59 protein-coding genes and 1 riboswitch (2 of these 60 only partly in view) are annotated in these 54,392 nt (G+C 69.8%); of the genes, 31 read left to right on the top strand and 28 right to left on the bottom strand.

The features are described 5' to 3' along the window. Positions 1-463: the 3' portion of an MFS transporter gene (locus ACV7NO_RS00570; RefSeq protein ID WP_463404097.1), read on the top strand. It extends 1,025 nt beyond the left edge of the window; 463 of the gene's 1,488 nt are visible here — the last part of the coding sequence; the start codon falls outside the window, past its left edge; it ends in the stop codon at positions 461-463. Between the two features lie 210 nt (positions 464-673). After that, positions 674-1,249, top strand: coding sequence for a CHAP domain-containing protein (locus ACV7NO_RS00565; protein WP_463404096.1), 576 nt, complete (start codon positions 674-676; stop codon positions 1,247-1,249). A gap of 145 nt (positions 1,250-1,394) precedes the next feature. Here ACV7NO_RS00565 and msrB read toward each other — a convergent pair whose 3' ends face one another. Beyond that, positions 1,395-1,901, bottom strand: a complete 507-nt coding sequence (gene msrB / locus ACV7NO_RS00560) for a peptide-methionine (R)-S-oxide reductase MsrB (protein WP_463404095.1) — start codon at positions 1,899-1,901, stop codon at positions 1,395-1,397. Between the two features lie 94 nt (positions 1,902-1,995). Between msrB and ACV7NO_RS00555 the strand changes: the two genes are divergently transcribed. The 12 genes from ACV7NO_RS00555 (at position 1,996) to ACV7NO_RS00500 (ending at position 10,768) form a co-directional block, all read left to right on the top strand. After that, on the top strand, positions 1,996-2,250 hold the full coding sequence (locus tag ACV7NO_RS00555) for a hypothetical protein (protein ID WP_463404094.1): 255 nt from the start codon (positions 1,996-1,998) through the stop codon (positions 2,248-2,250). 39 nt (positions 2,251-2,289) lie between these two features. Then, positions 2,290-3,546: a glutamate-5-semialdehyde dehydrogenase gene (locus ACV7NO_RS00550; protein ID WP_463404093.1), complete on the top strand. Its 1,257-nt coding sequence runs from the start codon at positions 2,290-2,292 to the stop codon at positions 3,544-3,546. After that, a complete protein-coding gene (locus tag ACV7NO_RS00545; protein WP_463404092.1) occupies positions 3,510-4,187 on the top strand; it encodes a nicotinate-nucleotide adenylyltransferase in 678 nt (225 codons plus the stop codon). The genes ACV7NO_RS00550 and ACV7NO_RS00545 overlap by 37 nt, the downstream gene beginning before the upstream one ends. A gap of 2 nt (positions 4,188-4,189) precedes the next feature. Then, positions 4,190-4,594, top strand: a complete 405-nt coding sequence (gene rsfS, locus ACV7NO_RS00540) for a ribosome silencing factor (protein WP_463404091.1) — start codon at positions 4,190-4,192, stop codon at positions 4,592-4,594. Between the two features lie 16 nt (positions 4,595-4,610). After that, positions 4,611-5,033 (top strand): 23S rRNA (pseudouridine(1915)-N(3))-methyltransferase RlmH, encoded by a 423-nt coding sequence (locus tag ACV7NO_RS00535; protein ID WP_463404090.1) that lies wholly within the window; start codon positions 4,611-4,613, stop codon positions 5,031-5,033. A 69-nt stretch (positions 5,034-5,102) separates the two neighbouring features. Then, positions 5,103-6,251, top strand: coding sequence for a murein hydrolase activator EnvC family protein (locus ACV7NO_RS00530; RefSeq protein WP_463404089.1), 1,149 nt, complete (start codon positions 5,103-5,105; stop codon positions 6,249-6,251). A gap of 102 nt (positions 6,252-6,353) precedes the next feature. Next, positions 6,354-7,715, top strand: coding sequence for a S41 family peptidase (locus ACV7NO_RS00525; protein WP_463404088.1), 1,362 nt, complete (start codon positions 6,354-6,356; stop codon positions 7,713-7,715). Further along, on the top strand, positions 7,715-8,215 hold the full coding sequence (locus ACV7NO_RS00520) for a disulfide bond formation protein B (protein WP_463404087.1): 501 nt from the start codon (positions 7,715-7,717) through the stop codon (positions 8,213-8,215). The genes ACV7NO_RS00525 and ACV7NO_RS00520 overlap by 1 nt, the downstream gene beginning before the upstream one ends. Further along, positions 8,212-8,745: a demethoxyubiquinone hydroxylase family protein gene (locus ACV7NO_RS00515; protein ID WP_463404086.1), complete on the top strand. Its 534-nt coding sequence runs from the start codon at positions 8,212-8,214 to the stop codon at positions 8,743-8,745. Before ACV7NO_RS00520 ends, ACV7NO_RS00515 begins: the two co-directional genes overlap by 4 nt. Before the next feature lie 52 nt (positions 8,746-8,797). Further along, positions 8,798-9,307: a hypothetical protein gene (locus ACV7NO_RS00510; protein ID WP_463404085.1), complete on the top strand. Its 510-nt coding sequence runs from the start codon at positions 8,798-8,800 to the stop codon at positions 9,305-9,307. A 150-nt stretch (positions 9,308-9,457) separates the two neighbouring features. Then, the gene (locus ACV7NO_RS00505; RefSeq protein WP_463404084.1) at positions 9,458-9,967 is read left to right on the top strand and encodes a DUF2306 domain-containing protein; all 510 of its coding nucleotides are present in this window, start codon (positions 9,458-9,460) and stop codon (positions 9,965-9,967) included. A gap of 6 nt (positions 9,968-9,973) precedes the next feature. Continuing rightward, a riboswitch (ZMP/ZTP riboswitch) is annotated at positions 9,974-10,054 on the top strand. A 21-nt stretch (positions 10,055-10,075) separates the two neighbouring features. Beyond that, positions 10,076-10,768, top strand: a complete 693-nt coding sequence (locus ACV7NO_RS00500; RefSeq protein WP_463404083.1) for a DJ-1/PfpI family protein — start codon at positions 10,076-10,078, stop codon at positions 10,766-10,768. Here ACV7NO_RS00500 and ACV7NO_RS00495 read toward each other — a convergent pair. Further along, positions 10,759-11,397: a DedA family protein gene (locus ACV7NO_RS00495; protein WP_463404082.1), complete on the bottom strand. Its 639-nt coding sequence runs from the start codon at positions 11,395-11,397 to the stop codon at positions 10,759-10,761. The two genes, ACV7NO_RS00500 and ACV7NO_RS00495, sit on opposite strands and share 10 nt — an antisense overlap. An 80-nt stretch (positions 11,398-11,477) precedes the next feature. On the opposite strand from ACV7NO_RS00495, the gene ACV7NO_RS00490 reads away from it, so the two are divergent. After that, positions 11,478-12,272, top strand: a complete 795-nt coding sequence (locus tag ACV7NO_RS00490) for an aldo/keto reductase (RefSeq protein ID WP_463404081.1) — start codon at positions 11,478-11,480, stop codon at positions 12,270-12,272. A gap of 132 nt (positions 12,273-12,404) precedes the next feature. On the opposite strand, the gene ACV7NO_RS00485 is transcribed toward ACV7NO_RS00490, so the two are convergent. From ACV7NO_RS00485 to ACV7NO_RS00450, 8 genes are all read right to left on the bottom strand, one after another. After that, positions 12,405-13,805, bottom strand: coding sequence for a UdgX family uracil-DNA binding protein (locus ACV7NO_RS00485; RefSeq protein WP_463404080.1), 1,401 nt, complete (start codon positions 13,803-13,805; stop codon positions 12,405-12,407). 121 nt (positions 13,806-13,926) lie between these two features. Continuing rightward, complete coding sequence (locus tag ACV7NO_RS00480; RefSeq protein ID WP_463404079.1) at positions 13,927-14,412, bottom strand: hemerythrin domain-containing protein; 486 nt, start codon at positions 14,410-14,412, stop codon at positions 13,927-13,929. Between the two features lie 120 nt (positions 14,413-14,532). Beyond that, complete coding sequence (locus tag ACV7NO_RS00475) at positions 14,533-15,780, bottom strand: putative DNA modification/repair radical SAM protein (protein WP_463404078.1); 1,248 nt, start codon at positions 15,778-15,780, stop codon at positions 14,533-14,535. Positions 15,781-15,864: 84 nt separating this feature from the next. After that, positions 15,865-16,041, bottom strand: coding sequence for a hypothetical protein (locus ACV7NO_RS00470; protein WP_463404077.1), 177 nt, complete (start codon positions 16,039-16,041; stop codon positions 15,865-15,867). Between the two features lie 2 nt (positions 16,042-16,043). Continuing rightward, a complete protein-coding gene (smc, locus tag ACV7NO_RS00465; protein ID WP_463404076.1) occupies positions 16,044-19,436 on the bottom strand; it encodes a chromosome segregation protein SMC in 3,393 nt (1,130 codons plus the stop codon). Between the two features lie 113 nt (positions 19,437-19,549). Next, on the bottom strand, positions 19,550-20,293 hold the full coding sequence (locus ACV7NO_RS00460; RefSeq protein ID WP_463404075.1) for a thioredoxin domain-containing protein: 744 nt from the start codon (positions 20,291-20,293) through the stop codon (positions 19,550-19,552). Between the two features lie 23 nt (positions 20,294-20,316). Continuing rightward, entirely contained in the window at positions 20,317-20,994 is a 678-nt protein-coding gene (locus ACV7NO_RS00455) for a thioredoxin domain-containing protein (RefSeq protein ID WP_463404074.1), read from the bottom strand. 12 nt (positions 20,995-21,006) lie between these two features. After that, positions 21,007-21,531, bottom strand: coding sequence for a DUF721 domain-containing protein (locus ACV7NO_RS00450; protein WP_463404073.1), 525 nt, complete (start codon positions 21,529-21,531; stop codon positions 21,007-21,009). A gap of 50 nt (positions 21,532-21,581) precedes the next feature. On the opposite strand from ACV7NO_RS00450, the gene ACV7NO_RS00445 reads away from it, so the two are divergent. From ACV7NO_RS00445 to nudC, 3 genes are read left to right on the top strand one after another with little or no spacing between them, the layout of a single operon-like run. Next, positions 21,582-22,721 carry an A/G-specific adenine glycosylase gene (locus ACV7NO_RS00445; RefSeq protein WP_463407241.1) on the top strand — a complete coding sequence of 380 codons (1,140 nt, stop codon included), beginning with the start codon at positions 21,582-21,584 and terminating at the stop codon, positions 22,719-22,721. Further along, positions 22,703-24,079, top strand: a complete 1,377-nt coding sequence (locus ACV7NO_RS00440; RefSeq protein WP_463404072.1) for a serine hydrolase domain-containing protein — start codon at positions 22,703-22,705, stop codon at positions 24,077-24,079. Before ACV7NO_RS00445 ends, ACV7NO_RS00440 begins: the two co-directional genes overlap by 19 nt. Next, positions 24,076-24,960 (top strand): NAD(+) diphosphatase, encoded by an 885-nt coding sequence (nudC, locus tag ACV7NO_RS00435; RefSeq protein ID WP_463404071.1) that lies wholly within the window; start codon positions 24,076-24,078, stop codon positions 24,958-24,960. The genes ACV7NO_RS00440 and nudC overlap by 4 nt, the downstream gene beginning before the upstream one ends. A gap of 142 nt (positions 24,961-25,102) precedes the next feature. On the opposite strand, the gene ACV7NO_RS00430 is transcribed toward nudC, so the two are convergent. The 3 genes from ACV7NO_RS00430 to ACV7NO_RS00420 form a co-directional block, all read right to left on the bottom strand. Continuing rightward, the gene (locus ACV7NO_RS00430; protein WP_463404070.1) at positions 25,103-25,570 is read right to left on the bottom strand and encodes an N-acetyltransferase family protein; all 468 of its coding nucleotides are present in this window, start codon (positions 25,568-25,570) and stop codon (positions 25,103-25,105) included. Between the two features lie 111 nt (positions 25,571-25,681). After that, positions 25,682-27,817, bottom strand: coding sequence for a S9 family peptidase (locus ACV7NO_RS00425; protein WP_463404069.1), 2,136 nt, complete (start codon positions 27,815-27,817; stop codon positions 25,682-25,684). A gap of 85 nt (positions 27,818-27,902) precedes the next feature. Then, on the bottom strand, positions 27,903-28,793 hold the full coding sequence (locus tag ACV7NO_RS00420) for a prephenate dehydratase (RefSeq protein ID WP_463404068.1): 891 nt from the start codon (positions 28,791-28,793) through the stop codon (positions 27,903-27,905). 110 nt (positions 28,794-28,903) lie between these two features. Here ACV7NO_RS00420 and ACV7NO_RS00415 point away from each other — a divergent pair, with 110 nt between their 5' ends. After that, complete coding sequence (locus tag ACV7NO_RS00415) at positions 28,904-29,599, top strand: c-type cytochrome (protein ID WP_463404067.1); 696 nt, start codon at positions 28,904-28,906, stop codon at positions 29,597-29,599. Positions 29,600-29,607: 8 nt separating this feature from the next. Here the strand turns inward: ACV7NO_RS00415 and ACV7NO_RS00410 are convergent, their stop codons facing one another. The 3 genes from ACV7NO_RS00410 to ACV7NO_RS00400 all read right to left on the bottom strand — a co-directional run bounded on the left by ACV7NO_RS00410 (position 29,608) and on the right by ACV7NO_RS00400 (position 31,903). Beyond that, complete coding sequence (locus tag ACV7NO_RS00410; RefSeq protein ID WP_463404066.1) at positions 29,608-30,201, bottom strand: hypothetical protein; 594 nt, start codon at positions 30,199-30,201, stop codon at positions 29,608-29,610. Positions 30,202-30,355: 154 nt separating this feature from the next. Further along, positions 30,356-31,240: an LOG family protein gene (locus ACV7NO_RS00405; protein ID WP_463404065.1), complete on the bottom strand. Its 885-nt coding sequence runs from the start codon at positions 31,238-31,240 to the stop codon at positions 30,356-30,358. Between the two features lie 33 nt (positions 31,241-31,273). Next, complete coding sequence (locus ACV7NO_RS00400; protein WP_463407240.1) at positions 31,274-31,903, bottom strand: extensin family protein; 630 nt, start codon at positions 31,901-31,903, stop codon at positions 31,274-31,276. A gap of 368 nt (positions 31,904-32,271) precedes the next feature. Between ACV7NO_RS00400 and ACV7NO_RS00395 the strand changes: the two genes are divergently transcribed. From ACV7NO_RS00395 to ACV7NO_RS00380, 4 genes are all read left to right on the top strand, one after another. Then, positions 32,272-33,426, top strand: coding sequence for a phosphoserine transaminase (locus ACV7NO_RS00395; protein WP_463404064.1), 1,155 nt, complete (start codon positions 32,272-32,274; stop codon positions 33,424-33,426). A gap of 121 nt (positions 33,427-33,547) precedes the next feature. Next, positions 33,548-35,125: a phosphoglycerate dehydrogenase gene (gene serA / locus ACV7NO_RS00390; RefSeq protein ID WP_463404063.1), complete on the top strand. Its 1,578-nt coding sequence runs from the start codon at positions 33,548-33,550 to the stop codon at positions 35,123-35,125. Positions 35,126-35,241: 116 nt separating this feature from the next. Next, entirely contained in the window at positions 35,242-36,348 is a 1,107-nt protein-coding gene (locus ACV7NO_RS00385) for an ATP phosphoribosyltransferase regulatory subunit (RefSeq protein ID WP_463404062.1), read from the top strand. A gap of 110 nt (positions 36,349-36,458) precedes the next feature. After that, positions 36,459-37,748 (top strand): adenylosuccinate synthase, encoded by a 1,290-nt coding sequence (locus ACV7NO_RS00380; RefSeq protein WP_463404061.1) that lies wholly within the window; start codon positions 36,459-36,461, stop codon positions 37,746-37,748. 69 nt (positions 37,749-37,817) lie between these two features. Here the strand turns inward: ACV7NO_RS00380 and ACV7NO_RS00375 are convergent, their stop codons facing one another. The 9 genes from ACV7NO_RS00375 to ACV7NO_RS00335 all read right to left on the bottom strand — a co-directional run bounded on the left by ACV7NO_RS00375 (position 37,818) and on the right by ACV7NO_RS00335 (position 46,559). Continuing rightward, entirely contained in the window at positions 37,818-38,153 is a 336-nt protein-coding gene (locus ACV7NO_RS00375) for a hypothetical protein (RefSeq protein ID WP_463404060.1), read from the bottom strand. Positions 38,154-38,212: 59 nt separating this feature from the next. Beyond that, positions 38,213-39,283, bottom strand: coding sequence for a chorismate synthase (aroC, locus tag ACV7NO_RS00370; protein WP_463404059.1), 1,071 nt, complete (start codon positions 39,281-39,283; stop codon positions 38,213-38,215). Further along, positions 39,280-39,534 carry a DUF2442 domain-containing protein gene (locus ACV7NO_RS00365; protein ID WP_463404058.1) on the bottom strand — a complete coding sequence of 85 codons (255 nt, stop codon included), beginning with the start codon at positions 39,532-39,534 and terminating at the stop codon, positions 39,280-39,282. The genes aroC and ACV7NO_RS00365 overlap by 4 nt, the downstream gene beginning before the upstream one ends. After that, a complete protein-coding gene (locus ACV7NO_RS00360; RefSeq protein WP_463404057.1) occupies positions 39,518-39,760 on the bottom strand; it encodes a DUF4160 domain-containing protein in 243 nt (80 codons plus the stop codon). Before ACV7NO_RS00360 ends, ACV7NO_RS00365 begins: the two co-directional genes overlap by 17 nt. 464 nt (positions 39,761-40,224) lie before the next feature. After that, positions 40,225-41,016 (bottom strand): enoyl-ACP reductase FabI, encoded by a 792-nt coding sequence (gene fabI / locus ACV7NO_RS00355; protein ID WP_463404056.1) that lies wholly within the window; start codon positions 41,014-41,016, stop codon positions 40,225-40,227. Positions 41,017-41,024: 8 nt separating this feature from the next. Beyond that, positions 41,025-41,993 carry a YihY/virulence factor BrkB family protein gene (locus ACV7NO_RS00350; protein WP_463404055.1) on the bottom strand — a complete coding sequence of 323 codons (969 nt, stop codon included), beginning with the start codon at positions 41,991-41,993 and terminating at the stop codon, positions 41,025-41,027. A 6-nt stretch (positions 41,994-41,999) separates the two neighbouring features. Next, positions 42,000-42,929: a DnaJ C-terminal domain-containing protein gene (locus tag ACV7NO_RS00345; RefSeq protein ID WP_463404054.1), complete on the bottom strand. Its 930-nt coding sequence runs from the start codon at positions 42,927-42,929 to the stop codon at positions 42,000-42,002. Between the two features lie 125 nt (positions 42,930-43,054). Continuing rightward, entirely contained in the window at positions 43,055-43,945 is an 891-nt protein-coding gene (locus ACV7NO_RS00340; protein WP_463404053.1) for a transglutaminase family protein, read from the bottom strand. A 136-nt stretch (positions 43,946-44,081) separates the two neighbouring features. Beyond that, on the bottom strand, positions 44,082-46,559 hold the full coding sequence (locus ACV7NO_RS00335) for a circularly permuted type 2 ATP-grasp protein (protein WP_463404052.1): 2,478 nt from the start codon (positions 46,557-46,559) through the stop codon (positions 44,082-44,084). 138 nt (positions 46,560-46,697) lie between these two features. Between ACV7NO_RS00335 and pdxH the strand changes: the two genes are divergently transcribed. Genes pdxH through ACV7NO_RS00320 form a run of 3 tightly spaced genes read left to right on the top strand, consistent with a single transcriptional unit; the run spans position 46,698 to position 49,084 of the window. Further along, positions 46,698-47,276 (top strand): pyridoxamine 5'-phosphate oxidase, encoded by a 579-nt coding sequence (pdxH, locus tag ACV7NO_RS00330; protein WP_463404051.1) that lies wholly within the window; start codon positions 46,698-46,700, stop codon positions 47,274-47,276. Next, positions 47,273-48,220 carry a cation diffusion facilitator family transporter gene (locus ACV7NO_RS00325; protein ID WP_463404050.1) on the top strand — a complete coding sequence of 316 codons (948 nt, stop codon included), beginning with the start codon at positions 47,273-47,275 and terminating at the stop codon, positions 48,218-48,220. The genes pdxH and ACV7NO_RS00325 overlap by 4 nt, the downstream gene beginning before the upstream one ends. A gap of 54 nt (positions 48,221-48,274) precedes the next feature. Continuing rightward, a complete protein-coding gene (locus tag ACV7NO_RS00320) occupies positions 48,275-49,084 on the top strand; it encodes a PhzF family phenazine biosynthesis protein (protein ID WP_463404049.1) in 810 nt (269 codons plus the stop codon). An 8-nt stretch (positions 49,085-49,092) separates the two neighbouring features. On the opposite strand, the gene ACV7NO_RS00315 is transcribed toward ACV7NO_RS00320, so the two are convergent. Continuing rightward, on the bottom strand, positions 49,093-49,371 hold the full coding sequence (locus ACV7NO_RS00315; RefSeq protein WP_463404048.1) for a UvrB/UvrC motif-containing protein: 279 nt from the start codon (positions 49,369-49,371) through the stop codon (positions 49,093-49,095). 166 nt (positions 49,372-49,537) lie between these two features. On the opposite strand from ACV7NO_RS00315, the gene ACV7NO_RS00310 reads away from it, so the two are divergent. Then, positions 49,538-49,768, top strand: coding sequence for a hypothetical protein (locus tag ACV7NO_RS00310; RefSeq protein WP_463404047.1), 231 nt, complete (start codon positions 49,538-49,540; stop codon positions 49,766-49,768). A 109-nt stretch (positions 49,769-49,877) separates the two neighbouring features. Here the strand turns inward: ACV7NO_RS00310 and mnmA are convergent, their stop codons facing one another. Then, entirely contained in the window at positions 49,878-50,981 is a 1,104-nt protein-coding gene (gene mnmA / locus ACV7NO_RS00305) for a tRNA 2-thiouridine(34) synthase MnmA (RefSeq protein ID WP_463404046.1), read from the bottom strand. A gap of 138 nt (positions 50,982-51,119) precedes the next feature. On the opposite strand from mnmA, the gene ACV7NO_RS00300 reads away from it, so the two are divergent. The 3 genes from ACV7NO_RS00300 (at position 51,120) to ACV7NO_RS00290 (ending at position 52,125) form a co-directional block, all read left to right on the top strand. Continuing rightward, a complete protein-coding gene (locus ACV7NO_RS00300; protein ID WP_463404045.1) occupies positions 51,120-51,362 on the top strand; it encodes a hypothetical protein in 243 nt (80 codons plus the stop codon). Between the two features lie 112 nt (positions 51,363-51,474). Beyond that, complete coding sequence (sciP, locus tag ACV7NO_RS00295) at positions 51,475-51,774, top strand: CtrA inhibitor SciP (protein WP_463404044.1); 300 nt, start codon at positions 51,475-51,477, stop codon at positions 51,772-51,774. A 90-nt stretch (positions 51,775-51,864) separates the two neighbouring features. Beyond that, a complete protein-coding gene (locus tag ACV7NO_RS00290) occupies positions 51,865-52,125 on the top strand; it encodes a GlsB/YeaQ/YmgE family stress response membrane protein (RefSeq protein ID WP_463404043.1) in 261 nt (86 codons plus the stop codon). Between the two features lie 196 nt (positions 52,126-52,321). On the opposite strand, the gene ACV7NO_RS00285 is transcribed toward ACV7NO_RS00290, so the two are convergent. Continuing rightward, complete coding sequence (locus ACV7NO_RS00285) at positions 52,322-53,047, bottom strand: SIMPL domain-containing protein (RefSeq protein WP_463404042.1); 726 nt, start codon at positions 53,045-53,047, stop codon at positions 52,322-52,324. Between the two features lie 196 nt (positions 53,048-53,243). Between ACV7NO_RS00285 and ACV7NO_RS00280 the strand changes: the two genes are divergently transcribed. Continuing rightward, positions 53,244-54,392 carry the 5' portion of an efflux RND transporter periplasmic adaptor subunit gene (locus tag ACV7NO_RS00280; RefSeq protein ID WP_463404041.1) on the top strand. Its footprint extends 30 nt past the window's final position, so the window shows 1,149 of its 1,179 coding nt (coding positions 1-1,149); its start codon is at positions 53,244-53,246; its stop codon lies off the right edge, out of view.

Here is a 54,392-nt window from a genome sequence, read left to right as displayed (position 1 = left end):
GCGGCTGGCGGGGATGTTTCCGGAGGTGGGGGATGCGGCGCTGCTGCCGGTGTTCTTCACGCTGGTGACGCTGGGCACCGCGAGCAACGTGACGGGGTTCATCCTGGGCGCGTCGATGATGGCCGACGTGGTCGAGGATTCGGAGGCGAAGACCGGGCGACGGTCCGAAGGGGTGTTCTTCGCGGGATCGTTCTTCGTTCAGAAATGCACCTCCGGCGTCGGCATCTTCCTGGCAGGCGTGATCCTGTCGGTGGCCGGGTTCCCGGAAAAGGCGGTGCCGGGGCAGGTGTCGGTGGCGACGATCGACCGGCTGACGCTGATCTTCGGGGTGATCTATGTCGTGATCGCGGCGCTGGCGGCGCTGTTCTTCTCGCGCTTTCCGTTCGGGCGGGCGGAGCATGACGCACGACTGGCGCGGCTGGCCGGGGCGGGAATCGTGGACGCCGCGCCGCGCGAGCCGTGAGCGCTAACAGCGCTATCGGTGCGATTCGAGGGCGTGCGCGGCACCGTCGCTAGAGTCATCGGGCATTCAGACTGACGTCGCGCCGCCGGTCGTCGTCGCGGCGAAACGCTTCGTCGGAAAAGGTTCCGTTCGGTGGGGTCGCGCTATTTCCAACCTGGGAAACCCCCTCTAGCCCAAGATCAACGGATCGCGGGACCTTTGGGGGGTCACATGACATTCAAGATGCTTGCAGCGCGATTCGCGCTGGTGTTTACGCTCGGCCTGATGACGGCGACCCCTGCGATGGCGCAGTTCTGGCAGTGCGCGCCCTATGCCCGCGAGATTTCGGGCATCGCGATCCGCGGCAACGCGAACACCTGGTGGGGCCAGGCCGAGGGCCGGTACGAGCGCGGCCATGCGCCCAAGGTCGGCGCGGTCCTCGCCTTCGACTCGACCCGCCGGATGCGCGTCGGCCATGTCGCGATGGTCAGCAAGATCGTCAGCGACCGCGAGGTGCTTCTGACCCATGCCAACTGGTCGCACCGCGGCGCGATCGAGACGAACGTCCGCGCGATCGACGTGTCGGCGGCGGGCGACTGGAGCATGGTGAAGGTGTGGTATGCGCCGCAGGGCGGGCTCGGCACCTCGAGCTATCCGACGCGCGGCTTCATCTATTCGGGGCATGCGCCGCAGATCGCCCCGGCACCCGAGCCTGCGATCGAGACGACCCCGGCGCTGCCGACGGTGGTGATCGCTACCAATGCGCCGGTCCCGGTCGCGCACACGGTCTCTGGCACCGCGTTCTGATCGATCCCGTCGCGGATCGCCGTTCAGCGATGATGGGATCCGCCTTCAGGGCTTCGCCCCGAGAAAAAGCGGAGCCCCGGATGACGGCATCTCGCCGGGGCGATCTGGGTTCGCAGCGTGCACGTCGAACCGACCCAGTGGCGGATCACGCCGCCCGGAACGTCATCGCCACCCCGTTCATGCAATAGCGCTTGCCGGTCGGCTTCGGTCCGTCGTCGAAGACGTGACCCAGATGCCCGCCGCAGCGCGCGCAGTGCACCTCGACCCGCGCCATGCCGAGCGACGAATCGGTTCGCGTGCCGACGCTGCGGGGCAGCGGCGCCCAGAAGCTGGGCCAGCCCGTGCCGCTTTCAAACTTGGTCTTCGAGGAGAAGACCGGCTGCGCGCAGCCGGCGCAAGCGAATGTCCCTGCGCGATGCTCGCCGTTGAGCGCGCTCGAATAGGGGCGTTCGGTGTCCTCGTGGCGGAGCACCTGATAGGCGGCAGGCGACAGGCGCTTGCGCCATTCGGCATCGCTCAGCCGGAAGGGAAAGGTTTCCGCCGCGGCGGCCTCAGGCGCGGTGCCGCATCCGAACAGGACGATCGAGGCGGTCGCGGCACCGGCGAGGCCGAACAGGCGACGGCGATCGATGGGGGCGGAAGGGCTGGTCATCGTCATGATATAGGTCAGGATGTTTGCGATGCCAGCGGTGGAACCCCGCACCCAGGCCGCGCGCTTGGGCGGGACAGTCTCGAAGGTTTCCCCTATGTCGTTCCAGCAGCTCGATCCGCCGATCCCCGTCACCGTGCTCGACAAGGGACCGGGCTATGCGTTCGCGGTCATCGATTACGGGCAGGAGCACAACCTGATCTGGGTGACCGCGATCAACGAAACCGGCGAGATCTGGTGCGCGCCCAACCCGCAGGTGCGCGCGCAGTCGAACTGGACGATGGGGCGCAAGAAGCCGCCCGCCGTCGCGGAGCGCGAGGGCGACAGCTGCACGCCGGGCAAACCGTCCTGACACTGTCCGTCCGCGCCGTCGCGTGATAGCCACGCCGCGATGACCGAGGCGATCCATACCGAAATTCTGGCCATGGCCGAACGCGCGCGGCACGCCGCGGCGGCGCTGGCGACGACACCCTCGGCGGACAAGGTGCGGGCGCTCCACGCCGCCGCCACCGCGCTTCGCGATGCTGCGCCCGCGATCCTTGCGGCGAACGCCGCCGACATGGCGCGCGCGACCGAAAGCGGGCTGAGCGCGGCGATGCTCGACCGGTTGTGGCTGGATGCGGCGCGGCTGGAGGGGATTGCCGCAGGGGTCGATGCGGTCGCCGACCTTGCCGATCCGGTTGGACAGGTGATCGACGAGGCGGTGCGGCCCAACGGGCTGAACCTTCGCCGCGTGCGCGTGCCGATCGGGGTGATCGGGATCGTTTACGAAAGCCGGCCTAACGTGACCGCCGACGCAGCGGCGCTGTGTGTGAAGTCGGGCAACGCGGTCATCCTGCGCGGTGGGTCGGAGGCGCGCGACACCAATGCCGCGATCCATGTGGCGTTTGCGGGTGCGTTGGCGGCCGCGGGGTTGCCCGCAGACGCGGTGCAGCGCGTGGCGACGACGGATCGCGCGGCGGTGGGCGCGCTGCTGGCGGCGGAGGGGGCGATCGACCTCGTCATCCCGCGCGGGGGCAAAGGGCTGGTCGCGCGGGTCCAGCGCGAGGCGCGGGTGCCGGTGCTCGCGCATCTCGACGGGATCAACCATGTCTATGTCGACGCTTCGGCGGACCCGGCGATGGCGGCGGCGATCGTCGTCGATGCGAAGATGCGGCGGACGGGGGTGTGCGGCGCGATGGAGACGCTGCTGATCGATCGCGCGTATCGGGAGACGCCGACGCTGGTCGCGGCGCTGCGCGCGTCGGGGTGCGTGGTGCTGGGGGATGCGGCGGTGCGCGCGCTGGTGCCGGGTGTCGCACCCGCGGATGACGAGGATTGGGATACCGAGTATCTCGACGCGATCGCCTCCGCCGCGATCGTCGACGGGGTGGACGGCGCGATCGGGCATATCGCGCGCCACGGTAGCCACCATACCGACGCCGTGGTCGCCGCGGACGAGGGCGTCGCGGAGCGGTTCCTGGCGCGGGTCGATTCGGCGATCGTGCTGTGGAACGCCTCGACGCAGTTCGCGGACGGCGGCGAGTTCGGGCTGGGTGCGGAGATCGGGATCGCGACCGGGCGGCTCCATGCGCGCGGGCCGGTCGCCGCCGAAGGGCTGACGACGTACAAATGGGTGGCGCGCGGGACGGGGCAGGTTCGCGGGTGAACCGACAATCAACGGGGCGCGTCGGGCTGCTGGGGGGATCGTTCAACCCGGCGCATCGCGGGCATCGCCGCATCACGCTGGCCGCGATCGACGCGCTGGGGCTGGACGAGGCGTGGTGGTTGGTGTCGCCGGGCAACCCGCTGAAACCCGCCAGGGGGATGGCGCCGCTGCCCGCGCGGCTGGCGTCCGCGCGGCGGATGGCGCGGCGCGCGCCGATCCGTGCGACCGACATCGAGACGCGGCTGGGGACGCGCTACACGATCGATACGTTGCGCGCGCTGGTGCGGCTGCATCCCAAGATGCGGTTCGTATGGCTGATGGGGGCGGACAATCTGGCGCAGTTCCATCGGTGGAAGGACTGGCGCGGGATCGCGCATACGCTGCCGATTGCGGTCGTCGCCCGTCCGGGCTATGAGCGGGTTGCCCTCGCGGCCCCCGCGAGCGGTTGGCTGCGGCGCTTCCAACACCCCGCACGCCAGGCGAAGCGTTGGACCGAGTGGAGTCTTCCGGCGCTGGTGAGCCTGTGCTTCCGCCCCGACCCGACCTCCGCGACGCAACTGCGCCGCGCCGATCCGGACTGGTATCGCCATGCGGGCGACACCCGTCCCGCTGCGCCACCCCAGATGAAACCCCAGGAGTAACCTTGGCCTCTACCCAACCCGCCTACCGCTCTTCCGACATCGAAGCGATCGAGGCGCTGCACGCAATCGTCCTCCAGTCGCTCGACGACGACCAGGCGGTCGACACGATCTCGATCCCGCTCGCGGGGAAATCGTCGATCGCGGACTATATGGTGATCGCCAGCGGTCGCTCGACGCGGCAGGTCGCATCGATGGCGATGAAGCTGGCGGAGAAGATCAAGGCGCAGACCGGCCGCCCCGCGCGGATCGAGGGCCTGCCGACCGCGGACTGGGTGCTGATCGACGGCGGCGACGTGATCGTCCACCTGTTCCGGCCCGAGGTGCGCAGCTTCTACAATCTGGAGCGGATGTGGTCGTTCGGCGATGCGCCGCCCGCGCCCGAGACGGCGCCGACGACGCCGCAATAACCCCGCGTCCGCGCGCGTGCTGCTCCACATCGTCGCGCGCGGCCGGATCGCCCGCTCGCCCGAAGGTGACCTCGTCGACCGCTATATGAAGCGGATCGCGTGGCCGACGCGCGTCACCGAGCTGCCCGATACCGGTGGCCGGATGCCCGATCTCCTGGGGCAGGCGAAGCGTGTGCTGCTCGACGAGAAGGGCGAGGTGATGGCGTCGAGCGCGTTCGCCGCGACGCTGGGACGGTGGCGCGACGACGGCGTGCGCGAGGCGCGGTTCGAGATCGGTGCGGCGGACGGGTTCGACGACACGGCGCGGGCCGGGGCGGACCTGCTGGTGTCGTTCGGGCGCGCGACATGGCCGCACCTGCTGGCGCGCGCGATGCTGGCGGAACAGCTGTTCCGCGCGACGAGCATCCTGGCGGGGCATCCCTACCATCGGGAGGGTTAGGTGACGGGTGTCGTCCGTCGTCCGTGCGTGGACCGCGTTTCTCGACGTCGCTCGAAACGAACGGGGGTGATGGCGTTGGCCCTAGGCGGTGCGGTGGCGACCTTGCTGCTCGCGACCGCGGCGCCCGCGCAGGACGACCTTGCGCTGGCGCGGGCGCGGTTGGTCATCGCGCGGTCGGAGGCCGCGGAGGCGGGGCGACGCGCGGCGCGGCTGGAGCGTGCGGCCGAGGGCGAGCGCGATGCCGCCGCCGCGGCACGGGCTTCGGAGGCGGCAGTGGCGGCGCGGATCGAGCGGGCGGAGGCGGATCTGGCGGCGGCGCGGGCGCGCGTGGCGATCGTGGGCGCACTGCTCGCGCGGCAGCGTGCGGAGCTGGGTGCACGCCAGCAGCCGGTCGCGCGGTTGCTGGCGGCGTTGCAGTCGCTCGCGGGTCGGCCCGCGGTGGCGGCGATCGCGCAGCCGGGATCGGTCGACGATCTGGTGCATGTCCGCGCGGTGCTGGGCAGCGTGCTGCCGGTGGTGCGCGCGCGGACCGCGGACGTGCGCGCCGATGTCGACCGCACGCGCGCGCTGGAGGCCGGGGCGGCGGTCGCGGCGAAGAGCCTGCGCGACGGGCGCGCGGCGCTGGTCGGCGAGCGCCGGCAGCTCGCGGCGTTGCGAACCGCGCACGCCGCGCGGGCGGCGACGCTGGACCGAAGCGCGCGCGCACAATCGGATCGCGCGCTGGCGATGGGGGAGGCGGCGCGCGACCTGGTCGACCGGATGGATCTGATCGGCGGCGCACAGGCCACGCTGGCGGAGCTGGAGCGGTTACCGGGGCCGCCGGCGGCCGAGGAGGCGGCTGGTCCCGCGCGGGCGCCGGCGTATCGGCTGCCGGTCGCGGGGCGGCTCGTCACCGGGCTGGGCGAGACGTCGGATTCTGGCGTGCGGTCTCGCGGGGTGACGCTGGCGGTCGCGCCCGGCGCGGCGGTGGTGGCGCCAGCCGGGGGACGCGTGGCGTTCGCGGGGCCGTTCCGCGGGTATCGCACCGTGGTGATCGTCGATCATGGCGACGGCTGGTCGAGTGCGATCACCGGGCTGGCGCGGGCCGATGTCGCGGTCGGCGCGGCGGTCGCGGCGGGCGCGCGTGTGGGGGTCGCGCCGGCGGAGGATGCGCCGCAGGTGACGGTGGAGCTGCGCCGTCGCGGCCGGCCGGTCGACATCACCGCGCTCGTCGGGTGAAGTCAGCCAGCGTTCACCGGCACATATGCTATGAACGCCCGCGCGAAGCCGCTATCGTCCCGCGTTCACCCCCCCTGTTCCACCGACGCCGCAGGATACCGAATGACCCGCAAGTTCTTCCAGGCGACCGCGATCGTGACCACGCTGGCGCTGCTGCCCGTCGCGACGGCCTCGATGGCCGCGGTCGACACCGCGACGTACCGCGAGATGGACAAGTTCCTCGACGTCTATAATCGCGTGAAGGCGGATTATGTCGACAAGGTGACCGACGAGCAGCTCATCAAGGGCGCGATCCAGGGGATGCTGACCAGCCTCGATCCGCATTCGAGCTATGTCGACGCGCTCGATTTCCAGAACCTGAAGATCCAGACCGAGGGCAATTACGGCGGGCTGGGCCTCACCGTCTCGATGGAGGACGGCGCGGTGAAGGTGATCGCGCCGCAGGAGGACACGCCGGCGTATCGCGCGGGAGTGAAGTCCGGCGACTACATCACGCATATCGACGGCAAGCTGATCTACGGCTCCACGCTGGACGAGGCGATCGGGCAGATGCGCGGGAAACCGGGGACGAAGATCAGCCTGACGCTGGTCCGCCCCGGCCGCGACAAGCCGATCGAGGTGGCGATGAACCGCGAGGTGATCGTCCAGCGCCCGGTGAAGTGGGAAGTGAAGGGCGATGTCGGCTATATCAACATCAACACCTTCTCCGAGAATACCGGCGCGGATACGCGTGCGGCGATCATGGCGATCGACAAGGCGCTGGGTCACCGGCCGCTGGGCTATGTCGTCGACCTGCGCGAGAATGGCGGCGGGCTGCTGACTCAGGCGATCGCGGTGGGAGACGCGTTCCTCGATCACGGCGAGATCGTGTCGCAGCGCGGGCGCGAGAAGACCGATATCGAACGCTATTACGCCAAGCCTGGCGACGACGCGCACGGCCTGCCGGTCGTGGTGCTGACCGATTCGGGGACCGCGAGCGCGTCCGAGATCGTCGCGGGCGCCTTGCAGGATCATCACCGCGCGCTGGTGATGGGCGAGCGGACGTTCGGCAAGGGATCGGTCCAGACGCTGCTGCCGCTGGGTCCGCAGACCGCGCTGCGGCTGACCACCGCGCGCTACTACACGCCATCGGGCCGGTCGGTGCAGGAGGGCGGGATCGAGCCCGATATCCTCGTGCCGCAGCTGAGCGACCCCGATTTCAAGACGCGCCCGGTGTTCCGCGAGGCCGACCTGCGCCGCCACCTCATCAACGAGGTGAAGGCGGACAACAAGATCCTCGAGGAGGATACGAAGGACGATCCGCGCTTCACCGCGACGCCCGATAGCCTGAAGAAGCAGGGGATCGACGACTTCCAGCTGTGGTACGCGCTCAAGACGGTCGCGCGGCTGGGCGGCGCGGCGCAGGTGGCGGCGGTGACGCAGTCGCTGGCGGCGGACTCGGCGAAGAAGAAGGCGAAGAACTGATGCCGCATGTCGGCATGCTGACGCTGTCGCAGAACCGCGCGCGGTTCCTGGCGCTGGCGGTCCCGGTGCTGCTGCTGGCGGGGGCGTGGGGATCGCAGCTGTTCGGCGGGCTGTACCCGTGCGAGATGTGCCACTGGCAGCGCTGGCCGCATTACGGCGCGATCGTGATGGCGGTGCTGGCGTTCGCGGTGCCGGTGCGCGGGGCCAAGATCGCGCTGGTCGCAGGCGCGGCGGTGCTGATCGCGGTATCCGGGCTGATCGGCGTGTTCCATGCCGGGGTCGAATATCACTGGTGGCAGGGGATCACCGCGTGTTCGACGATGGTGACGGGCGAGGGCGTGAGCACCGACGAGATGCTGCGGCGGATTCTCGCCGCCCCCGTCATCCGGTGCGACGCGGCGCAGTGGCGGCTGCTGGGCATCTCGCTCGCAGGGTGGAACGCGATCTTTTCGCTGGGCGGCGCGTTGGCGATCGCAGGGCTGTTGAGGAAGCGCGCATGACGTGGAAACCGGGCGATCGGCGCCCCGATACGACATCGATGATCCGCGTCGACCAGGCGGGCGAATATGGCGCCACGCGGATCTATGCGGGGCAGCTGGCGGTGATGGGGTATCGCACGCCCGCCGCGCGCGCGATCTCCGGGATGGCGTTGCAGGAGGAGCGGCACCTGGCGTTCTTCGACCGGATGATCGCCAAGCGCCACGTCCGGCCGACGATCGGGCAACCCTTCTGGGACATCGCGGGGTTCGCGCTGGGCGCGGTGACCGCGGCGATGGGTCCCGAGGCGGCGATGGCGTGCACCGCCGCGGTCGAGACCGAGATCGACACGCATTACGAGGACCAGCTGACCGAGCTGGGCGACAGCGACTCCGAACTGGCGGAGGCGATCCGCGACTTCCAGGCGGAGGAGGTCGAGCATCGCGACGCCGCGCTGGCCGCGGGCGCGGAGAATGCGATCGGCTATCCGGTGATGAGCGCCGCGATCCGGCTGGGCTGCCGTGTCGCGATCGCGGCGGCGAAGCGGTTCTGAGGGCCTTGATATGACGACGCCCCAAAGTGAATTTGGCGGGAGAGCGAGTGCCATGATACGTCCGTTTCTCGTCGCACTGGCGGCGGTTGCGTTCGCCCCGCCGCTGATGGCGCAGACCGCGACGCCATCGTCGACGCAGCGGCCGCCGCCGCTGCTGATGGAGCGTTCGGTGAAGCCCGCGCTGCCGGGCGCGCCGCGCGCGACGCTGGCCGACGCGCCCGCGCCGCTCGCCGCGCGCGCGCCGGTCAACGGCGTGCTGACGCTCTATGGCAACGAGCGCTGTCCGACGAACACCAACGGCGAGGAGATCGTCGTGTGCCAGCGCCGCAGCGCGCAGGAGCAGTTCCGCATTCCCAAGGAACTGCGCAACTTCGAAGTGACGCCCGAGAACCAGAGCTGGGCGGTGAAGGAAGCCGCGAACCGCGATGTCGGCGGGGTGGGCGTCGGGACGTGTTCGACCGTCGGCATCGGAGGCGCGACGGGGTGCTTCGTCCGGGGCGCGACGCGGGCGAAGGCGGACGTGAAGGCGCGGACGAAGGCAGCGACGCCGGATCTGCCGTAGAAGATATCGTCGGCGTCTTGCCGGGTATGGGGTGCGGATTTCCATCCTTCGTCACCCCGCACCCGATCCGGGGTCCGGCTTCTTCTTTCAGGCGGGTAGCGTAGAAGCGGGACCCCGGATCACGTCCGTGGGTGAAGGGGGCAGTTTATCATGGCGACGACGTTCGAAGGCCGGGCACCTGCGCGCCCGCTTGAAGCGGACTGGTACGAGCGTGGGCTCGCCTTTGCCGCGATCGTGCTGTTTGTCGCAGCGCTGGCCGCGATCTTGCGCGGGCAGGCGGACTGGGCGCGGGTGCCCGCGGGGGTGTGGCTGCATCTCGCGACGGTGCTGCTCGCGACCGGGCTGACGCCGGTGATCCTGTTGCGGCGGCGCGGCGACCGGCGGCACCGGGTGCTGGGGACGGTGTGGGTCGCGGCGATGTTCGCGACCGCGGTCGTCTCGCTATTCGTCCGCCACGGCAACCCGCCCGGGTTCAGCGTGATCCACATCCTGTCGGTCGGGACGATCGCGATGGCGCCGCTGATCTGGTGGACCGCGCGGACCGGCAACGTCGTACGGCACAGGCGGGCGGTGCGCGGGACGGTGACGGGCGCGCTGCTGATCGCGGGGTTCTTCACCTTTCCGTTCGACCGGCTTCTCGGCCACTGGCTTTTCGGTTAGGACCTGAGTCGTCCGCATGACTGGCGCAACCGTGGAGCACCACGAGGGAGCGCGGACGATCGCTTGCCGCGCGCCTGGGCATATCCTCGAAGCGAAGGAGTGCCGCGCATGACCGATCCTATCCGTATCGCCTTCCTGCTGTTCCCCGATGTGACCCAGCTCGATCTGACGGGGCCGGTGCAGGTGCTGTCGCGCCTCGGCAACGCCAGGCTCGATCTCGTGTGGAAAACGCTGGACCCGGTGCCGACCGATGCGGGCTTCTCGATCCAGCCGACCGCCACCTTCGCGGACGTCCCCGTCGCGGACATCCTGTGCGTCCCCGGAGGCATGGGGATCGAGGGCGTGATCGCGGACGACGACGCGATGGCGTGGGTCGCAGCGATCGGCGCGGAGGCGACATGGGTGACGAGCGTGTGCACCGGGTCGCTGATCCTGGGCGCGGCGGGGTTGCTCGAGGGGTATCGTGCGGGGTGCCACTGGGGGCAGCGGCACATGCTGCCGCTGTTCGGCGCGGAGCCGGTCGCCGAACGCGTGGTGGTCGATCGCAACCGCGTGACCGGGGGCGGGGTGACCGCGGGGATCGACTTCGCCTTCACGCTGACCGCGCTGTTGCGTGGCGAAACGCATGCGCGGGCGGTGCAGCTCTCGCTCGAATATGATCCGCAGCCGCCGTTCGATTCGGGATCGCCCGAGCGCGCGGACCCGCGGCTCGTCGCGATGTACCAGGCGCGGATCGCGGCGATCGCGGGGGATCGCGATGCGCGGTTGCGTACGGCTGCCGCCAAACGCGGTTATGCCTGAGGCGGCGTCCTGAGCCCGCGGATGCGGTGCCAGACGTAGAAGGCGACCGCGGCGACCAAGACCAGCCCGATCGCGAGATCGGCCTGATGGAAGAACGCCTTCAGCCGCGGATCGCTGTTCCACTTGTCGCCCAGCGTCATGCCGATCCACGTCAGCAGCAGGCAGAACGGCCACGAGCCGATGAAGGTGTAGACGTGGAAGCGGACGAGCGGCATCCGCGCGACGCCCGCGGGAAACGCGATGAACGTACGAACGATCGGCAGCATCCGCCCGATCAGGATCGCCCAGCTGCCCCAGCGGTTGAAGAACCGGTCCGCCAGGTCGAGCTCGCCCGGGCCGATCAGGACGTAGCGGCCCCAGCGCTCCGCGAGCGGTCGCCCGCCGCGTCGCCCGATCTCGTACGCGACGATCGAGCCGAGGTTGCAGCCGAGCGCGCCGGCGGTGGCGGCGAGATAGAGGTTGAGCTCCCCCGTTGACACGAGATAGCCCGCAAACGGCATGATGATCTCCGACGGGAGCGGGATGCACGCGCTCTCGATCGCCATCAGCAGCGCGATCCCCCAATAGCCGCCGGCGGAGATGACGCCGATCGTGAAGGTGGCGAGCGCGGCGAGGATCTTCTCGAACATGGCGCGCGCGATGCGCGAAGCGCCGGGCCGGGTCAAGGCAAGGACGGGAACCGCGCGGGGCGCTGGCCGGTTGGGCGCGGATGACGAACCTGACACTCAACGACGGACGCGCGATGCCGCAACTCGGCATGGGCACCTACAAGATCCCCGACGCGCATGCCCCCGCGCTGGTGCGGCAGGGGCTCGATCTGGGGTTCCGGCTGATCGATACCGCAGCGATGTATCACAACGAGCGCGGTGTCGGCGAAGGGCTGGCGGCGAGCGATGCGTGGGTGACGACGAAGCTGTGGCATGACCGGCATGGCGACGCCGAAGCGGCGCTCGACGAGAGCCTGGCTCTGCTCGGGCGCGATGCGGTCGACCTGTATCTGATCCACTGGCCGCATCCGTCGGGCGGGCAGTTCGTCGAGGCGTGGGAGGCGCTGGTCGCACTGCGCGAGGCGGGTAAGGCGACATCGATCGGGGTGTCGAACTTCCTGCCAGAGCATATCGACGCGATCGTCGCGGCGACGGGGGTGACGCCCGCGGTCAACCAGATCGAGCTGCACCCGCGGTTCCAGCAGCGCGAGCAGCGCGCGTATCACGAGGCGCACGGGATCGTGACGCAGAGCTGGAGCCCGCTGGGGCAGGGCGACGTGCTGGGCGACCCGGCGGTCGTCTCGGTCGCGGGCAGGCGTGGGATGACGCCGGCGCAGGTGGTGATCGCGTGGCATCTGGCGCATGGCTTGTCGGTGATACCCAAGGCGGGCGACGCCGAGCATCTGCGCGACAATTACGCTGCGGCTGCGTTCCGGCTGGCGGCGGAGGATATCGCGGCGATCGATGCGCTCGACGATGCGGACGGGCGGATGGGGCCGGAGCCCGAGGCGATGTGACGCCCCGCCCGGTCGCAGCGTTTCCGTCATCCCGGCGGAAGCTGGGATCTCTCTCGTCCAGGCGCGCGCCAACTGGCGAAAGATCCCAGCTTCCGCTGGGATGACGGTTGGGGGATGGCGCCGTGGCGACGGTCAGGTGAGCAGCGCGTAGGCACCACGCAGGTCTTCCACGAAGCGCGTATATTCTACCTCCGCCTGCGCCGCGTCTGGCAGGCGGAGCAGATAGCTGGGGTGGACGGTGATCCATGCCTGGCCGCCCTCGGGCAGAGCGATCGGGCGGCCGCGCTCCCGGCCGATCGTGACGGTGCGGCCGAACAGCGAGCGCGCGGCGGTCGCGCCGAGCGCGACCGTCACCTGCGGCTGGACCAGCAGGCGTTCCTGCTCGATCCACCAGCGGCACGCGTCGATCTCGCCGGTATCGGGTCTGGCGTGGATGCGGCGCTTGCCGCGCTGCTCGAACTTGAAGTGCTTGACCGCGTTGGTGACATATGCGTCGTCACGCGCGATCCCGGCCTCCGCGATCGCGCGGTCGAATACCTGTCCGGCAGGACCGACGAAGGGGCGGCCCGCGAGGTCCTCCTGGTCGCCCGGCTGCTCGCCGACGAACATCAGGCGGGCGGCGACGGGACCCTCGCCGAAGACGGTCTGCGTCGCGGGGCGGAAAAGCGGGCAGCGGGTGCACCCCGCCGCTTCCTCGCGCAGCGCGGCCCACGCCGCCCCGCGGTTGCCGCCGATATCGGCCTGATCCTTTGCGCGCGCCTGTTCGATCATGCCGCTCTCCCGCGCCTGTGCCTGCGCCAGCAACTGCGGGACCAGTGCGGTTTCGGGCATGTTCTTCCAGTATTTGCGCGGCATCTCCTTGAGCATCGCGCCGACCTTGACGCGGGCGGGATTGAAGATGCTGGCATAATAGGTCTTCCACACCTCCTCGGTCGGATCGCCGTCGGGCGCGTCGGCCTTGGTCGCGCCGGGGCCTTCGCTCAACGCCTTGCCGTCCCAGTGGAGCGACACCTCCGGCGTCAGGATCGACCAGCGCATGCTGGCGAAGCGGTTGACGAAGAAGGCGGCGTTGGCGCGGACGATGTGGTGGTCGGGCTCGAACCACGCGACGTAGCGGGGCGCCCCATCATCATCGCTCACCTCGCGGAAGCGGAGGAACGCGCGCATCTTGTGGATGTCGCGGCGGACGGGCTTCGCGATCGTGTCGAGGCGGCGGACGAGGGGGTCGGCGCGGTCGTCCATCAGCTTCGGCTCGCGCTGGAGCCGGGTGAGCAGCGTGTAGAGCAGCGGGAAGCGTTCGGGGTCCGAGGACAGCACGACGGTGCGCGCAAGATCGAGGAAGGCGCGCGGAACGGCGAGTGTGGCGGAGGGCGCAGGCGCGACCGCGTCGGCGGTAGCGGCGAACAGGTCTTCGGGGGCGTCGCCGACCTGCCAGACGATGTCATCGGGCGGGACGTGATCCGCCGCGAGCGCGCGGGCCGCGTCGCGCCATGCGTCGAAATCGTCGGGGTCGGGGAGGGTGACGCGCTTCATCTCATGTCGTCATCCCCGCGGGGGCGGGGATCCATCTACTGCGGGTCTGTTTCGCTCCAACAGTGGCGAGTAGCAAGATTGTGGGAGATGGATCCCCGCCCTCGCGGGGACGACGGAAGCCTCAATCGCGGTCGTCGCTGCCGGGCGGGTTGGCTTCGGCAGCCTCCAGCTCCTTGGGCTTGCGATCCTCGAAGACCTTGGCAAGGCGCGCTTCTTCCGCGTCGGACAGCTCTTCGGCGGCGGCGGGGAACATCTCTTCCTCCTCCTCATCGATATGATGCTCGTAGCGGTGGCGCATCTCCTTGAACTTCGCCATCCAGGCCGAGGAGGCCATATCGATCTCGGCCAGCTCGCCGAAATAGTCGTCGATCTCCTTGTGCTCGCTGACCGAATGGCGCGCGTCGTCGCGCAGCTCGGGATTGGCGAGCATGGTCGCGTAGAGCGACTCCTCCTCGGCGGCGGCGTGCGCGCCGACCTCGACGCGGAAGGTATCGAACAGCTCACGGCGTTCGGGCGTGTCGCCCTTCGTCTCGGCGAGCTGTGCGAGCAGTTCGCGGTGGCGGTCGTGATCCTTTTTCAGGTCTGCGAAGATGCGGGCGTCGGCCATGGAAAATCTCCTTCGTCGACGATAACCGGCAAGACCGCCGCGCGTTTCACCTGCGAGTGAGTCTCATGCGATGGTCAAAGGCGGCACCGCAAACCGCACGAGCACGGTTCAAATCCCGTCTCACGCCGCGAAGAGTTCGAGCTGGGTGCGTTTGGGGGCCACGATCGGGCGCAGGTCCGCGCGATCGGCGAGCGCGACGGGGCGCCAGTCCTCCGCGATCAGGAACGGGCGGACCTTGGCGATCGAGACTGTCAGCCGCGCGACGTCGGCGAGCCGCAACCGGCGCCAGCGCCGCGCGGTGACGATCGACGCAACCGCCTTCACGCCGAGACCGGGAACGCGCAGCAGCAGTTCGCGCGGGGCGCGGTTGACGTCGACGGGGAAGATGCTGCGGAACTTGAGCGCCCAGGCGAGCTTGGGATCGATGTCGAGCGGGAGCATGCCCGTCGCGTCGTCCGCGGCGGCGACGACCTCGTGCGGCTGATAGTCGTAGAAGCGCATCAACCAGTCCGACTGGTAGAGGCGGTGCTCGCGCATCAGCGGCGGTCGCTGGAGCGGCAGCACCGCGCTCGCGTCCGGGATCGGGCTGAACGCGGAATAATAGACGCGACGCAGGTTGAACCGCCCGTAGAGCGTCGACGCCTTGGTGACGATGTCGCCGTCGGTCGCGGCATCGGCGCCGACGATCATCTGCGTCGACTGGCCGGCGGGGGCGAAGCGCGGCGCGGACTTGTAGCGTTTCGTCGCATCGCCGGTGTCGAGGATCGCGCGCTTGGTGTCGCGCATCGCGTCCTCGATCCGGGTCGCGGACTTTTCGGGGGCGAGGCGGGTGAGGCCGCCGATGGTCGGCAGCTCGACGTTGATCGAGACGCGATCGGCGTGGAGCCCGGCCTGATGCACCAGCTCCGGATCGGCGTCGGGGATCGTCTTGAGGTGGATGTAACCGCGGAAATGGTGATCCTCGCGCAAGGACCGCGCGACCTCGACCATCTGCTCCATCGTGTAGTTCGACGACTTGATGATGCCCGAGGAGAGGAACAGCCCCTCGATATAGTTGCGCTTGTAGAAGGCGATCGTCAGGTCGACGACCTCCTTGGCGGTGAAGCGCGCGCGGCGGACGTTCGAGCTCTTGCGGTTGATGCAGTAATGGCAATCGAAGATGCAGCTGTTCGTCAGCAGGATCTTGAGCAGCGAGATGCAGCGGCCGTCGGGCGCGTAGGCGTGGCAGATCCCCATGCCCTCGGTCGAGCCGAGCCCCTTGCCGTCGCGCGAGTTGCGCTTCGCGGTGCCCGACGATGCGCAGGACGCATCGTATTTCGCGGCATCAGCGAGGATCTCGAGCTTTTCACGAACATCGAGCTGGGCCATGTGTTCGCTCTACGTTCCGGGGTGGGCAGGTGCAAGCGGGGAGTGGTTGATGTGGCTCACTCCCACTTGCCGGGACCGGTCGTTCTATCCCACCAACCAGCGCACGACGTCGACGATGCCGTCGAAGCTGACCGGGACCAGCAGTAGCGCCAGCGCATAGGCGAGCAGCATCCGCGCGATGACGCGCTCGCGGCGCGATCGCGGTGGTGGCGGCGCGGGGCGCTCGTCGCGGGGCCAGATGTGGGTGTCGTCGAGGAACATGCTCACTCCGCCGCGAGCAACGTTTCGGCGGCCTGCAGGTCGACCGAGACGAGCCGGCTGACGCCCCGTTCGATCATCGTGACGCCGAACAGGCGGTGCATCCGGCTCATCGTCACCGCATTGTGCGTGACGATCAGGTAGCGCGTGGCGGTTTCGCGCGCCATCGCGTCGAGCAGGTCGCAGAAGCGTTCGATATTGGCGTCGTCGAGCGGGGCGTCGACCTCGTCGAGGACGCAGATCGGGGCGGGGTTTGTCAGGAACAGCGCGAAGATCAGCGCGACCGCCGTCAGCGCCTGTTCGCCGCCCGACAGCAACGTCAGCGACTGGAGCCGCTTGCCGGGGGGTTGCGCCATAATCTCCAGCCCCGCCTCGAGCGGATCGTCCGAATCGACGAGCTCGAGATGCGCCTGGCCGCCATCGAACAGCGTGGCGAACAGCCGGCGGAAATGCGCGTCCACCGCCGCGAACGCGGCGAGCAGCCGCTGGCGCCCTTCGCGGTTGAGCGTCCCGATCGATCCGCGGAGCCGCGCGACCGCCTGGCCCAGCTCGGCGCGCTCGGCGGCGTTGCCCGCGCCCGCAGCCTCGAGATCGGCGAGCTCGCGTTCGGCGACGAGGTTGACGGGGCCGAGGCGCTCTCGCTCCGCGGTGGTGCGCTCTAGCGTGGCGGATTCGTCCTGTGGTGCACGGATCGTGGCGGGGTCGAACCCGAGCTTCTCGGGCAGGACGGGGGCGGGACATTCGAAGCGTTCGCCCGAGACGCGGCCCATCTCGACGCGCCGCAGTTCGTGGCTTTCGAGGCGTGCTGCGGCGCCGGCGCGCGCCTCGCGGGCCTGCGAGAGCGCTTCGTCGGCGTCGCGGGCGCGGGCTTCGGCGCGGCGTAGGTCTGCGTCTGCGGCGCGTTCCGCATCGGCGAGCGTGGCTGCGGCGGTGTGTCTGGCGTCGTGATCGGCGGTGGCGCGTGCGATGCCGGCGTCGAGTGCGGCGGGGCGGTCGGCGATCGCGCCAGCTTCGGCGGCGAGATCGGCGTCGCGCTTCGCCATGCCGGCGATCCGCTTCGCGGCGTCGCCCGCCCGCGCGCGCCAGCTGGCGGCATCGGCGGCGGTGAGCGTGCGGCGCTCGCGATCGGCGGCGAGCGTTCGGTCGAGCGTCGCGCGCTCGGACCGCGCCTCGGCGACCGCGGTGCGCGCGGCGTCGGCTTCGCGCTGTCGCAGCGCGATGGCTCCATCGGTCGCGCTGGTATCGGGGAGCGCGGCGACCGTGGTGGCGGCGCGGGCCCGTTCCCCTTCCGCCTCGTCGCGGTCGGCGGCGGTGCGGGCGACGCGGGCATCGAGATCGACGCGCTGGCCCGCGCGGCGATCGAGCGCGGCGGCGGCGCGATCCTCGGCCTGTGTCGCGGTGCGGATCGCGGCGTCGGCTTCGGCGAGCGTGGCGCGGGCGGCCTTGGCGGCGTCGCGGGCGGTGGCGATGCGGTGCTCGGCGGTGGCGAGGGCGGTTTCGGCGGTTCGCAGGGTGCGCTCGACCGCGGGGCGCTGCGTGGCGAGCGCGGCGAGGCGGTTGCGGCGCTCGAGGCGTTCGGCGGCGGCGACGCCTGCGGTGCGGACGACGAACCCGTCCCAGCGGCGCATCGCGCCCGCGCGGGTAACGATGCGCTGGCCCGCGGCGAGTTGGCGACCGTCGTCGTGATCGACCACGAAGATCTGGGCGAGGCGGCGGGCGAGTTGGGTTGGGGCCGTGACGTGGGAGGCGAGAGACGATGCCGGGGCGGCGGGATCGCCCGCTGGTATGTCCGCACCCGCCCAATAGGCATCCGCCGGATCGAGCCCGGCTTCGAGATCGTCGCCGAGCGCGGCGGCGACGGCGCGTTCGTAACCGGGGGCGACGGTCAGCCTGTCGAGCACGCGGTCGCGGCCATCGCTGCGAAGCGCGCGGGTAAGCGCCGCAGCCTCGCCGTCGAGCGCGGCGAGATCGGCGCGGGCGGTGGCGCGGCTGGTCTGCGCGGTGTCGCGTTCGCCTTGTGCGGTGCGCTCTTCGCGATCGGCGTCGGCGAGCGCGGTGAGGGCGGCGTCGCGGCGGGCGTCGGCGGCGGTGCGGGCGGCGATCGCGGCGTCGCGGTCGCGCTCGAGCGGGGCGGCATCGCCTAGCGCGGCGCGCGCGTGCGCGGCGGTGGCGGCCTCGCGCGCGGCCCGATCCGCGCGGGTGGCGGCGGCGGTGAGCGCGGCGTGCGCGACGCGGGCGTCGGCACGCTCGCCCGCCTGTCGCGCGAGGCCCTGCGCGAGCGCGACCTCCGCGTCGCGCGCGGTGCGCTCTGCGTCGGCAAGCGCGGCGTCCAGTGCGGGAACGGTGGCGGCGGCGGTCGCGATCCGGGCGTCGAGCGTGGCGGACTCCTCCGCCAGTCGGCGCAGCGCGGCGTCGGCGTCGGTGGCGAGCGCGCCTTCGCGGTCGCGATCCGCGGCGATCTGCGCGCGCGCGGCGGCGAGATCGGCGACGCGGCGTTCGACCGCGGCCTTCTCGCTGCGCAGCGTCGCGAGCGCGTGCGCCGCCGCGCCGGCGCGGTCGCGGGCGGCAAGCGCTTCCGCGCGGGCGGTGGCGAGCGTGTCGACGGCGTGTGCCTGTGCGGCAGCGGCGACGCGTTGTGCCTCGGTCGCGGCGCCGACGCGCGCTTCGCAGGCGGTGGCTTCGCGTTTCGCGGCGTCTGCGGCGGTCGCGGCGTCGCGCCAGCGCGCGTAGATCAGCCGCGCCTCCGCGACTCGGATCTGCGCGGAGAGCGTGCGGTATTTCTCCGCCTGCCGCGCCTGCCGGCGGAGCGACGCGGCGCGGGCGTCCTGATCCGCAATGAGTTCGTCGAGCTTGGCGAGGTTCGCCTCGGTCGCGCGCAGTTTCTGTTCGGCGTCGCGGCGGCGCACGTGGAGCCCCGCGATCCCAGCGGCGTCCTCGAGCATCGCGCGGCGGTCCGCGGGGCGGGCGGCGATGATGGCGCCTATGCGGTTCTGGCTGACGAGTGCGGGGGAATGCGCGCCGGTGGCGGCGTCCGCGAACAGCAGCGAGACGTCGCGCGCGCGGACGTCGCGGCCGTCGATCCGGTAGGCGGAGCCCGCGCCACGCTCGATCCGGCGGACGATCTCGGTTTCCTCGCCCGCGATCTCGGCGAGGAGCGAGACTTCGGCGAACTGGCGCGCCGGGCGGGTTGCGGTGCCGGCGAAGATGACGTCGTCCATGCCCGCGCCGCGCAGCGACTTCGCACTGGTCTCGCCCATCGTCCAGCGCAGCGCCTCGAGCAGGTTGGACTTGCCGCAGCCATTGGGGCCGACGACCCCGGTCAACCCCGGCTCGATCCGCAGATCGGCGGGGTCGACGAAGCTCTTGAAGCCCGAAAGGCGCAGGCGCTTGATCTGCATTCGAACTCCCCGTTGGTCCCGAGCTTGTCGAAGGGCTGTTCTTCTGTCCACGGTGGATAAGAAGGGCAGGGCTTCGACAGGCTCAGCCCGAACGGGGATGGATCAGCGACCGGTTACGCCCCCGCGGCCTTCAGCGCCTGCTCGACCTGCGGCCAGGCGACGGTGTTCTCCAGCATCTTGCCGTTGAGGAAGAAGCTGGGGGTGCCGCTGACCTGCTTTTCCTGCATCGCGGTTTCGGTGATCTTGCCCAGTTCCTCGATCGCCTTGGTATCGGCGAGGCACTGGCGCAGCTGCTGCTCGGGCACGCCGCGCTGCTTCATCCAGTCGATATAGCCGAGATACTCGACCCAGGCGGTCGCCTGCTGCGCGGGCGTCATCGCCTGGAGCTTGGCCTGGAATTCGGGCGGGAGCGATTCGAGCTTCGTCAGGAAGGTCGGCTGCTCGACGAACATCTGCTCGAGGATCGGGAAGAAGGGCGTGGCGCCGGCACAGCGGCCGAGCGTGGCGACGCCGAGATCCGGCGCGTGGATCAGGAAGTCGCGGAATTCGTAGCTGACCTTGCCGGTCGAGACGTATTTCTCCTCGAGCGGGCGCATGCCGGTCTGCCCGAACGCGCCGCAGGTGGGGCAGGTGCGCGAGCCGTATTCGACGAGCTTGAGCTGGGCGTTGGGGTTGCCGATCACATAGCCGCCCTCGGGCGTCTTGCTGACGACGTCGGTCCATTTCTGGCCGGTGGGCGCGGTGGTGGTGGCGACCGAGCCGGCGGGCGCGGCGGGCGCGCCGCTGTTGCCGTCGCTCGCGCTGCCGCACGCGGCGAGCAGCAGCGGGAGCGCGAGAAGGGCGGAACGCAGGGTCATCGCAGGATACTCCGTGGGAAAGATCAGCGCGCGCCGGCGGCGGCGAGAATGGGTTGCAGCTTCGCCCAGCCGACGTTGGTGACGAGCTTGCCGTTCACCTCGAATGCGGGCGTCGAATTGCTCTTCGCGACCGCGGCGGCGGACACCTGAAGGACGCGGTTGAGCTGTGCGGGGTCGGCGAAGCACGCGGCGATGCCGGCGTCGGTCATTCCGCCGGCCTGCTTCGCGAGCGCGACGAGGCCCGCGCCGTCGGCGAGCGCGCGCAGCTGCGCGTCCTGCGGATAGAGCTGGAGGCGGGCGCCATTGGCCTGGTCGAAATCGGCGCCGCGATCGAGCCATATCGACTGGTTGGCGTAGAAGGCGGCGTGGACGCGCGAGAAGGCGGCGGCGCCCGAACAGCGCGCGAGGAGCGCGGCGGCGAGATCGAGCTTATCGTGGACCGCGTTGCGATATTCGATGCTGGTCGATCCCGAGCGCACCCATTTCGCCTTGAGCGTCGGCGCGGCCTCCTCCTCGAAATGGCGGCAGTGCGGGCAGGTGTAGCTGACATATTCGACGAGCCGCACCTTCGCGGCGGGGTTGCCGACGACGTAGCTGCCTTGCGGTGCGGGACGGGCGAGCGTCGTCCAGTCGCGCGGGGTGGCGGCTGCGATCGTGAGGGTGCCGGCGAGCGCGGCGAACAGCGTAAGGAATCTCTTCATTTCACCACCGCCCTATTTCACCACCGGAAGTCCGCTCGACCCTGCGACGCTGCCGGCGAGTGCCTCGAGCACGGCCTTGAGTTCGGGATCGGCGATGGTCTTGAGGCTGGCGCCGAGATCGAGCGGCACCGGTTTGAGCGAGGGCGCGGCGCGCTTCGGCGCGCGGGGCGCGACGTCGCCCTGGCGGATCGCGACCTTGGCGACCGCGGGATAGCCGAAGAAGCGGTTCACCCGCTCGACGATCTCGGGCTGGATATGCTGCATCATCGGCGCGTGCGCGCCCTTCACGACGAGCGTCAGGACGCCGTCCTGCTTCTTGCCGTGCGGGAAGCGGATCGATTCGGGGCTGCTGACGCCCGCGAACCGTTCACCGACGATCTCGCCCCAGCGGCTGACGATCGACGACTGGACGAAGCCGAAGCGCTTGAACGCCGCGCCGCCGATCGCGGGCAGCAGTTCGGCCACCGCGCGGGGGCGGTTGGACCGGGGGGCGTCGGGATCGGGGGCGCGGCCGCGCTTGCTCATCCGCGCGTCCATGCCATAGGCGGGGCGTGGACGCCAAGCGCTTCTCCGACGTCGCCCGCCGGTTGCTCGACTGGTACGACACGCATCGCCGCGTGCTGCCGTGGCGCGCGGCGGCGGGCGAGCGTGCGGACCCGTACCGGGTGTGGCTGTCCGAGGTGATGCTCCAGCAGACGACGGTGGCGGCGGTGCGCCCGCGGTTCGAGGCGTGGGTGGCGCGCTGGCCGACCTTCGCAGCGCTGGCGGCGGCGGACGAGGCCGACGTGATGGCGGCGTGGGCGGGGCTCGGCTATTATGCGCGGGCGCGCAATCTGGTGGCGGCGGCGAAGGTGGTCGCGGCCGAGCATGGCGGGCGGTTGCCCGATACCGAGGACGCGCTGCGCGCGCTGCCGGGGCTGGGCGCGTATACGGCGGCAGCGGTGGCGGCGATCGCGTTCGGACGGCGTGCGGTGGTCGTCGATGCCAATGTCGAGCGTGTCGTGGCGCGGCTGTTCGCGATTGCGGCAAAGGGGGCGGGGATCCGGGCGGCGGCGGATATCGTGACGCCGGACGCGCGCGCGGGGGATTTCGCGCAGGCGATGATGGATCTGGGCTCGGCGATCTGCACGCCGCGCGGGCCGAAATGCCTGTTGTGCCCGCTGCGGGAGGATTGTGCGGGGTTTGCTTTGGGGACGCCGGAGGCATTTCCGGCGAAGAAGGCGAAGGGGACGAAGCCGCAGCGGTTCGGGACGGTGTTCTGGCTGGAGCGGGTGTCTCCCGTACCTGGCTCCGTTCGCCCTGAGCTTGTCGAAGGGCGGCCTGCGCTTCTGGGGCCTGGCCGGGCTTCGACAGGCTCAGCCCGAACGGGGGAGGGGGCAGCGAACGGGGCTGGGGGGCGGAGGGAGGTTCTGCTCGTCCGCCGGCCTGCCAAGGGGCTGCTGGGCGGGATGCGGGCGTTGCCGACCGGAGTTTGGGGCGATGCGTTGCCCGGCCTCGCGGGCGCGCCGGCCGAGGTCGACTGGCGTCTGTTCAATCATACCGTCGCGCACGGCTTCACGCATTTCGACCTGCAACTCGCGCTTGCGACGGGCGAGGCCGGCGCGCACACAGCGCACGCTGCGGGCGAATGGTGGCCGGTCGACGATCTCGAGTCGGCGGGTCTGCCGACGGTCTTCGCCAAGGCGGCGGATGCAATACGGAGAGCGACATGCGAACACGGGTCCTGATCGGTGCGGCAACCCTGCTGGCGACGGGAGCGATGGGAATCGCGCATGCCGGGGCACCCCAGGCCCAGCCGCAGCCGCAGCCGCAGACCCGCGCGCCGCAGGCGCCCGCGCGCGTCGTGCCGGCCATGTCCGCCGCCGCGATCCTGCCGAACACGCAGGCGCTGTTCGACGGGCTGGTGCGCGAGGGCAAGGTGCCCGGCATCGTCGCGGCGTTCGGGCTGGGGCGGTTGCCACCGGTCTATGTCCAGGCGGGAAAAATCGCGGACGATGCGGGTGCGGCGAGCGCGAACCCCGATTCGCTGTGGCGCGTCTATTCGATGACGAAGCCCGTCACCGCGATGGCGGCGATGATCCTGATCGAGGAAGGCAAGATCGGGCTCGACCAGCCGCTGTCGGACTTCTTCCCCGCGTTCAAGGGGGTGAAGGTGCTGACCAGCCCCGACACCTCGCTCGACAGCGTGCCCGCAAAGTCGGCGATCACGATCCGCGAGCTGCTGACGCACACGTCGGGGCTTGGCTACAACATTTCCGCCAAGGGGCCGCTGCTCAAGGAATATGAGCGGCTGGGGATCCTGCCCGGCGCGCTCAACCGCGAGGTGGAGGCCAAGGCGAAGCTCGCGCGACCGACCTCGCTCGCCGCGTTCGCCGAGCGCGTCGCGCAGGCGCCGCTGGTCGCGCAGCCGGGGACGGTGTGGCATTACTCGATCGGGCTCGACGTGATGGGCGCGGTGATCGAGAAGGCGTCGGGGATGCCGTTCGACCGGTTCCTCCAGACGCGGATCTTCGCGCCGCTGAAGATGACATCGACCGGGTTCACGGTGCCGCAGGCGGATGTCGCACGGCTGGCGACCAACTATGCGTTCGTCGGCGACAACCGCGTGCCGCTCGATCCCGCGGCGACGTCGGTGTTCCTGTCGCCGCCCAGCTTTCCCTATGGCGGGGCGGGGCTGGTGTCGTCGGCGCGCGATTACGACCGGTTCCTCCACATGATCCAGAATTATGGCGAGCTGGACGGGGTGCGGATCCTGAAGCCCGAGACGGTGAAGCTGGCGACGTCGAACCTGCTGCCCGCGGGCGTGTTCTTCCAGGGGATCGGCGGCGGCACCGGCGGGACCAATGCGGCGGCGAAGATGGGGTTCGGCGCGGGGGGATCGGTGTATCTCGAGGACGTGCCCGGCGGCGCGTCGAAAGGCACCTATGGCTGGGGTGGCGCGGCGGGAACGATCGCGTGGGTCGATTTCGCGAAGACCGCGCGGGGCACGATCATGGTCAACTACTTCCCGGCGGAGAAATGGGGGCTGCGGCAGATCGTTCCGCCCGCGCTGGCGAAGGATGCCGCACGGTTCCAGTCGCGGTGAGCGCGCCGGGATTCACGCCTCCAGGATTCACGGGTGGCCGGCTCGACCGTGCGGACCATCTGCGCCACGATGCGGAGGGCGTCGCGGCGGCGATGGGCAACTGGCAGGCGCGGCTGCTGCGGCTCCACGCCTGGGAGCCGGAGGCGACCGACGACGGGCAGCTGGCGTGGACGATGCTGACCGAGGCGCCCGACGAGGCGGAGTTCGTGCTGCTCGGGCTCGACGAGGGGCGCCCGCGCTTCGCGGCGCATATCCCGGGTGCAGGGGCGCCGCCGCCGTTCCGCTCGCCCAATCTGTTCGCGACGCTCGACCAGCTGCGCCCGGGCGAGGCGGCGACGTTCGCGGCGGCGCGCAGCGTGCTCGACTGGCACGCGCGGCACGGCTTCTGCGCGAACTGCGGGACCGCGACGACGCTGTTCCGCGCCGGCTGGGGTCGCAAATGCCCGAACTGCAACGCGGAGCATTTCCCGCGCGTCGACCCCGTCGTCATCATGATTGCGGAGCATGACGGGCGCGCGCTGCTCGGGCGACAGCCGTCATGGCCGCAGGGGCGCTATTCGGCGCTGGCGGGGTTCCTCGAGCCCGGCGAGTCGATCGAGGAAGCGGTGGCGCGCGAGATCTCGGAGGAAGCGGGGATCCGCGTGTCGAACGTGCGCTATCTGGCGAGCCAGCCCTGGCCGTTCCCGTCGCAGCTGATGATCGCGTGCGTGGCCGAGGCCGAGGACGACGCGATCACGCTCGACACCAACGAGCTGGAGGACGCGATCTGGGTGTCGCGCGACGAGGTCCGCAGCGTGCTTGCGGGGGACGAGGGGGCGTTCCTCGCGCCGCCGCCGTACGCGATCGCGCATACGTTGCTGACGTTGTGGGCGGGGGAGTGAGGGCTTTGGTGTCGTTACCCCACGCCCTTCGACAAGCTCAGGAGAGCCTTGATCCGGGGGGCCGCTTTTACGTCGACGGTGCAGAAGAAGAAGCGGGACCCCGGATCAAGTCCGGGGTGACGGGTTGGGGTAGGGACGGGGATCAGGATGGCGCGACCGTGAACGCTTTCTGGACGATGCCGTCGCGTTCGCGCCAAGTACGGAAGCCCTGCGCTTCGTAATAGCCGAGCGCGGTGGGGTTGTCGGCGGCGATGTAGGCGTCGATCCTGGCCAGCCCGGCCTCTACCGCGGCTTGGCGGGTGGCGGCGAACAGCGCGGTGCCGATGCCCTGCCGGTGCGCGCGGGGACTGATGTGGGTGCCGATGATGCCCCATCCTTCGGGCACGTCGTAGCGGTTGCCCGGGGTCGCGCGGACGAGCGACTGGAAGCCGAGCACGTCGCCGGCGTCGTCTACGGCGACACTGCACCGGATGCTCTCGGGGTTGGCCAGATAGTGCGCGCGGGTGAAGTCGGGGTCGGTGGGGCGCTCGCGGCCGGTAGCGGCGATGATGTCGCGCAGGACGCGGCTGAGCGCGTCGGCGTCGGCGAGGGTGGCGGGGCGGATGTGCATCGGGTCTGCCTGTCTGCCTGCGTCATCCCCGAAGGCTGGGATCTCCTTTCCCGCAAAGCGCGTGCCCGGCGGATAGAGATCCCAGCTTTCGCTGGGATGACGGAAGCGCGTCTACTTCGCCACCCCCAGCTGCTGGAGCATGAACGCCTGCCACTCGGCGTTCTGGCGGAAGCGTTCGAAGCGGCCGGACTTGCCGCCGTGGCCGGCTTCCATGTTGACGCGGAAGAGTAGGGAGTTGGCGTCGGTCTTCTTCTCGCGGAGTTTCGCGACCCATTTGGCGGGCTCGTAATATTGCACCTGGCTGTCCCACAGGCCGGTGCCGACATAGAGCGCAGGGTACGCCTTCGCCGCGACATTGTCGTAGGGCGAATAGCTCAGCATATAGTCGTAATATGGCTTGTTCGCGGGGTTGCCCCATTCGTCGTACTCGAAGGTCGTCAGCGGGATCGACGCGTCGAGCATCGTCGTCACCACGTCGACGAAGGGGACCTGCGCGATGATGAGGCGATAGTCCGCGGGCGCCATGTTGGCGACGCCGCCCATCAGCAGGCCGCCCGCGCTGCCGCCCATCGCGGCGACGCGGTCCTTCGCGGCGTAGTTCTGCGCGACGAGGTGGCGGGTGACGTCGATGAAGTCGGTGAAGCTGTTCTTCTTGTTGAGCAGGTGGCCGTCGTCATACCAGGCGCGCCCCATCTCCTGCCCGCCGCGGATGTGCGCGATCGCATAGATGACGCCGCGATCGAGCAGCCCGATCCGGCCCGGATCGACCGCGGGATCGGTCGAGATGCCGTAGCTGCCATAGGCGTACTGGAAGAGCGGCGCGGTGCCGTCGCGCTTCGTGCCCTTCGCATAGACCAGCGAGACGGGGATCCGCGTGCCGTCGCGCGCGGGCGCCCACACGCGCTCGGTGACGTATTTCGCGGGGTCGTAGCCGGGGACGGGGGCGACCTTGAGGACGCGGCGCTCGCCGCTCTTCGCGTCGACCTCGTAGGTGGTCGTGGGCGTGACGAGCGAGCCGTAGGTGTAGCGGACCCACGGCGTCCCCGGCTCCTCGTTGACGTCGAGCGCCATGCGGTAGGCGGGCTCGTCGGCCTTGACGGGGGTGGACTTGCCCTCGTCGCTCAGCAGGCGGATCATGCGGTTGCCGCCCTCGCGCTGGTCGATCGCGACGAAGCCCTCGAACGGCTTGAACCGCTCGATGAAGACGGCGTCGCTGGCGGGCGCCAGGTCGCGCCACGCGGCGGGGCCCTTCGCGAGATCAGCGTCGGCGACCGTTACGAGCTTGAAGTTCTTCGCATCCCGGTTGGTGCGGATGATCCAGCGTTTGCCGAGATGGTCCGCGGTGTAGCGGAACTCGCGCGCGCGGGGGGCGACGACCGCGAAGGCGGCAGGTGCGGCGGCGGGGGCGCAGCGCTGTTCGTCGCTGACGGTGCTCTCGACGCCGATGCACACGAACGCGTCGTCGGTCGTGCGTGCGACGCCCATCTGGAAGGTATCGTCCTTCTCCTCGTACAGCAGCCGGTCGGTCGCGACGGGGGTGCCGAGGACGTGCGCCTTCACGCGGTAGCCACGCAGCGTGACGGGGTCCTTCTCGATATAGAGGATCGTCCGGTTGTCGCCCGCCCAGACGACATTGGGTTCGATATTGGCGATCGTGTCCGCCATCACCGCGCCAGTCGCGAGATCCTTGACCTTGAGGACGTACTGGCGGCGACCGACGGTGTCCTCCGCCCACGCGACCAGCCGGTTGTCGGGGCTGACGGCCCAGTCGGACAGCGCGAAGAAGCTGTGGCCCTTCGCCATGACGGGCTGGTCGAACACGCGTTCGGGGGCGGCGTCCCCGATGCCTTGCCCGGTGCCCTTGCGACGTTCGAGGATCGGATAGTCCGCGCCGGTCTCGAACCGCGTCGCGTACCAGTAGCCGTTCTTGCGGTAGGGGACGGAGGCGTCGTCCTGCTTGATGTGCGCGACGGTCTCTTCGTAGAGCGTCGTCTGGAGCGGTTTCAGCGACGCGAGCTGTGCGTCGGCATAGCCGTTCTCGGCGGCGAGATAGGCGAGCATCTCGGGGTTCTTGCGGGTGTCGTCGCGCAGCCAGTAATAGTCGTCCTCGCGTGCGCCGTTGGGAGAGGTGACCTGGAACGGCTTCTTCGCGGCGCGCGGGGGCGTCACCTGCTGGGCGGGCGCGGTGGTGGGGAGCGCCAGCGCCGTGCCGGCCAATATCGTCGCCAGCGTCATTCGCGTCGTCATGTCCTGCCCCGTTCGCTCGATTGGTTCGGACGACAGGGTAAGGGCGTCGCGGCGGCGAGGGAAGCGGGGAAACGGTCGCGTATGCCTAGCCCCGGGCGCGGACCTGGGCATAGGTGCCGAGCACGCGGACCCATTTCGAGTGGAAGCCGAGCTCATCCATCGCGCGGTCGAACGCGGGGTCGCCGGGCTTGCCCGCGACGTCGGCGTAGAATTCGGTCGCGGCGAAGCTGCCGCCGCGCTGGTAGCTTTCCAGCTTGGTCATGTTGACGCCGTTGGTCGCGAACCCGCCCATCGCCTTGTACAGCGCGGCGGGGACGTTCTTCACCTCGAAGATGAAGGTCGTCATCCAGGGGCCGTCTCCGACCGGCGGACGCCCGCCGCGCGCGAGCGTGACGAAGCGCGTGGTGTTGTGGTCCGCGTCCGCAATGTCGGTGGCGAGCAGGGTCAGCCCGTAGATCGCGGCGGCGCCCGGGGGAGCGAGCGCGGCGACCGCCGGGTCGGCGAGCTCGGCGACGACCGCGGCGGCGCCGGCGGTATCGGGATAGGCGACCGGCGCGATGCCGTGCGCCTTCAACCAGTGGCGGCACTGGCCGAGCGCCTGCGGGTGGCTCATCGCCTCGCGCACGTCGTCGCGGGTGCCGACGCCCATCAGCGCGTGGCGGATCGACAGGAAATGTTCGCCGGTGATGACCAGCCCCGATTCGGGGAGCAGGAAATGGATGTCGGCGACGCGGCCGTGGAGCGAGTTCTCGATCGGGATGATCGCGCAATCCGCGCGGCCGTCCTTCACCGCGTCGATCGCATCGGCGAAATCGAAGCAGGGCAGCGCCAGCGCATCCGGGAACGCCTCGCGCACCGCGACGTGGCTGTTGGCGCCGGGCGCCCCCTGGAAGGCCACGGTGCGCTCCGGCGCGGCGGCGGCGGCGGCGATCATCGCGTCGACGATCGGACGGGCGGGGGCGGCATAGCTGTCCATATGGTCCCGCGCGTTATGGCTTTAACGGCGCGTGCTCAAGCGTCGCTTGCGGATGGCCCCGCGCTTTGTCTATGGACGTACGGGAATAAGGCAGGGGCGGATCGCTGGACATGGACGGTCGGAACAACACGATTGCGGGCTGGGTGCTGGCCGGATGCGGAGCGGCGCTGGGCCTGTCGATCGTGGGCGGCATGGTGTTCCATGGCGAACGCCCCGAAAAGATGGGCTACCCGATCGAGGGCGTCGAGGAAGCGGGCGGCGGCGGCGAGGCCGCGGCGGTGCCGATCGCAGCGCTGCTGTCCACCGCGGATGCGGCCAAGGGCGCCGAGGTCTTCAAGAAGTGCGGCGCGTGCCACACCGTCAACCAGGGGGGCGCGAACGGGATCGGGCCGAACCTGTACGGCACGATGGGCGAGGCGATCGCGCAGGGCAAGGCGGGGTTCGCCTTCTCCGATGCGTTGAAGGCGGTCGGCGGGACGTGGGACTTCGACAAGATGAACGCGTGGCTGACGAGCCCGCGCAAGTTCGCCGCGGGCACCAAGATGACGTTCGCGGGTCTGTCGAACCCGCAGGATCGCGCGAACGTGATCCTGTATCTCAACCAGCAGGGATCGAACCTGCCGCTGCCCGCAGCCCCCGCGGCGGGCGCAGCCCCGGCGGACGGCAACGCGACCGCGGCCGAGAACGCGGTCGCCGCGGACCCCAAGGCCGCGACGGGCGATATCGCGAACACCGGGACGCCCGCGAGCGGGGCGCCGTCGGTCGACCCTAACGCCGCCAAGGAAGCCGCCAAGCGCGGCGAGTGACGCGCGCGTCAGGCGCTGCCGTGACGCGGCGCCTGCGTGGAGCGGTGTCGCATCCGCGCGTCGTTCTCGGCCTCGGCGAGGCGTAGCGCCTCGTCGAACGGGACGCCGTGGAGCAGGCGGTGGCGCAGGTGGCGCAGAACAGCATTGTGCCCGGACGGGTCCGTGCGCACCTGATTGGGCAGGCGTCGTCCGTTGCGCATCACCGCCATCGGGTTCGACGGCGGCGCGACCATGAACGGATCGATCGCGAACGCGAAAGTCGCGTCGATCCCCGGGGGTTCGGGCGTGATGCAGACGAGCGCATCGCCGAGCGCGATCACCGAATGCGCGACATAGGTGTCGCCGACGATGCGCCAGCCATGGACCGCGACGACCTGCCCGGGCCAGCGCGCGGCGGCGTCGAGCACGTTGCGGTGGCAGCGGTGCGGCTGGCCCGCATGGCGCGCGCGTTCGAGCACGCCGGCCTTTCGCACCGTGGTACGGTCGAGCCGCGCGAGCGCGGCGGCGAGCTGGCGCTCGCGCTTCACGTCGCTGGCGAGGGCGATCGCGATCGTTCGCAACATGTGCGCGGTCCGCGGATCGGCATCGGGCGACGTTGCCATGACGGCAGCGTAATCCACGGTCGTGGATCTTGCCAAGTGGCTCTGTTTGCACAGGATATGCTGCGCCGCAGCGATGCCCGTCGCGTCCGGTAAAGGAGTCATGTCCCGGCGAGACACCGTCACCCCCGATCGAGGTCGGGGTGACGGGACAAGTTCAGTCGGCCGCATCCTCGTTTGCGACGCGATCCTGGTAGAATTTCTCGACCACGTCCCACGCTTCCTGCGCGGTTTCGACATAGTGGAAGATGCTCAGGTCCTTCTCGCTGACCACGCCTTCCTCGACCAGCGCTTCGAAGTTCACCACGCGGTCCCAGAATTCGCGGCCGACGAGGAGGACGGGGATCGGCTTGATCTTGCCCGTCTGGATGAGCGTCAGCAGCTCGAACAGCTCGTCGAAGGTGCCGAACCCGCCCGGGAATGCGGCGAGCGCGCGGGCATGGAGCAGGAAGTGCATCTTGCGCAGCGCGAAATAGTGGAACTGCACCGACAGCGACGGGGTGACATAGGGATTGGGCGCCTGCTCGTGCGGCAGGACGATGTTCAGCCCGATCGATTCGGCGCCGACGTCCGCCGCGCCGCGGTTCGCCGCCTCCATGATCGAGGGGCCGCCGCCCGAGCAGACGACGAACTGGCGCTGGCCGTTCTCGTCGCGGGGCAGCTGGCTGACGAGGCGGGCGAGCTCGCGCGCGACATCGTAATATTTGCTTTTCGCGACGAGGCGCTCGGCGATGCGGCGGCCCTTCTCGTCGGTCGCCATATCGAGCATCGCCTGCGCCTTGACGGGCTCCGGGATGCGCGCCGAGCCGTAGAAGACGAAGGTGGAGGCGATGTGCGCCTCGTCGAGGACGAGCTGCGTCTTGAGGAGCTCGAGCTGGAAGCGGACCGGGCGGAGATCCTCGCGCAGCAGGAAATCCATGTCCTGGAAGGCGAGCTTGTACGCGGGATGCTCGGTCTGCGGCGTGGAGATCGCGGTCTTGGCGCTCTCGGCGTCCTGCTTGGCGGGCGCGAAGACGCGGCTGGGTACTCGTGTGTCTGTCATTACGACGGAGGTATAGAAAGACGCAGGCCTGCGCTAGCGGCAGAAATTCGCGCGGTCGTCTTCGAGATGGAGGTGGTTGCGGTGCGCGGCGTTGTAGTCGGGGCTCAGCACGGTGCCGAAGCGCTTGCAGGCGGAGGCGCGGATCGTCTGGAGGAAGCGGCGGACGTCGGGGTCGGGCGAGGACCAGTCGTTCAGGATCGTGATGCGGCGGCCGTCCTTGAGCGCGAACCCGCCGATGTCGATCGCGTTGGCCACCGCATGGCCCGAGCGGCGGCCGGTGTTGCCTGCCGAGCCGACGACGTTGCGGCAGGCATAGCTGCCCATCGAATCGATCCGCGCGAGTTCGCTGCCGAGGATCTGGTAGGCCGCGGGCGCGACCGCGTTGCGCGCCCATGCGGCGAACGCGCGCGCCTCGCCGCAGCGGATCGCGCCGAGGTTTGCGGTGGGGACGCCGATGTCGAGCAGCTTGACGGTGCCGACGAGGCCGCAGCCGGGGGAGAATTGCTTGTCGGGGAGCGGCTGGAAGTCGACGCCTTCGGCGCGCAGGTCGGCGAAGCACTGGCGGGTCTCGCGTTCGGTCGGGCCAGCGGCGACGCGCGCCGGCGGCGCGGCGGGGCGTTCGGAGCGGCCGCAAGCGGCGAGGGTGAGTGCGATGCCAAGCATGATGGTGATACGCAAACCTACCCCCGTTTGCGCTGAGCCTGTCGAAGCGCCGTTCTCCTTTCGCGCAGGTCGCAGCAGGAGGAAAGCAGCCCTTCGACAGGCTCAGGGCGAACGGAGGTTGGGGTGCGACAAGGGATAACCTTGTCGCTGCCATACCCCGGCGCAGGCCGGGGTCCAGGCTCGGCGTGCAGCGCCGAATGCGCTACCGCGCATGATTCTTGTTGGGACTGGGCCCCGGCCTTCGCCGGGGTACGGCCCATGCGGCGCAAGGCGACATTTTCATTTGCCACCCTCGTCAACCGCCTCTAGGGGCGTCGGCGGGCCACGCCGTCCCAACGCGGCGCGTGCTCTCTGTGAGGAGAGATACATTGACGGATACCGCGACCGCACCCGTTACCGGTGCGCCTATCAAGCCGAGCGTGAAGCCGGCTCGCCCCTATTTTTCTTCGGGACCGTGCGCCAAGCCTCCGGGCTGGGATGCGTCTAAGCTCGCTGCCGATTCGCTCGGCCGCTCGCACCGCTCGAAGATCGGCAAAACCCGCCTCGCCTATTGCATCGACCTGATGCGCGAGCTGCTCAAGCTGCCCGACACGCACCGGATCGGGATCGTTCCGGGCTCCGACACCGGCGCGTTCGAGATGGCGATGTGGACGATGCTCGGCGCGCGCCCGGTGACGACGCTGGCGTGGGAGAGCTTCGGCGAGGGCTGGGTGACCGACGCGGTCAAGCAGCTGAAGATCGATCCGACCGTGATCCGTGCCGAGTACGGCCAGCTGCCCGACCTGACGACCGTCGACTGGTCGACCGACGTGCTGTTCACCTGGAACGGGACGACCAGCGGCGTGCGCGTGCCGGATGCGGACTGGATCCCCGCGAATCGCGAAGGTTTGTCGTTCGCGGACGCCACCTCGGGCGTGTTCGCCTACGATATCGACTGGACGAAGATCGACGTCGCGACGTTCAGCTGGCAGAAGGTGCTGGGCGGCGAGGGCGCGCACGGCGTGCTGATCCTGGGGCCGCGCGCGGTCGAACGACTGGAGAGCTACACCCCCGCATGGCCGCTGCCCAAGGTGTTCCGCCTCGTGTCGAAGGGCAAGCTGGCCGAGGGCGTGTTCAAGGGCGAGACGATCAACACCCCGTCGATGCTGGCGGTCGAGGACGCGATCTTCTCGCTGGAATGGGGCAAGTCGCTCGGCGAGGGCGGGCTGATTGCGCGTTCGGATGCGAATGCGGCGGCGCTCGACCGGATCGTCGCGGCGCGCGACTGGCTGGGGCATCTGGCGGAGGACGCGGCGTCGCGGTCGAAGACCAGCGTGTGCCTGACGGTCGCGGGCGCGGACGAGGCGCTCATCAAGGCGATGGCGTCGCTCCTCGAGAAGGAGGGCGCGGCGTTCGATATCGCGGGGTATCGCGATGCGCCGGCGGGTCTTCGGATCTGGTGCGGCGCGACCGTCGACACCGCGGATATCGAGGCGCTCGGGCCGTGGCTCGACTGGGCCTACGCGACCGCGCGCGCGGCCTAGCCTTTCCACCCCGGCGGAAGGCCGGGGCCCAGCTACGGAGCGACCGCGACGTGCGTTGCGCTCCATTTTTCCTGACATCCCAACTGGGCCCCGGCCTTCGCCGGGGTACGGAGTATTCGAAATGCCCAAAGTCCTTATCAGCGACAAGATGGATCCCAAGGCCGCGCAGATCTTTCGCGAGCGCGGGGTCGAGGTCGACGAGATCACCGGCAAGACGCCCGAAGAGGTGATCGCGATCATCGGCGACTATGACGGGCTGGCGATCCGCAGTTCGACCAAGGTGACCAAGGCGATCCTCGAGGCCGCGACGAACCTGAAGGTGGTCGGGCGCGCCGGAATCGGCGTCGACAATGTCGACATCCCCGCCGCGTCGGCGAAGGGCGTCGTCGTGATGAACACCCCGTTCGGCAACTCGATCACCACCGCCGAACACGCGATCGCGCTGATGTTCGCGCTCGCGCGCCAGCTGCCCGAGGCGGACGCCTCGACGCAGGCGGGCAAGTGGGAGAAGAACCGGTTCATGGGCGTCGAGCTGACGTCCAAGACGCTGGGGCTGATCGGCGCGGGCAATATCGGATCGATCGTCGCGGACCGTGCGCGCGGGCTCAAGATGAAGGTGATCGCGTTCGATCCGTTCCTGAGCCCCGAGCGCGCGATCGAGATCGGCGTCGAGAAGGTCGAGCTCGACGACCTGCTGGCGCGTGCCGACTTCATCACGCTCCACACGCCCTTGACCGACCAGACGCGCAACATCCTGTCGGCGGAGAATCTGGCGAAGACGAAGAAGGGCGTGCGGATCGTCAACTGCGCGCGCGGCGGGCTGATCGACGAGGCGGCGCTGAAGGCGGGGCTCGATTCTGGGGATATCGGCGGCGCGGCGCTCGACGTGTTCGTCGAGGAACCGGCCAAGGCCTCGCCGCTGTTCGGCACGCCGAACTTCGTCAGCACGCCGCATCTGGGCGCGTCGACGACCGAGGCGCAGGTGAACGTCGCGATCCAGGTGGCGGAGCAGATGGCGGACTTCCTCGTCAACGGCGGCGTCACCAACGCGCTTAACATGCCGAGCCTGTCGGCGGAGGAAGCGCCCAAACTCAAGCCGTACATGGCGCTGGCGGAGAAGCTGGGCTCGCTCGTCGGGCAGCTGACGACGGGGTCGATCGGGCGGATCTCGGTCCACACCGAGGGGGCGGCGGCCGAGCTCAATCCCAAGCCGCTGACGCAGGCGGTGCTGGCGGGGTTCCTGCGGACGCAGACCGACACCGCCAATATGGTCAACGCGCCGGTACTGGCGCGCGAGCGCGGGATCGAGGTGCGCGAGGTGCGGACCGAGCGCGAGGGCGACTATCACACGCTGCTGCGCGTGTCGGTGAAGACCGAGAGCGGCGAGCGATCGGTGGCGGGCACGCTGTTCGGCGACGCCGCGCCGCGCGTCGTCGAACTGTTCGGGATCAAGGTGGAGGCCGATCTGGCCGGCCCGATGCTGTACGTCGTCAACGAGGACGCCCCGGGGTTCATCGGGCGGCTGGGCACCGCGCTGGGCGAGGCGGGCGTCAATATCGGGACGTTCCATCTCGGGCGGCGGCAGGCCGGGGGCGAGGCGGTGCTGCTGCTGTCGGTCGACGAGCCGGTGACGGCGGAGCTGCTGGCAGCGGTGAAGGCGCTGCCGGGCGTGAAGACCGCGATGGGGTTGTCGTTCTGACATACTGACCGTCATGCCGGGCTTGTTCCGGCATCCACGGTGCCGCATGAGCCGCCGCGATTGGCTGTGCGGCACGGTGGATGCCGGGACGAGCCCGGCATGACGAAGAGGTAGAGATGAGCGCACTCCTCCCCGAAGGCTTTCGAGACCGCCTCCCGCCGTTCGCCGACGCGGCGGCGGACGTGGAGGCGCGCGTGCTTGGGGCGATGCGGCTCCACGGGTATGAGCGCGCGGACCCGCCGCTGGTGGAATTCGCCGACGCGCTGGCGTCGCGGCTGAAGGCGGGCGGGCTGCACGACGCGGTGCGGTTCGTCGATCCGGTGGGGCAGGCGACGCTGGCGATCCGGCCCGACCTGACCGCGCAGGTCGCGCGGATCGCGGCGACGCGGATGGCGCATCACCCGCGCCCGGTCCGGCTGAGCTATGCGGGTTCCGTCGTGAAGCTGCGCGCGCCGCAACTGGCGCCCGAGCGGGAGTGGCGGCAGATCGGGTGCGAGCTGATCGGGCTCGACTCGATCGCTGCGGCGCGCGAAATGGTGGGCGTCGCGGTCGATGCGCTTGCGGCGGGCGGCGCGACCGGCGTTTCGATCGACTTTACCTTGCCCGACGTCGTGGACGTGCTGGCGGCGGGGCCGCTGCCGGTCGCAGCAGACCGGATCGCGGCGCTGCGCGACCGGCTTGATGCCAAGGATGCAGGCGCGGTCGCGGCGATCGCGCCCGAATATCTGCCGCTGATCGATGCGGCGGGGCCGTTCGCGACCGCGATCGAGCGGCTGCGCGCGTTCGATATCGGCGGCGTCCTGGCGACGCGGATCGCGGGACTGGTGGCGATCGCGGACACGCTTGGCGATCGTGTGGCAATGACGCTCGATCCCACCGAGCGGCACGGGTTCGAGTTCCAGTCCTGGCTCGGCTTTTCCCTGTTCGTGCACGGTGCCTCGCGCGAGGTCGGGCGGGGCGGTACGTATATGGTCGTACATGAGAGCGGCGCGGAAGAGGCAGCGATGGGGTTTTCGCTCTACGCCGACGCGCTGGTCGCGAACGCACGGTTGCCGGCGCGACGGCGGCTGTTCGTGCCGGTCGATGCGCCGGTCGCGGCTGGTGCGGCGATGCGCGCGCAGGGCTGGGTGACGGTCGCCGCGCTCGAGCCGGACGATACGCCGCACGCGCAACTGTGCACGCACATCCTGATCGATGGCGAGGCGCGCGCGCTGACCGATTGACAGTCGCGGCGCCGCGCGGCTACCCGCGCGGCGCATCCTTCGAGAACCATCCGCGTGCCGAGTCCTGTCGAAGGGCGCGCGGATTCGCCCCGGCAGGGGGAGATTTGTACATGGCGAACGTAGCAGTCATCGGCGCGCAATGGGGCGACGAGGGCAAGGGCAAGATCGTCGACTGGCTGGCCGAGCGCGCCGACATGGTCGTCCGCTTCCAGGGCGGGCACAATGCGGGGCACACGCTGGTCGTCGGCGACCAGACCTACAAGCTGTCGCTGCTGCCGTCGGGCATCGTGCGCGGGACGCCGAGCGTGATCGGCAACGGCGTGGTGCTCGACCCGTGGGCGCTGAAGGCGGAGATCGAGCGGCTGGCGGCGCAGGGCGTTGTCGCCACCCCCGAGACGCTGCGGATCGCGGACAATTGCGCGCTGATCCTGCCGTTCCACCGCGACCTCGACGGGCTGCGCGAGGATGCGTCGGGCGCGGGCAAGATCGGGACGACGCGGCGCGGGATCGGCCCGGCGTACGAGGACAAGGTCGGACGGCGCGCGATCCGGGTGTGCGACCTGGCGCATCTGGGCGATCTGGGGCCGCAACTGGACCGGCTGACGGCGCATCACGACGCGCTGCGCGCCGGATTCGGCGAGCCGCCGATCGATCGCGACGCGCTGGTCGCCGAACTGCGCGACATCGCGGGGTTCGTGCTGCCCTTCGCCAAGCCGGTGTGGCGCGACCTGAACGTCGCGCGCGCCGCCGGAAAGCGGATCCTGTTCGAGGGCGCGCAAGGCGTGCTGCTCGACATCGATCACGGGACCTACCCGTTCGTCACCTCGTCCAACACCGTCGCGGGCACCGCCGCCAGCGGATCCGGGATCGGGCCGTCGGGGGTCGGGTTCGTGCTGGGGATCGCCAAGGCGTACACCACGCGCGTCGGATCCGGGCCGTTCCCGACCGAGCTGGAGGACGCGACCGGCGAGAGGCTGGGCGTGCGCGGGCACGAGTTCGGGACGGTGACGGGGCGCAAGCGGCGGTGCGGCTGGTTCGACGCGGTGCTGGTGCGCCAGTCGGCGGCGGTCGGCGGAATCACCGGGATCGCGCTGACCAAGATCGACGTGCTCGACGGGTTCGACGAAGTGCGGATCTGCACCGGCTATCGGCTGGGCGATACCGAGCTCGACTATTTCCCGGCGCATGCGGCGGACCAGGCGAAGGTGGTGCCGGTCTACGAGACGATGGAGGGGTGGCATGAATCGACCGCGGGCGCGCGGAGCTGGGCGGACCTGCCCGCGCAGGCGATCAAGTATATCCGCCGCGTCGAGGAGCTGATCCGTTGCCCGGTCGCGCTGGTGTCGACAAGCCCCGAGCGCGAAGATACGATTCTGGTCCGCGATCCGTTCGCCGACTGATACGAAACCGGGCCCCCGCAGCGATGCGGGAGCCCGGTTCGATTCAGCCATCGATGAAGACGGCTGGGGTCAGCGCGCCTGCGGCGTCGGGGTCGGTGCAGGCGCCGGCGCCGCGTCGGCCGGAGCCATCGGGTCCGCCGGGGTGGTCGACGGCGTCGTCATCGGATCGGCGGGCGCGGGCGTCGTCGTGTCGGCGGGCGGCGTGGCCATGTCGCCCGACTTGCTGCCGCGCGACTTCTTCGCCTTCTTGCCGGTCTGCGGCGTCATCGGGTCGGTGGTGGTGCTCGGTGCGGTCGTCGTCTGGTCCTGCGTCGGCGGGGTGGACGGAGTGGTCGGCGTCATCTGCGCCATCGCGAAGGCGGGGACGATCAGTGCGCCGGCGGCGACAAGGGTGCGAATACGCATGGTATCTCTCCTGGAATTGTGAGGAGAGGACTCCCGGCGCGTCCGCTATGTTCCGCGTGTCAGCCGCACTGGGCGCGGTGGAGCAACGCCTGATCGGCCAGCACCAGCGCCACCATCGCCTCCACCACCGGTACGCCGCGGATGCCGACGCACGGATCGTGGCGGCCCTTCGTGGCGAGTTCGGTGGCGGTGCCGTCGCGCGCGATCGTCTCGACGGGGGTCAGGATCGACGAGGTGGGCTTGAACGCGACGCGGACGCGGATCGGCTGGCCGGTCGCGATCCCGCCCGCGATCCCGCCGGCATGATTGGCGAGGAAGCGCGGGCGGCCGTCGTCGCCGGGGCGCATCGCATCGGCGTTCGCCTCGCCCGACAGCGCGGCGACGGCGAACCCGTCGCCGATCTCGACGCCCTTCACCGCATTGATCGACATGCACGCGGCGGCGAGTTCGCTGTCGAGCTTCGCGTAGAGCGGCGCGCCCCAGCCCGCGGGCACCCCGGTCGCCTCGCACGCGACGACCGCGCCGAGCGAGGAGCCGGCCTTGCGGGCGGCGTCGACGCTCGCCTCCCACCGCGCGGCGGCGGCGGCATCCGGGCAGAAGAAGGGGTTGGCGTCGATCTGCGCATCGTCGAAATTCGCCGGATCGATCGCATCGCCGCCGATCGCCTCGACCCAGGCGCGGACGCGGACCTGCGGGACGACGAGCCGCGCGACCGCGCCGGCGGCGACCCGCGCCGCGGTTTCGCGCGCGGACGAGCGCCCGCCGCCGCGATAGTCGCGAAAGCCGTATTTGGCGTCATAGGCGTAGTCGGCATGGCCGGGACGATAGGCAAGCGCGACGTCGGAATAGTCCTTCGAACGCTGGTCGGTATTCTCGATCATCAGGCTGATCGGCGTGCCGGTCGTGCGCCCTTCGAACGTGCCCGAGAGGATGCGGACGAGATCGGGCTCGCGGCGCTGGGTGGTGAAGCGCGAGGTGCCGGGGCGGCGCTTGTCGAGCCAGGGCTGGATATCCGCCTCGGTCAGCGCGATGCCCGGCGGGCACCCGTCGACCACCGCGCCGAGCGCGGGACCATGCGATTCGCCCCAGGTGGTGAACCGGAAGACGCGGCCGAAACTGTTCCAACTCACGCGGCAGCGATGCGCCGACTGGAATGCGCTCCCAAGCCGGCGAGCATGCCTGCTACCGAAAGGTCTTCGTCGAGCGCATCCCAATGCACTCCGCAAGGCGAAAGCTCGACTGCGTTCAGTAGTTCGCTGGGCGCGCCGAGCAATCGGGGATACCATGCCAGCGGCATTCCCAGCGTTCGCCCGTCGGACAGATCGACCCACATCGTGCTGTCGTCGAACCTTACTGCGGTAGGGCTAACGAAAATGTCCATGCCAAGCGTCCTGGATTTCCTTGCGGCGCGCCTTGACGATAAGCATGACCATCGCAAGATCGCAGCTGTTGAAGCCCCGATTGTACGCCATCTCGATTTCCGCACCAACCCAGAACTTTGCTTCGGCCCCGTCGCCCTTGACGTGGATATGGACGGGTTCGCGTGGCGATCCCTCGAATGAGTAGAAATGGAAGCGAAAGCCGCTTGCGCGAAAGACGACTGGCATCACGACTTTCTCAGCGTGTCCGCTGCAAGCAGCCGACCCGGCTCATCCCCAAAAAACCAAAACGTCCACCCATTAACTGCATGTCCGGTTATCGCCGAACCAGCTGGAGACAGCCCAGAATAGATTGTGCCATTCTGCTCGATCCCGCGTGGCATAACCTGCGCCTGAACTACCCGGCCATCGCGGAAGCGATGCTCAAGAGTCGTTCCTACAGCGAACTTTACGCCTTCGGATTCCCAATGATCTTCGTAACCTGGGGAAGGTTCAGTGTTTGGTTCGTCCTTGGAGAATATCAACAGTCAGCGAACAACGTCCCCTGCCGATTCCTCCTCACTTTTCCGCAAGAAGTTGATTTTCTTCGATGCATCGAAATCGAGCTCAATTATAGCCATTAGTAACTACATTAACGATCAGAGGTCGTCATACTACAAAGAGCGAAATGCTTTAACAGAGAATAGTTTGCTTTATACCAGCGCGATATCCGGGGCGTCCTCCGCCTTCATGCCGATGACGTTGTAGCCGGCGTCGACATGGTGGGTTTCGCCCGTCACGCCGCTTGCCAAGTCGCTGAGCAGGTAGAGCCCGGCGCCGCCGACATCCTCGATCGTGACGTTGCGCTTCAACGGCGAATTGAGCTCGTTCCACTTCAGGATCAGACGGAAATCGCCGATGCCGCTGGCCGCCAGCGTCTTGATCGGGCCCGCGGAGATCGCGTTGACGCGGATGCCGTCGCGACCGAGATCGACCGCGAGATACTGGACGCTCGTCTCCAGCGCGGCCTTGGCGACGCCCATGACGTTGTAGTGCGGAATCACCTTTTCCGCGCCGTAATAGCTGAGCGTCAGCAGCGATCCGCCCGGCGCCATCATCCTGGCGGCGCGCTGCGCGACGGCGACGAAGGAATAGACCGAGATGTTCATCGTCATCAGGAAATTGTCGAGGCTGGTGTCGACGAAGCGGCCGCGCAATTCGTTCTTGTCCGAAAAGCCGATCGCGTGAACGACGAAGTCGATCGTCGGCCAGTCCTGCGCCAGCGCCTCGAACGTCGCGTCGAGCGCCGCCATGTCCGACACGTCGCAATCGAACAGCCGCGCGGTGCCGAGCTGTTCGGCGAGCGGACGAACGCGCTTGGCCATCGCATCGCCCTGATAGCTGAACGCCAGGTCCGCGCCCGCCTCGCTCAACTGCTTCGCGATGCCCCAGGCCAGCGACTTGTCGTTCGCCAGGCCCATGATGAGCCCACGCTTCCCCGCCATCAACCCATTCACTTGGCCACCGCCTCCGTCGTCGTATCAGCCGACACCTTTAGCGCGACCTCGGGCGGTTCCGCCAGTGCCGCGTTCAGATGCGCGCCGAAGACCAGCCCGAGCCCGATCAGGTAGAAGAACAGCAGCATCACGACGACGCCTGCAAGGCTGCCGTAAGTGAGGTCGTATCCGCCCAGCTGCGCGAGGACGACGGGGAGCATCGCGGTCATCCCCACCCACCAGCAGGCGGTGAAGAGCGCGCCGGGCCATTTCTTCGCATCGCTGTAGCGGTATTTGGACGGCGTCACCGAATAGAACAGCATGTAGAGCGCACCGAACATCACGACGCCCGGCACCGCGCGCGAGATGCCGACCCAGGTGGCGGCACCCTCGGCGAAGGGGAGGAGGCGATAGATGAACTGTTCCGCCGCGGTCAGGATACCCTGAATCAGGAACGCGAACAGCGCGATGACGACCGAGAGGATGATCGCGAGCGACAGCCCCAGTCGCGCCTTCCATAGCGGGGCGGTGGCGTGCGTGCCGTAGGCACGGCGGAATATGTCGCGGATCGTCTCGACGAAGCTGCCGACCGTCCACAGGCCGACGAGCCCGCCGAGCCACAACAGCGAGCCCTGCCGCGCCGCCAGCACATCCGAGATCGGTTTGCGCAGGATGTCCGACACGTTGGGCGGCAGGACGTGGAGGAAGGATTCGACCGCGCGCTGCGTCTCGTCGTTCTGGCCGAGCAGCGAGAGCACCGCAGCGGCGACGATGAAGAAAGGAAACACCGTCATCAGCGCCAGATAGGCGAGGTTCCCGGCATGGATGAAACCATCGGTATACACGCCAAGGCCGGCACGCTTGAGGATCTCGAACGCGTAGCTGCCCGGGCGAACCCGCGCGAGTTGCCGATCGAGGCGGACCCTGGCGGTCGCGCGGTGCGTCGCGCGGGCTTCGGGGGTGAGGGCTATGGGGGCATCGGTCACTGCGCCTCAGACGCCCATCGCATCCCGCGGGTTCCCTTGCGCGGACGACCAATCGTCGACGAACGCCGAAAGCGCGGCATCGTCGGCGGGAATCTCGATCATCAGCGTGACGAGCTGGTCGCCGCGCGAGCCGTCCTTGCGGTGGAAGCCCTTGCCCTTGAGGCGCAGCACCTTGCCCGAGGACGAGCCCTTCGGGACGGTGAGCATCACGGGCTTCTCCGCGGTCGGCACCTTGACCGGGCCGCCCTTGACCGCCTCGGCGAGCGTGACCGGGAGGTCGAGCCGGATGTCGTCGCCATCGCGGGTGAAGAAGCGGTGCGGCTGGATCTCGATCGTGACGATCGCGTCGCCCGCGCCGCCGGGGCCCTGCTCTCCCTTGCCCGACAGGCGCAGCTGGGTGCCGTCCTCGACGCCGGGCTTCAGCTTCAGGTCGATCGTCTTGCCGTCGCCGAGCGTGATCCGCTGCGGGGCGAGCGCGGCGGCGTCGACGAAGGGGACGCGCAGGCGATAGGCGATGTTGGCGCCCTTGGGCGGAGGCTCGCGGCGGCCGAACCCGCTGGAGAAGCCGCCACCGCCGCCGCGGCCGCCGAACAGCCCCTCGAAGATGTCCGACATGTCGGGCGCCTCGCCGCCGAAGCCTTCGCTGCGGAAGCCGCCGCCGCCGCCGCGCGATTGCGCGCCGGGGTGCGCGCCGTAGCCGAAAGGCGCGGCCGGGTTGCCGTCGCCGTCGATCTCGCCGCGATCGAACCGGGCACGCTTGTCCTTGTCGCTCAGCAGGTCGTACGCGTTGGTGACCTGGCTGAAGCGTTCGGACGCCTTGGGATTGTCCTTGTTGCGATCGGGGTGCAGCTCTTTTGCGAGCTTGCGATACGCCTTCTTGATGTCCGCCTCGTCCGCGCCGCGCGCGACGCCGAGCGTCGAATATGGATCGGCCACTGATGTCCCCGTTGACGTGTATTAGGTGGCTATGTGGGTCGTGCGGGGGCGAGAGTCTAGAGTGCGATGGCCAACTCGCCCGTTCGTTTCGAGCGGAAAACAGATGCAGCGCGCCGCCATAGCCGTCAGTCGCCCGCGTCCTCCACCGGGGCGACGTCGACGCTGACGTCCATTTCCTGCGCGCCGGAGCCGAGGACGACGCCGTCGACGGGCGCGATCTCCGCATAGTCGCGGCCGATCGCGACGATCACGTGATCGCCCGCCATCCAGATGCCGTTGGTGGGATCGACGCCGACCCAGCCATGGACCGGCCCGCACCACAGCAGCACCCAGGCATGCGTCGCGTCCGCGCCGACCAGCCGGGGTTCGCCCGGCGGCGGGATCGTACGGATATAGCCCGAGGCATAGGCGGCGGGCAGGCCGGCGGCGCGCAGCCCGGTAATCATGATCTGCGCGAAATCCTGGCAGACGCCGCGGCGCTGGAGGAAGGCCTCGTGCGGGGCGGTGTCGACCAGCGTCGCGGTCGCGTCGAACGCGAACTCCTCCTGGATGCGCCGCGCGAGCGCGATGCCGGCGTCGAGTGCGGGGCGATCGGGATCGAGGTCGGGCGCACACCACGCAGCGATCTCGCGGTCGAGCGGGATCAGCGGCGAGGGGTAGAGATAGGACGCCGGCCCCGCCGCGGATACGTCGCGGCTGGCGCGCGCGAGCGCGGCGACCTCGCGCAGGGCGGGGTCGTCCGGGCCGGGCATCGGCACGAGCCGATCGACGGTGATCCGCGCGAGGCTTTCGATGACGAGATGGCGCACCGGCTCCTCGATGACGAGGCGGGTGACGTTGGCGAGCCCGGCCTCGGCGTGCGCTGGATGCGTCCGGCCCGAGGGGCTGACGTTGAGCGCATAGTGTTCGAGGCGCTGGCCGGGCCAGTCGATCGGCTTGAGCCGCAGGTTGCAGCGCGCGAACTTCACCTGGCTGCCGTAATCGAAGCGGGTGACGTGGCGGATATCGTAGATCATGCGGGGTTGCCCGTCAGCGGGCTGACGCTGAAACCGTTCGTGCCGAGCCTGTCGAAGCACTGCCCTACCTTCCGGGCGTCGCAAGAAGGACGGCACTTCGACAAGCTCAGTGCGAACGGGGAGTGGGGCGAGCGGGTCACGCTAGCGTCAGCCCGCTCGCGCGCAACGGCTCCGCGCCCTGGAGGAAGTAGCGGCGGGCGATCGCGTCGGAGAGCGCGCTGAGGCGGCGTTCGATCTCGCCGAGCGTGTCGGGGTCGAGCGTGGCGGCCTGCGCGGTCGCGATCAGCGCGTGGATCGCGGTCGCCTCGCGCTGCTGCGCCTCGGCCATGCCGTCGTCGGCGAGGACGGGAAGCGCGGCGAGATGCGCGACAAGCGCCTCGATCTGGAACGCCAGCGCGCGCGGGTTGCCTGGATCGAGCCCGACGAGATCGACGACGGGCACGCGCGCGATCCCGGTCAGGTAGCGCTGGCGATAGCTGATCTGGCTGTTGGCGAGATCGAGCAGCGTCGACAGGTCGTCCGCGGTCGCGCCGGGCATGCCGAAGGTGCGGGTGGCGCGCGCGATCACCTGCGCGCGCTCCAGCCGGCGGCCGAGATCGTGGAACCGCCACGCCGCGGTCCGCCCCATATGCTCCGCGGACAGCCCCGCGATCGCGGCGTAGCGGCGCTGGAGCGAGCCGGCTCTGTCCATCATGCCGCGGTGCGTCGGGAAGGGCGCTTCGAGGAGGCGGATCATGTCGCCCGACAGGCGATCGCGCGAGCCCTCGCCGATCGCGCGCGCGTGGCGGTTGATCGCGGCGACCGACTGCCATCCGCCTTCGAGCGATTCCATCGCGGTGCGCGCGAACTGGGTGAGGTCGACGCGGCGCAGCGAGGGCGGCGGCGGGGCGGCGCCGGCGTTGACGATCAGCGCGACGAGGTGGCCGACCGTCCCGCTGGACAAGGCGGCGCCCGCATCGGCGTCGATCGAGTTGCCGAGCATCACGCGCACGACGCCCAGCAGCGCCTCGCCGCGCTCCAGATAGCGGCCGAGCCAGAAGAAATTGTCCGCGACGCGGCTGGGCAACGTGCCCGGATTGCGGCGGATGTGGAGCGAATCGGGGGCGGGGAGCAGCGACACCTGCGCGACCGGATCGGGGCCGTGGACGCAGACGTCGGCGGACCAGACGCCCTCGCCCATCACCGCCGCGCGCGGATCGCTGTGCTCGCCGATCCGCGCGAACCCGCCGGGCAGGACGACCCATTGGCCGTCGCCGCCGCGCGCCGCGAACACGCGCAGCGAGAAGGGGCGCGGCGCGAGCGCGTCGCCCATCACGACGGGCATGGTCGACAGGCGGACGATCTCCTGCCCGACATAATCCTGCGGGCGGCGCTCCATATCGGCCAGCAGCAGCGCGCGCGCGTCCGCCGACAGGTCCGCGCCGTGGATCGCGCGGCCGCCCGGCAGGCCGAGCGGGGCGGGACCGAAGGCGGGGGCGATCAGCATCCGGTCGAGATCCTCCTCGACATGGCGGCGCTCCGCATCCTGCCCGCACCACCAGGTCGCGATGCCGGGGATCGCGAGCGTCTCGCCCATCAGCCGCGTCGCGAGGCGGGGAAGGAAGGCGGAGAAGGCGGGCGCCTCGAGCAGTCCCGCGCCGGGCGCGTTGGAGAGGACGACGTTGCCCGCGGCATAGGCGTCGATCAGCCCCGGCACGCCGATCTGCGAATGGCTGTCGAACGCGAGCGGATCGAGCAGCCGTGGGTCCATCCGCCGCCACAGCGCGTCGATCCGCTTTAGCCCGCCGATCGTGCGGACATAGACCTTGTCCTCGAGCGCGGCCAGGTCGTCGCCCTCGACCAGCAACAGCCCCAGATAGCGCGCGAGATGCGCCTGTTCGGCATAGCTGGGGTTGTAGCGCCCCGGCGTCAGCAGGCCGATCCGCGGATCGGCGCGCTTGCACACCGCGGCCAGCCCCTCGCGGAACGCGGCGAAGAAGGGGGCGTGGCGGCGGACGTTGATCCGCGCCTGCAATCCGCCGAGCGTGCGGCTGACCGCGAGGCGATTCTCGAGCGCATAACCCGCGCCCGCGGGCGCCTTCAGGTGATCGGCGAGCACGCGCCACTCGCCGGTGGGGCCGCGGCCGAGATCGATCGCGATGAAGTGGAGGTGGCAGCCGCCGGGCGGCTCCATCCCGACGAGCGGGCGCAGGAACAGCGGGCTGCCGGTGACGAGCGCGGCGGGGACCATCCCGCGCTCGATCAGGTGCTGCGGGCCGTAGAGATCGCCGAGGATGCGTTCGAGCACCTGCGCGCGCTGGACCACGCCGCGTTCGATCCGCCCCCATTCGTCGGTGTCGATCAGCAGCGGGACGGGAGAGAGCGGCCAGGGGCGCTCGTCCGCCTCGCCGATGATGCGAAAGCCCGTGCCGATGTCGGCAGCATGGCGCTGGACGCGCTCGCGCGCATGGCCGAGATCGTCGCCCGCGACGGCGGCGAGCTCCGCGAGCATCGCCGCCCATGCGGCGTCGTCGCTGTCGCAGAGCATGTCGCCGGCATGGCCCTCAGCGCAATAGTCCGCGATCCAGCGGCGCGCATGGCTTTCGGCGTCGAACAGGACGGGCTGCGTGGCCAAATCGTGCCGGCTCCCCTCTCGCGGCTGTGCGACCGTAGAGGCAGGATGCTGTGGCGCAACATGAAAGTGCTATGACTATGCGAGGGGCGGATCTTGGTGAGCGTTTCGCCCCGTGCGATTCCGCGCTATGGCGCGCGCATGACCGACGATCCGATCGCGCTGTTCGATGCCTGGTATGCGGAGGCCAAGGCGTCCGAGCCCAACGATCCCAACGCGATGGCGCTCGCCACCGTCGACGGGGCGGGGCGACCGTCGTCGCGGATGGTGCTGTTGAAGGGGCACGGGGCGGACGGGTTCGTGTTCTACACCAATCGCGAGAGCCGCAAGGCGGGCGACCTGGCGGCGAATCCCCAGGCGGCGTTGCTGTTCCACTGGAAGTCGCTGCGCCGGCAGGTACGCATCGAGGGCGCGGTGACGTGGGCGAGCGACGCGGAGAGCGACGCGTATTTCGCGTCACGCGGTCGCGATTCGCAGCTGGGGGCGTGGGCGTCGGACCAGTCGCGCGCGCTCGACGAGCGCGCGACGTTCGAGGCGCGGTTCGCGCAGATGACGGAGCGGTTCGCAGGGCGCGACGTGCCCCGGCCGCCGCATTGGGGCGGGTATCGCGTGACGCCGCGCGCGATCGAGTTCTGGCAGGACCGCGCGCATCGCCTTCACGAGCGCCGACTGTTCACCGCGACCGATGCGGGCTGGCGCGAAGGATTGCTGTTCCCATGACCCATGACGAGCGTCGCCGCGTCATTCCGCTCGCGATTCGCGCCGCGTTGGCGAGCGTGGCGATGGCGTCGTCGTTGCTGGTCGTTAAGGGGTATGCGGCGTGGCATACCGGATCGGTCGCGATGCTGGGGTCGCTCGCGGATACCGGGCTCGACCTGCTCGCCAGCCTCGTGACGCTGTACGGCGTGAAGCTGGCCGCCGAGCCCGCAGACCACGACCACCGGTTCGGCCACGGCAAGGCGGAGGCGCTGGCGGCGCTGTTCCAGGTCGTGCTCATCACCGCGTCCGCGATCGGGATCGCGTGGCGCGCGATCGAGCGGTTCGGCAACCCGCAGGTCAACGAGGATGCGGGACTGGGGATCGGCGTGTCGGCGGTGGCGATCGTCGCGACGTTCGGGCTGCTGGCCTACCAGCGCGCGGTGATCCGCAAGACGGGATCGGTCGCGATCCTGGCGGATAACGTCCACTACCAGTCCGACGTGCTGCTGAACGTGGCGGTGATCGGCGCGCTGGTGCTCGACCAGTATATGGGCGTGTCGGGCGCGGACCCGGTGTTCGGGATCGCGATCGCGCTGTGGCTGGTGTGGGGCGCGTTTCAGGCGTCGTCGCAGGCGATCGACATGCTGATGGACAAGGAATGGCCCGAGGACCAGCGTACCGCGTTCGTGGAGGTCGCGGCGCGCCAGCCCGGGCTGAAGGGTATCCACGATTTCCGCACGCGGCGCGCCGGCGCGCACGATTTCGCGCAGTTCCACATGGAGGTCGACCGCGACCTGACGGTGGGGCAGGCGCACGATATCGTCGAGAATGTGGAGCGGCGGCTGCGCGAGGTGTTCCCGAAGGTGGAGGTGCTGATCCATCTCGACCCCGAGGGGCATGTCGACACCGACAACCCGCTGGTCGAGGCGGACGTGATGCCGCATTGGTTCGGCAAGCGGCTGTGAGCCGCATGGGGTTCGGCAAGCGGCTGTGAGCCGCATGAGGTTCGGGAAGCTGTAATGCGGATACCCTTCACGCAGGTCGATGCGTTCGCGAGCGTGGCGTTCGCGGGCAATCCGGCGGCGGTGATGCCGCTGGCGGCGTGGCTCGACGACGACGTGCTTCTTAAGGTCGCGCAGGAGAACAACCTGTCGGAGACCGCGTTCCTCGTCCCGACGGATGCGGACGATGCCGATTTCGAGCTGCGCTGGTTCACGCCGGGCGCCGAAGTCGCGCTGTGCGGGCATGCGACGCTGGCGAGCGGGCATGTCGTGCTGGCGTCGGACCCGGCGCGCGAGCGCGTGCGGTTCGCGACGCGGCAGGCGGGCGTGCTGGAGGTGGCGCGCGATCCGGTCGGGGCGGGGGGCGCCGGCTATGCAATGGCGTTGCCGGCATGGGCGCCGGTGCCCGCGCCGCTGCCCGACATGGTCGCGGCGCTGGGCGTTGCCGCTGTCGAGACGCTCTGGCACGACAGGGGCTATGGCCTCGTGATCGTCGCGGACGAGGCGGCTGTGCGTGCGTGCGCGCCGGACATGCGCGCGCTGGCCGCGCTGGGGCCGTATGTCGCGATCGTCGCGGCGCCGGGCGAGGCGGAGGACTTCGTCAGCCGGGTGTTCGTGCCCGCGTTCGGGATCGACGAGGATCCGGTGACCGGCTCGGCCCATGCGGTGATGACGCCCTACTGGGCGCACCGACTGGGCCGCGAGCGGATGCGCGCGGCGCAGTTGAGCGTGCGGGGCGGGCGATCGACCTGCCGGGTCGAGGGCGACCGGGTGGTGCTGGGCGGCGCCTGCGTGACGGTGATCGAAGGGACGTTCTTGCTCGCCTGACGCCGGCGTCAGCCGGATCGCCGGCCGCGGCGCGAAGTGCCGCGCGTCATCGGATCGGGCTTGCGCGGTTTCACCCAGCCCTCGGGCGGGGTGATGCGCTGCTGGCTGGTGCCGAGCCCCATCGCGCCGGGCTGTTGGCGCGTCAGCCCGGTGGTGTCGAGATCGGGCACGTCGTCGCCGCCGTCGCGGATCCGGGCGATGCGATCGCGCAACCCGCGCGCGCGCTCGAAATCCAGTGCGGCGGCGGCGGCGTCCATGTCCGCCTGAAGGTCTTTGATCGTCGCCATGCGCCTGTAACGTGCAGATGGGAGATTGCGTTGCGGCACAAGCGCAGCTTGGCAATGCTAAAGATCGACTCGCGTTGAAATCCTATCGGCATAGTAGAGTTTGAGTGGCGTACCGACTGTGTCCTGTCGACGCGAGCCGGGCGCGATCGAAAAGGGACCAGTCTTGATGAAGAAACTCGCCATTCTCGCCACTGTCGCTGCCGCCGGCCTGTCGCTTGCGGCGTGCTCGAAGGAGCCCGCGGCGGACAATGCGGTCGTCGCGAACGACATCACCGCGACCGATCTCGACGCAGGCAACGAGACGCTGACCGACGAGAACGTGCTCGCGACCGAAAACCTCGCGGTGCCGCTCGAGGCCAACGTCTCCGAGAACGCGACCGGCGGCAACGCGCTGTAGATTTCCCCTCGCGGCGCGACACCTGCCCCGTCGCGCCGCCCCCGCACGCCAAGGAAGCTCCCTTGGGCGACCCTGCGGCCCGGCCTGACCGCCGGGCCGGCTTTTTTGGTCAGGCCGCCAGCGCCGCCGCTTCGGTCGCGGCGATCCAGCCGCCGCCCATGACGCGATCGCCCGCATACAGCACCGCGGCCTGGCCGGGGGACACGCCATATTCGGGCGCCTCGAACACGACGCGGTCGCCGATCATCCGTGCGGGAACGGGCCTCGCCATCGAGCGCACCTTCACCGAGAGCGCGCCGTCGAGCGGGCCGAGGACGTTCATCGCCTCCAGCCGCGCCGCGGATACCGCCAGCGCAGCGCGCGGGCCGACGACGACCTGCTTCGACGCGGCGTCGAGCCGGACGACATAGAGCGGCTCGGGCACGCCGCCGATCTCCAGCCCGCGGCGCTGGCCGACGGTGAAGTGGATTAGCCCGCGATGCTCGCCCAGCTTCGCGCCCGACAGGTCGACGATGTCGCCGCGCGTGTCGGCGTCGGGACGGAGCTTCTTCACCAGCCCGGCATAGTCGCCGTCGGGAACGAAGCAGATGTCCTGGCTGTCGGGCTTCGCCGCGACCGCGAGCGCGAGCTCGGCGGCGAGTTCGCGGACGCGCGCCTTGGGCAGGTCGCCCAGCGGGAAGCGGAGATAGTCGAGCTGCGCCTGCGTCGTCGCGAACAGGAAATAGCTCTGGTCGCGTGCGGGATCGGCGCCGCGGTGGAGTTCGGCGCCGGCAGGATTCTCGACGCGGCGGACATAGTGACCGGTCGCGAGGCAGTCCGCGCCGAGTTCGCGTGAGAGCGCCAGAAGGTCGGTGAACTTGGGCCCCATGTTGCACTGGACGCAGGGGATCGGGGTGCGGCCGGCAAGATACTCGTCGGCGAACCGCTCGACGACGGTCTCGCGGAAGCTCGTCTCGTGATCGAAGACATAGTGCGCGATGCCGAGCCGGTCGCACACCGCGCGCGCGTCGCGGATGTCGGCGCCCGCGCAGCACGCGCCGGCGCGCTTCGTCGCCTCGCCGTGGTCGTAGAGCTGGAGCGTGACGCCGATCGTCTCCGCGCCGGTGCGCGCGGCGAGCGCGGCGACGACCGAGCTGTCGACGCCGCCCGACATCGCGACGACGATCCGCTTGCCGGAGAGGTCGGCGCCGAGCTGGAAATCGATGGGGTTCATGATCCGCGCGACAATAGCCGCTCAGAGATCGCGACGAAAGTAATCTCGATAAACGAAGCGTTTCACCCGGCTTTACGCGACCTTCAGACCCTGCGCGCTAGAGCCTCGATCCCGAGAGTCGAGCGAGACCAGTACAGCGTGGACCTGAGCTTTCCCCGTTTCGAGAAGGATGTGCAGGTCACGGTGTTGCCGCCCGACCTGGCGTTGCTGATGGTGGGCGTCGCGGCACGCCAGGCCGCGAGCCCGACATCGGTGCGCCATGCCCGGCTGATCGCGCGCCCGGTGGAGGGCACGCTGTTCGCGCCGCTGCACGGGGCGTTCAACGGCGGTGTCGCGCGGTTGATCGCAACCTGGTCGATCGGGCGGGGAGGTCGTGAATGAAGCGCGCGTTAACCTAGCCGTTTCAGGCCATGTTGAAGACCCGGCAGTATGGTGCCGGCAAGAACCAGCCGGGGAAGGTCGCAGTACCCCGCATCAGTCATCGAGGTTGAGTATGATCGAGAACCAGAAGATCCGTCCCGCCAAAGTCATCGGACCGCTCGGCGAGGCGCTCACGCTCGATTCGCTGCCGCCGCCCTCGACGACGCGGTGGGTCGTGCGGCGCAAGGCCGAGGTGGTCGCGGCGGTGAACGGCGGGCTGCTGAACGTCGACGAGGTTTGCGAGCGGTACGGTCTGACGGTGGAGGAGTTCGCCGGCTGGCAGCGCGCGATCGACCGTTCCGGCATGCCCGGGCTCCGTGTGACGCGGATCCAGCACTACAAGTCGCTGTACGAGCGCCAGCAGAAATACTGATTGCGGTTACGATAACGGAACAATCGTCGCGGTCATGACTTTTCCTTCCCAGCGCCCGGATGTGTCGGGCATCATTCAGGGGAGTGCGTCATGATCAACCTTCTTATCTGGCTCGTCATCGGCGGCGTCATCGGCTGGCTCGCCAGCATCATCATGCGGACCGATGCGCAGCAGGGCATCTTCCTCAACATCATCGTCGGCATCGTCGGCGCGTTCCTCGGCGGGCTGGTCCTGTCGGGCGGGTCGATCAACAACGCGCCGCTGACGCTCTACTCGTTCCTGGTGTCGCTGCTGGGTGCCGTCATCCTGCTGGCGATCGTGAACCTGGTCCGTCGCGGCCGCGTTCGCTAAACTTCGGGTTCGTCACCTGTAGTAAAAGGGGCCGTCCGGTACGCCGGGCGGCCCCTTTTCGTGGATGGCCAAAGGCCGTCGCATCATCACCCCGGCCTCTGCCGGGATCCACGCATGCCCGTCATCGCCGGCTGGCCGGTTCGCGGAACGGTGGACCCCGGCACAAGGCCGGGGTGACGGTCCGTCCGATCTACCTCTACTTCAGCAGAAAGCGCACCTGCACGCGGGCGGTGACCGCGGTTTCGCCCGGCATCACGACGGTATCCGCCGACTCGGCCTTCGCGCGGGCCATCTGCATCACCATCGGCGGGGGCGAGCCGCCTGCATCCTCGCCTGACTCGACGATCGACACGATCCGGTCGACGCGCATCCCGGCGGCTTTCGCGTAGAGATCGGCGCGGGCGCGGGCGCGGGCGATCGCATCGGTACGCGCCTCGTCGAGCGCGACGTCGGGCTTGTCGAGCGAGAAACTGGGGCCGTTGATCTCGTTGGCGCCTTCCTTGACCAGCACGTCGAGCGCGCGTCCGCTCTTCGCGATGTCGCGGAAGCGGACCGATACGCTGTTCGACGCCTGATAGCCGGTGATGACCGGGGGCATGTTGTCCGCGTAGCGATAGCGCGGCGACAGCGCGACGTTGGCGGTGGAGACGTCGCGATCGGCGATGCCGGCGCGCTTCAAGGCGGCGACGACGCGCGCCATGCGCCCGGCATTCTCGCTCGCGGCGGCGGCGGCGGTGTCGGCCTGCGTGGTGACGCCCGCGCGAATCGTCGCGATGTCGGGGGTCCGCAGCGTCCGTCCCTCGGCGGACACCTCGAGCAGCGTCGCATCGGGCAGGATCGGCAGCGTCTGCGCGCCGGCGGGCGCCGCGGCGGCGGCGAGCAGCGGCGCGAGCAGGGCGGCGTAGGATAGCGTCTTGGTCATGGTATCTCCCGGTTCTGGTGCACGACGCTGTGCGCCCGCGTGGATCAACCGCGGCTGAACGTCACGAAAAAGCCCGGATTGCACCGCATTGGCGCGATGCCCGCGTTTCCGCTTGAGCGTGGTGACTTATTTGTATAACACAGCAGGCGTGAGAGGGGCGCGAGCTCCGACGGGGTGGGAACGGGACGTGACGGGCATGAATTACGATACCGGCAGGATCGATGCGGGCTCGGGCGCGGAACCGCTGGCGCTGGAGGGCGGCGAAGCGCCGCGCTCGCGCCGCAAGTGGATCGTCATCGGCGTGATCGTCGCGCTGATCGCGATCGCGGGCGCCTGGGCGGTGATGGGGCGCAAGCCCGCGGCGCCGAAGACGGGCCCGACCGAGCAGATCCCGACCGTCACCGTGATCGTCCCCGGTCGCCACGTCGTCGACGCCGCGATTTCCGCGACAGGCACGCTGGCGGCGCGCCGCGAGATGCCCGTCGGCGTCGCGGGCGAGGGCGGGATGGTGACGCGCGTGCTGGTCGAGCCCGGCCAGTGGGTGGGGGCGGGGCAGGTGCTGGCGACCGTCGACCGCTCGGTGCAGACGCAGACCGCGGCGTCGCTGGGCGCGCAGATCGGCGTCGCGCGATCCGACCTGACGCTGGCGCAGGCCGAGCTCGATCGCGCGCAGCAACTCGTCGGGCGCGGCTTCATCAGCCAGGCCGACGTCCAGCGCCGGATCGCGACCCGCGACGCCGCCGCCGCGCGGCTGAAGGTGAGCCAGGCGACCGCCGCCGAGCAGCGCGCGCGCAACGGCCGGCTCGACATCCGCGCGCCCGCCGCCGGGCTGATCCTGACCCGCGGCGTCGAGCCCGGGCAGATCGTCAGCTCCGGCAGCGGCATGCTGTTCCGCATGGCCAAGGGCGGCGAGATGGAGATGCGCGCGCAGCTTTCCGAAGGTGACCTGCAGGGCCTGCGCCCCGGCGCGCGCGCGCAGGTGACCCCGGTGGGCGGGACGCAGTCGTTCGCGGGACAGGTGTGGCAGGTGTCGCCCGTGATCGATCCGCAGACGCGGCAGGGGATCGCGCGGATCGCGCTCCGCTACGATCCCGCGTTGCGCCCGGGCGGGTTCGCCTCCGCGACGATCGTCGGCGGGACGAGCGAGCTGCCCGAACTGCCGCAGTCCGCGATCCAGAGCGACGACCAGGGCAATTTCGTGTATGTCGTCGACGCGGCCAACAAGGTGTCGCGCAAGGCGATCACGCTGGGCGCGGTCGCCGACAGCAGCGTCGCGATCGCGAGCGGGCTGGCGGGCACCGAGAAGGTGGTGCTGTCGGCCGGCGCGTTCCTGAACGCGGGGCAG

This window comes from Sphingomonas sp. Ell38C01, assembly GCF_055231975.1.
This window is presented reverse-complemented; position numbering and strand designations above follow the sequence as displayed.

Bases quoted from the DNA above. Each gene is read 5' to 3' on its own strand.
- ACV7NO_RS00495 (WP_463404082.1), bottom strand. From the start codon at position 11,397: ATGTTCGAGAAGATCCTCGCCGCGCTCGCCACCTTCACGATCGGCGTC.
- ACV7NO_RS00415 (WP_463404067.1), top strand. From the start codon at position 28,904: ATGGACGGTCGGAACAACACGATTGCGGGCTGGGTGCTGGCCGGATGC.
- ACV7NO_RS00550 (WP_463404093.1), top strand. From the start codon at position 2,290: ATGACCGAGGCGATCCATACCGAAATTCTGGCCATGGCCGAACGCGCG.
- msrB (WP_463404095.1), bottom strand. From the start codon at position 1,901: ATGACCAGCCCTTCCGCCCCCATCGATCGCCGTCGCCTGTTCGGCCTC.
- ACV7NO_RS00375 (WP_463404060.1), bottom strand. From the start codon at position 38,153: ATGCGTATTCGCACCCTTGTCGCCGCCGGCGCACTGATCGTCCCCGCC.
- ACV7NO_RS00440 (WP_463404072.1), top strand. From the start codon at position 22,703: ATGCGAACACGGGTCCTGATCGGTGCGGCAACCCTGCTGGCGACGGGA.
- ACV7NO_RS00420 (WP_463404068.1), bottom strand. From the start codon at position 28,793: ATGGACAGCTATGCCGCCCCCGCCCGTCCGATCGTCGACGCGATGATC.
- ACV7NO_RS00365 (WP_463404058.1), bottom strand. From the start codon at position 39,534: ATGGACATTTTCGTTAGCCCTACCGCAGTAAGGTTCGACGACAGCACG.
- ACV7NO_RS00405 (WP_463404065.1), bottom strand. From the start codon at position 31,240: ATGACAGACACACGAGTACCCAGCCGCGTCTTCGCGCCCGCCAAGCAG.
- ACV7NO_RS00545 (WP_463404092.1), top strand. From the start codon at position 3,510: ATGGGTGGCGCGCGGGACGGGGCAGGTTCGCGGGTGAACCGACAATCA.
- ACV7NO_RS00525 (WP_463404088.1), top strand. From the start codon at position 6,354: ATGACCCGCAAGTTCTTCCAGGCGACCGCGATCGTGACCACGCTGGCG.
- ACV7NO_RS00470 (WP_463404077.1), bottom strand. From the start codon at position 16,041: ATGTTCCTCGACGACACCCACATCTGGCCCCGCGACGAGCGCCCCGCG.
- ACV7NO_RS00410 (WP_463404066.1), bottom strand. From the start codon at position 30,201: ATGGCAACGTCGCCCGATGCCGATCCGCGGACCGCGCACATGTTGCGA.
- ACV7NO_RS00385 (WP_463404062.1), top strand. From the start codon at position 35,242: ATGAGCGCACTCCTCCCCGAAGGCTTTCGAGACCGCCTCCCGCCGTTC.
- ACV7NO_RS00285 (WP_463404042.1), bottom strand. From the start codon at position 53,047: ATGACCAAGACGCTATCCTACGCCGCCCTGCTCGCGCCGCTGCTCGCC.
- pdxH (WP_463404051.1), top strand. From the start codon at position 46,698: ATGACCGACGATCCGATCGCGCTGTTCGATGCCTGGTATGCGGAGGCC.
- ACV7NO_RS00325 (WP_463404050.1), top strand. From the start codon at position 47,273: ATGACCCATGACGAGCGTCGCCGCGTCATTCCGCTCGCGATTCGCGCC.
- ACV7NO_RS00430 (WP_463404070.1), bottom strand. From the start codon at position 25,570: ATGCACATCCGCCCCGCCACCCTCGCCGACGCCGACGCGCTCAGCCGC.
- ACV7NO_RS00460 (WP_463404075.1), bottom strand. From the start codon at position 20,293: ATGACCCTGCGTTCCGCCCTTCTCGCGCTCCCGCTGCTGCTCGCCGCG.
- ACV7NO_RS00565 (WP_463404096.1), top strand. From the start codon at position 674: ATGACATTCAAGATGCTTGCAGCGCGATTCGCGCTGGTGTTTACGCTC.
- ACV7NO_RS00290 (WP_463404043.1), top strand. From the start codon at position 51,865: ATGATCAACCTTCTTATCTGGCTCGTCATCGGCGGCGTCATCGGCTGG.
- ACV7NO_RS00380 (WP_463404061.1), top strand. From the start codon at position 36,459: ATGGCGAACGTAGCAGTCATCGGCGCGCAATGGGGCGACGAGGGCAAG.
- ACV7NO_RS00530 (WP_463404089.1), top strand. From the start codon at position 5,103: ATGGCGTTGGCCCTAGGCGGTGCGGTGGCGACCTTGCTGCTCGCGACC.
- ACV7NO_RS00485 (WP_463404080.1), bottom strand. From the start codon at position 13,805: ATGAAGCGCGTCACCCTCCCCGACCCCGACGATTTCGACGCATGGCGC.
- ACV7NO_RS00480 (WP_463404079.1), bottom strand. From the start codon at position 14,412: ATGGCCGACGCCCGCATCTTCGCAGACCTGAAAAAGGATCACGACCGC.
- ACV7NO_RS00425 (WP_463404069.1), bottom strand. From the start codon at position 27,817: ATGACGACGCGAATGACGCTGGCGACGATATTGGCCGGCACGGCGCTG.
- ACV7NO_RS00340 (WP_463404053.1), bottom strand. From the start codon at position 43,945: ATGATCTACGATATCCGCCACGTCACCCGCTTCGATTACGGCAGCCAG.
- ACV7NO_RS00360 (WP_463404057.1), bottom strand. From the start codon at position 39,760: ATGCCAGTCGTCTTTCGCGCAAGCGGCTTTCGCTTCCATTTCTACTCA.
- ACV7NO_RS00315 (WP_463404048.1), bottom strand. From the start codon at position 49,371: ATGGCGACGATCAAAGACCTTCAGGCGGACATGGACGCCGCCGCCGCC.
- ACV7NO_RS00510 (WP_463404085.1), top strand. From the start codon at position 8,798: ATGATACGTCCGTTTCTCGTCGCACTGGCGGCGGTTGCGTTCGCCCCG.
- smc (WP_463404076.1), bottom strand. From the start codon at position 19,436: ATGCAGATCAAGCGCCTGCGCCTTTCGGGCTTCAAGAGCTTCGTCGAC.
- ACV7NO_RS00500 (WP_463404083.1), top strand. From the start codon at position 10,076: ATGACCGATCCTATCCGTATCGCCTTCCTGCTGTTCCCCGATGTGACC.
- serA (WP_463404063.1), top strand. From the start codon at position 33,548: ATGCCCAAAGTCCTTATCAGCGACAAGATGGATCCCAAGGCCGCGCAG.
- ACV7NO_RS00310 (WP_463404047.1), top strand. From the start codon at position 49,538: ATGAAGAAACTCGCCATTCTCGCCACTGTCGCTGCCGCCGGCCTGTCG.
- sciP (WP_463404044.1), top strand. From the start codon at position 51,475: ATGATCGAGAACCAGAAGATCCGTCCCGCCAAAGTCATCGGACCGCTC.
- ACV7NO_RS00490 (WP_463404081.1), top strand. From the start codon at position 11,478: ATGACGAACCTGACACTCAACGACGGACGCGCGATGCCGCAACTCGGC.
- ACV7NO_RS00515 (WP_463404086.1), top strand. From the start codon at position 8,212: ATGACGTGGAAACCGGGCGATCGGCGCCCCGATACGACATCGATGATC.
- ACV7NO_RS00320 (WP_463404049.1), top strand. From the start codon at position 48,275: ATGCGGATACCCTTCACGCAGGTCGATGCGTTCGCGAGCGTGGCGTTC.
- ACV7NO_RS00400 (WP_463407240.1), bottom strand. From the start codon at position 31,903: ATGCTTGGCATCGCACTCACCCTCGCCGCTTGCGGCCGCTCCGAACGC.
- ACV7NO_RS00450 (WP_463404073.1), bottom strand. From the start codon at position 21,531: ATGGACGCGCGGATGAGCAAGCGCGGCCGCGCCCCCGATCCCGACGCC.
- fabI (WP_463404056.1), bottom strand. From the start codon at position 41,016: ATGGCGGGGAAGCGTGGGCTCATCATGGGCCTGGCGAACGACAAGTCG.
- ACV7NO_RS00475 (WP_463404078.1), bottom strand. From the start codon at position 15,780: ATGGCCCAGCTCGATGTTCGTGAAAAGCTCGAGATCCTCGCTGATGCC.
- ACV7NO_RS00455 (WP_463404074.1), bottom strand. From the start codon at position 20,994: ATGAAGAGATTCCTTACGCTGTTCGCCGCGCTCGCCGGCACCCTCACG.
- ACV7NO_RS00555 (WP_463404094.1), top strand. From the start codon at position 1,996: ATGTCGTTCCAGCAGCTCGATCCGCCGATCCCCGTCACCGTGCTCGAC.
- ACV7NO_RS00505 (WP_463404084.1), top strand. From the start codon at position 9,458: ATGGCGACGACGTTCGAAGGCCGGGCACCTGCGCGCCCGCTTGAAGCG.
- ACV7NO_RS00520 (WP_463404087.1), top strand. From the start codon at position 7,715: ATGCCGCATGTCGGCATGCTGACGCTGTCGCAGAACCGCGCGCGGTTC.
- mnmA (WP_463404046.1), bottom strand. From the start codon at position 50,981: ATGAACCCCATCGATTTCCAGCTCGGCGCCGACCTCTCCGGCAAGCGG.